This window comes from Ancylomarina sp. YFZ004 (genome assembly GCF_054254355.1).
Genome location: NZ_JBTCHQ010000010.1, coordinates 1 through 57,671, shown reverse-complemented (window position 1 = coordinate 57,671; position 57,671 = coordinate 1). Strand labels below are relative to the sequence as shown.

Genomic DNA, 57,671 nt, shown 5'->3' with positions numbered 1-57,671 from the left:
TCACCAACCTGGCAATAAGCCATTTGACGATAATAAAACACTCTAAGCAATTCAATATCATTACTTTTACAAGAAATATGATTATAAAATAGAATACTTGTAAAACGCAAAGCAATTGAGTAGGCTGTACAACTTGAGTTAGGTTCAGTCTCCAATAATAATTTATAATACTTATCTGCTAATTCTTTCTCTAGAGACATCAATGAAGTCATAAGCAATAAGCTTAATGACTTAATTTTTATAGTTCTATCGTCATTAGTTTCTGATATAATCTCAACAACCTTACTAAAATCACCAGTTAGACGGTTCAAATTTCCTGAAAGGGCAAACATGAATTCAACAGAACGAGCCCCTGAAGCATATGTCTTAATAAGATCTATCTTTTTGTCATCCATGTTTGTGATAACAGTGGTCAAGATATCTGTTACAGCACTACTCGTTAAAGTATCTTCCTCTAGCTCAAAAAATCGAGATAATGCTTCATAATTGTCAGAGTTGACTGCAATACTAAATAACTGGGCAATTAACCTATCCTTAAGTTCAAATTCCTTATAATCGGTTTCTATTTGCTTAAACAACTCAAAATCAATCCCTTCATTAAACTCAATTAATTCCTTAACCAATAGGACTTCAAAAAGTTGCTCATTATAAATCTTTACAAACTTACAATAGCCATTATATTCATTAATCGAAACATATTCAGATATTAAGCCATAACTCAACATCTCTTCATATGCATAGTAATAATTACCTGCTGTTTTAAGATGTATAGGAAACATCGATTTCAGATTCATCTTTTTAACTGAATGAGAATCTCGACCATACTTCTGAATCTTCAAGATCCCTTTTAATATCTCAATTTTCTCTTCAGAGTAACGAGAATAATAAATCTTGTTCTTCAGGAATTCATTAATCAGCTTAAAACCGTCAGTTATATCGCTTGTTATATTTGGAACATACGTCTTAACAAACAATTCAAGGAAGAATGGATTTGAAATTGTATTTCGCTGATAATAATCTAGATTTTCAACTTTTAATTCATAGAAGAATTGTTGATTAATAGTCTCATCAAAAACATGTTGAATCTCAAAACCATTTAGGGGTGGAAAGTTTCTTTTGTCTATTTGATCCAAATCTAAGTCGATTTCATACCAAGCTTCTAAAAGGCTATTCTCTTTTTGAATAAATGGTATAGCAAATTTTTCCCAGGTTGAAGTTCTCGAGGTTAGAATCATCTTCATATTCTTCGAGTCCTTATGATTTGCTATGAATTGGTTTAATTGCAAAAACAAACGCTCCAATTTTGTATTATCATAGCTAACCTCATCTAAGGCATCTAATACCAAAATAATTTTCCCCTGACAAGCTTTTGGTCTATCAAGAAAATATTTTAAATCAGTTTTTGATCTTGAATTCAATTGCTCCTCAAGCCAACGCTCAAGCATAAAATCACTAGTTAAGCAGTTGATCATGAAAGTGGCATCGAAAAATAAGATAACATCTTTGCTCGATGTATCTTGACTTACTCGTTCATACCACTTAGCTAACATTGTTGATTTTCCGGCTCCACCTGGTGCAACAAAACTAAGAGCCATTTTATCCGATTGCAGAAAATTACTAATTCTATCTTCTCCTATTTTTCTAGTTGCAACAGATTTGAAAGGAATACCTGATTGGCTTTTTATTAAGTTATAGGCATCATTACTTAACTCAAATGCTCTTTCACGAAATGCTTGCCAATTGGAAGGTTTAATATCCCCGTTCTTTTCTTCAGAGACATAATTAGATTGGAAATCGCTCCATGATTTATAACCTACATAGTGAGCTAATAAATCAAGGGTAAATTTAGATGGAGCTGAAGGAGATTTTAAAAAACCATAAAGTCGGCGTATTGTTGTAGCACTAATTCTCCCACCTGTAGCATCACATACAATTTCAGCTAAAGCTTCACAATCCTTATTATAAGACAGTTCCTGACCAAACTTATTTAGGGTTTCTTTCTTTAGATGTTCTAACATAGCCAACTTTTATTGATTTTAGAGATCTAAAAGTATATTTCATCTATGTATAAAACAATCTAGAATTAATGGTTCGGGGGTTTCGTTTTATAACTACGTCATATGAGTTTCCGATTGCGTATTGGATATTAACGAGGATATCTTTTACTCAGACTGGGCTTATGTAAAACACTACAAACCACACCTTTAAATCCAAACATAATTCATTTAACTCAATAGTTTTATTATTGCTAAATAAGGGGTAAACAGTATTATAAAATTCACACTTAATAAGGTGGTCCGTTAAAAAAAACAAATATTTTACTTCTTATCAGGTAAAGAATGAGCTAATTGTTTTAATCTTTCTAAAAACTCCTTTTTCTTTCCTTCAGAAACTTCAATTTCTTTACCATCATTTAAAATAATACGACCACCTCTACCCTTAATATATTGATCGACGAAATTCAAATTAACCAAATGCTTACTGTGTACTCTGCAAAACAAATGTTCTGGAAGAATGTCCATGAAATTGGAAAGTGGCTTTGAAACCATTAAATCTTCTTTCTCCTTAAGAAAAAAGTCGGTATAAGATCCATTAGCTTCACATCGAACAATATTATTAAGTTCAACCATGCGAAGCCCATTGGCAGTTGGTAAAATAATCTTCTTGTGTTCATTTTTCAAGCTGTCATACAGAACCTGAAATTTCTCATCAAGATTAATATCCTTTTTAGAGTTCTGAAATCGTTCAATAGCTTCTTTAAGTTCATTATAATTAATAGGCTTAAGCAAATAATGCAAGGCTGAAAATTGGATTGCTTTCAGAGCATATTCATTATAAGCTGTCGTAAAAATGACCTCAAAATTACGAGAATTAACTCGCTCTAAAACTTCAAAGCCATCACCATCAGGCATTGATATATCTAGAAAAACGAGTTCAGGGTTCTCTTGATTAATGAGTTCTACAGCCGTTTGGACATTACAAGCAAAGCCAATAACTTCGACATCGGGGCAAAACCTTTCCAGTAATTTAAATAACGAAGATTGACTCTTCATCTCATCGTCAACGATAATGGCTTTTATCATAGTCCTGTTTTTTTGTATCGAAATATAAAAAAAAGACTTCTGAACAAAGATCTTTTTCTCAAATATTTTATGATTTTAAAAAGACCTTACTTAAAGATACATGATACGATTTATGCCTCAACAAGCATCTTTAAATATGAAGTCGCTAATCTAATCTTATAATAGGGTATCTCTTCGTTCATATGAACATACAATTCCTTTGTGTTCAGATGTCCTAATTCACGAACTGCGTTTTCAGTACGCTCCAACTCATTGGCATGTAAAAAAGATAAAATATCAACATCAGCTCCTTTTTCATATAATGATGCCAAATGAGAATAGATGGTTACAGGGTTAATGCGGCGAATTTGAGCAATTTCATCTACAGAATAGCCATTTTTATAAAACTCATAAGTTTCATAAAAAGATTGACTACTATTCTTAGCTACCTGATTCTTTTTTTGTTCAAATTCTAGTATCTCATTTATAAAGAATTCTCCATACAACTGATACTTACGCTCACCTACACCTGAAATCATTTTCATTTCAAATTCACTTGTAGGTTTTTCATCAACCATTTCATGTAAAGTGGCATCTGAGAAAACCAGATAAGGTGCAATTCTAGAAGAACGAGAAATTTTCAAGCGTAATTTACGTAGAGCTTCAAACAAATCTTCTCTATTAACTTGTTTTTCGGGTTTGGCCTTTACAACTACTTTCTTAGGATCTGATTTCATAGATGCTAAATGCACCAAATTAACTTTACGACCACTAAATAAGACTTCCTTACTCTGTTCTGTCAATTTAAGAGCATTTCCCTCATCATAGGCAACTGAAATATATCCCATGTTTAAGAGTTGAAGCATATATTGCTGCCAATCCTGATGTGACACGTCTCTACCTGCACCATAGGTTTTAACTTTATTATAACCTTTCGACATAATCTCTTGACGAGATGATCCACGTAGCACATCAATTACAGTACCTGCTGATACATTCTCTTTTAGTCGGACTATAGCAGACAATGCTTTTTGAGCAATTAAGCTTCCATCGAATTGCTTGGGTGGATCTTTACAAACATCACAATTACCACAATCTTCTTCTAAATGCTCACCAAAATAACTCAACAGAATTTTACGTCGACAAATTTGAGCATCACAAAACTGCTGAATACGCTCTAATTTTGCATTCGACACTTCTTTATGTGCAGATTCCTCAATAAACTTACGATGAATAATGACATCCGAAAAGCTATAAAATAATAAGGTATCAGCCTTTAAACCATCACGACCTGCACGACCAATTTCTTGATAATAGGACTCAATATTTCGTGGTAAATTATAGTGAATAACCCAACGTACGTTGGACTTGTCAATTCCCATTCCAAAGGCGATGGTGGCACAAATAATCGGTGTATCATCATTGATAAAAGCATCCTGACGCAGTGCCCTTTCCTCAGAAGATAAGCCTGCATGATAGTAATTTGCATTAACACCCGAATTCCTCAACTTCTCTGACAATCCCTCACAAGCCTTTCTACTCAGGCAATATATAATACCCGATTGATGTGGACGCTGACGTAAAAAGCCTAGTATACTTTTAAACTTATCTTTTCCGGGTACAACTTTCAAACTCAAATTAGGGCGGTCGAAAGAAGATAGAAAGAGTTTAGGTTCGCCTAATCCTAATTGTCTGACAATATCCTTTTGGGTTAGACTATCGGCAGTTGCTGTTAATGCAACAATAGGAACTAATGGGAATTGCTTTTTCAGATAGGCCATTTTCGAATACTCAGGGCGAAAATCGTGTCCCCAAACAGAAATACAGTGAGCCTCATCAACAGCAAACAGATTTACTTTAAGTTCTAATAGCAAATAATAAAACTCCTGACTAACCAATTTCTCAGGAGAAACATAGAGCAGCTTTATTTTGCCTTTGTGAACATCCTCAATAATCTCATTTTGAACCTGGGACGACTGAGAACTATTTAAGAAAGCTGCGTTAACACCATTTGCTTGCAAGCCTTCAACCTGATCTTTCATTAAAGCAATCAAAGGTGACACAACAATAGCGACACCTTCCATCATTAAAGCTGGAATTTGAAAACAAAGTGACTTCCCACCACCAGTAGGCATGATAACTAAGGCATCTTCACCATCGAGAATTGATTGAATAACTTCCTCCTGTAAGGGACGGAATTTATCGTATCCAAAATACTTTTTTAATATGCGGTTAGCCAATTTCATTTATCGACAAGAGTTTTTTAATGGATACACGGGAGTCATAGTAATAATCAAAAAAGATTCTAAAAACATCTTATAATTGAAGGTTTCAAAAGTCAAATTTGAGGTAACAAAAGTAATGTCATGCCTATAAGTATGCTAGTGTTTGTGTGTTTAGTTATCAACAAAGCTACCGACTTAGTCAAAATAAAATTTCAATCCTCATATTTAAGTGTTTATTTCACAATTCTACAGTACTGTATTGTAAGGGATTTTCATACAATGCAATCGTTTTCAATCCATATACTTTAAAACATATCATATTCACATAAACATGATAAATGTCATAATAAAAAGCGTAGTAAAACTAAACTAAAAAATTATTTTTGCCCCGAAATTCAACAACCTTAAAACAAACAATACAGAATGAACGCAATTAAGTCGATTAAAGAGACTAATTTCCTCAAACAAAGAAGGTATGAAGCCGTGATGTTTCTAATCACTTTCTTTGGTATTTTCGGTTATGTAGGCCACTCAATGGGAGTAGCAAACATGCTAAATACTATTATGAATACTGCTTGGGATCTTCTTATGAACACAGTATTCTACATTATGGGGATTACTGTTTTATCTGGAGCCTTAGGTAAATTACTTATCGAATTTGGTGTCGTACGTCTGTTAGAAAAAATTCTAGCTCCACTTATGAAACCTCTTTTCAACCTTCCCGGTGTTGGAGCATTAGCTGGAGTTTTAACTTTTCTATCTGACAACCCTGCTATTATCAGTTTAGCCAACGACAAAAACTTTAGTAAGTACTTCAAAAATTACCAATTGGTTTCATTAACCAACTTTGGTACTGCCTTTGGTATGGGACTTATCGTGATTACGTTTATGTCCACACTTAAGATTCCTGGTAATGATGAAAACTTATTTATTCCAGCTCTAATTGGTTTAGTAGGTGCTTTGATGGGTGCGATTGTATCAACGCGATTAATGCAACGCCTCATTAAGAATGTCATCAAGCCACGTGAAGATCAAGATTACGAAGGGGCAACTGAGAAAATTTCTTTCAAATCAGAAGGTGGTTTATTTATCCGTTTTCTGAATTCAATTCTTGATGGTGGTAAATCTGGCGTCGATTTAGGCTTAGCCATTATTCCGGGTGTATTAATCATCTCAACTATGGTAATGATGCTAACTTTCGGTCCTAAAGATCCTGCTATTGGATACCAGGGATTAGCTTACGAAGGGGTTACCTTACTTCCAGATCTTGCAAGTCATGTTTGGTGGTTATTCGAGGGCTTATTCGGATTCAAACATCCTGAGTTAATTGCATTCCCAGTAACCTCATTGGGTGCTGTAGGTGCTGCTTTATCTCTTGTAAAAGCTTTTATTGCAAAGGGAATTATCGATGGAAATGTAATTGCTGTATTTACTGCAATGGGTATGTGCTGGAGTGGTTATTTAAGTACTCACACAGCTATGCTTGATACTTTAAACTACCGTGAATTAACATCTAAGGCTCTTCTTTCTCATACAGTAGGCGGAATTGTAGCGGGTTGTTTTGCTCACTACCTTTATGTGCTTGTCACAATGTTTGTGTAGATAACGAAGAGGATTACCTCAATATCACATATTACAAAAGGCTTGTTGATTCAATATCAACAAGCCTTTTTTTCTATTCAAAATTCACATAATGACATAATTTTCAAAACAAACAGAATTTTCATTTTTCTCTTCCAAACACTCTTCAAGTATTATTTTTATTTATCTTCAATCTTATAAAATCACTTTATATGGATATTGATGAATTAATCAAAAAAGTAATTGGAGCAGCTTTTAAAGTTCATAACACCCTGGGAGCAGGCTTTCTTGAAAGTATTTATGAGAAAGCGATGATGATTGAGTTAACAAAAATAGGATTAGCAGCTCAAAGACAAAATAGAATGTCAGTAATCTACAATGGAGAAACTATTGGAGATTTCTTTGCTGATATTCTAGTAGAGTCAATATTAATTCTAGAATTAAAAACAGTTGATCAGTTTAGTAAATCTCATGATAGGCAATTGATTAATTATCTTGTTGCAACAGGAATAGATAACGGCCTACTTATTAATTTTGGTGAATCTGTTGAAGTTCGTAGAAAATATAGAAGATACACACCATCAAAATAAATAATTTCAAGTTGTTCAGAATTCAAAAAGATGAATATGTCAATTCTGGAAATTTTGCAATTCTGTGAATAATCAAAAACAAAGGCTTACTAAAATAAATTAGCAAGCCTTAAGTATAATTATATTCTAGTCTAATTATTCCATATGAACAACCGTGATGCCTGATCCTCCCATTTGAATTTTCTCATCGGTACAAGATCGGACGAGTTGTATTGTTTTTAGATAGTCACGAATTAGTGATCGTAAAATACCATGGCCTGTTCCATGTAGAATTCTAAATTCACTAATATCGAGCATGATAGCTTCATCAACATGATCCATTACAATTTGAAGCGCTTCTTCTGCACGCATACCTCTCACATCAATATCGCGACGGAAAGTTAGTTTACGTTTAGATATTTTCTCTTGCACCAATGCCGAAGTTTGATTGTATGTTGTACTCTCCTTTTTAGCTTGAGTCTTACTAACCTTGGTCAATCTATTCAACTTCACAGACGTTAACATGGCGCCAAATGCAACCACTGCTGTCTTAGCATTTACTTCGATTACTTCACCAATAGTTCTCTGAGAGTCGAGCTTCACACTATCGCCTTTTTCTATAACAGATGGGTCGAATTGCTTTTTCTTCTGATGGACTTCTTTCTCCGGACTTTTTGGCTGAGCAGTTTTCTCACCAGTTAATCGCTTAACCTTATTTTCTCTATCCTTTAGCTTCTGAATTTTTCTATTAATGCGCTCATCGTCCTGTAAATCAGGCTGTGTTAAAACCTCTTTCTGTTCTTCGAAAGCTTTCCTTACTTCGCGAGTCTTTTCTTTATCAGCCTTACTCTCCTTAATATCCCGAATGGTTTTCTCTATAGACTTATTTGCCTTATTTAAAATCTGTTTCGCCTCTTCTTGAGCCTTAGCTATTATCTCCTTTCTAAGACCAGAGGTTTCTTTCAGATCAACTTCATAGCGTTCAACCAACTGTGATAATTTCTTTTCGTTAACACGTATTTTATCACGCTTGCCTTCCCAATATCGCTTATCACGAACAATATCACGTAAGTGTTTATCGAAATTGATATGATCACCCCCTATTTTATCGGTAGCCGATTTAAGAATTTCCTCAGGTAAACCAATTTTACGAGCAATCTCGAAAGCGAATGACGAACCAGGCTTACCAACTTGTAATTGAAATAAGGGTTCCATTTTATGAGAATCGTAAAGCATAGCGCCATTCTCAATTCCATCAGCTTCAGAAGCGTAGTGTTTTAGTCCAGTATAGTGTGTTGTGATAACGCCTCTAACTTGTTTCCTATTCAATTTATCGAGAATCGATTCGGCAATTGCACCACCTAAAGCAGGTTCAGTACCTGTACCAAATTCATCTATCATCATTAATGTTTCAGCATTCGAATACTTTAAGAAATGCTTCATATTCATTAGGTGAGAGCTATAGGTACTCAAGTCATTCTCCATAGACTGCTCATCACCAATATCGATGAAAATGTTATCGAAAATACCCATCTTCGATTTCTCTCCCATAGGTACTAACAAGCCACACTGAAACATATATTGCAATAAACCCATAGTCTGCAAGCAAACCGATTTTCCACCTGCATTTGGTCCTGAAATCAATACGATACGTTGCTTATCGTTAATCTCAATATTTAAAGGAATCGCATTCCTACCCTCGCCTTGCAAAGTAAGATATAACAAGGGGTGCACTGCATTTTCCCAGAGTACAGTTGCTGTCTTTTCCATAAGTGGCAAAATACCTTTCACCTCAATAGAAAATTTTGCCTTGGCACGAATAAAATCTATTTGAGCTAAAAACTCATAAGCCAAGAATAGATCATCGACATAAGGGCGAACTTGCTCGGTAAATTCACGAAGCACTTTTATTATTTCTCGACGCTCGGCATATTCCAATTCACGAATCTCGTTATTGGTTTCTACAATCTCGGCAGGCTCTATATAGGATGTTTTACCAGTTGCAGACTCATCATGCACAATACCTTTTACCTTACGCTTGTAGGCTGAAGTAACGGGAATTACTGTTCGTCCATCGCGAACAGATAAAGATACATCCTGATCAACCCAACCATCCTTCTGAGCGGCACGCAAAAGAGATTGCATTCGTCTTGAAATTGAAGCTTGCTTTTGAGTCAGACTACTACGTATTTGCATCAACTCTGGAGAAGCATTGTCTTTCATTCGACCATGCTTGGTCAGTATTGCATTTAGCCTATCGAAAATATAAGGGTACATTTTCACATTCCCTGTCAATCTCATTAAATAAGGATAACTTCCCTCCTCTTTATTCTTGAAAAAGCGTAGAATAGCAGATATCGATTCCAAAGAGCGCTTTAAATTAAACAACTCCTCAAGTTCTAGATAAGCTCCATCAATTCGAATTTTCTCTAAACTTTGGCGTACATCAATAAAATGCCCTAGAGGAAAATTCTCTTCCACAAGACAAATAGTCTTAAATTCATTGGTTTCGTTAACTCGGCGAGTAACACGATTAAAGGACTCTGAAAATTTAAGTCCATCAACCAAATCGCGCCCAAGAGCACTTAAACATTGTTTCTTTAGCAGTTCTCGAACTTTATCGAACCTTATTTTCGTTTCAAAATTTTCTGGATATATCACGCGCTTCTATACAATCTTAGTTATTTCTTCTGCAAAATTAACAAAAGAGCTCGAAGAGGCAATAAGAAAGGAACAACACACGTGTGCTATTCCTTAATATTATTTAGATACTTCGGTATTACAGTTTCTCTTCACATATTCTTCCGCCTGGCTTATCCCTAGCTTAACTGCTTTTTTCCAATCTTTGCATGCAGCTTCAATCTCTCCCATCTTGTATAAACAAATACCTCTGTTTGCATAAGCGGCACCATAATCTGGCTTTAAATTAAGTGCATAGGTATAATCTAAAACAGCTGTACTAATCATGTTTTTTCCCAAGCAAATATTGGCTCGATTAAAATAGTACCGAGGTACCAAATGAAAATCTTCTCCATTCAGTTTACTGTAAGCGATGGCCATACTATATTCCGACATTGCTCTCTTCACTTCTCCTTTAGAATTATATATTTCTCCCAAATAATAACAAATTTCATCATCCTGCTGAAATATCTTTTTTGATTTTTGCAAAATGGAAATAGCTATATCAGTTCGTTTAGGATCGTTCATAGCAACCCTATATAATTGCAAGTATGAATTACGATTTGTAGAATCTATGGCGATTGCTTCAACCAAAAGCTTAAATGCATCATCCACTTGGTCGGCTTTCACTTTTTCAATAGCTTGATTGGTTAATACAATCGCTTTATTCTTATCGACAATCGATACTTTATACTCTTGCGCAAAAGCCCCAAAATTCCCAATTAGGAATAGCAAAACAGCAATTAATTTTATTTTCATTCTATCCTTTTCAATTATAAACTACCTACTCTTAAGATTTTCGGCAAACTCTTTCTATTTATTGTAAATAAATGACAACACTAACTGTAATGCCCTTTACCACAACACTTCTTAAACTTTATACCACTACCACATGGACATTTACTATTTCGACTCAAGCTCTGCTTCGATCTTTTAAAATTACGAGATCGCATATTTTGATTGAACACTTCAGTCATTAAGGCGTATAATTCAGGATGTGTTTTAGCAAACAGTTTGGGTTTTTCGAAAAAATACTCACTGGCAACAGCAAAAAACTCGGCCTTATTTGTTCCTCCGTAAGGGTTTATATCAGATCTATCTTCATATATCTCTTCAATTTTCTTACTGATCAAATCAATCCAAGGAATAGCATATTGCTTTTCTAAAAGTATAGAAGGCAAACCATCAATACTTCCATCCATCTTATCGATCAAGTGAACGAATTCATGAATAGCTGTGTTCTTCTTATCCGACTCATTGGAAAAACCATGAAGTAATGCAGGTTTTGACAAGATCATCTTCCCCTCCATATAACCACTCCCAACCATTCCTAAAATATTTGAGTCGGCATTGGACATTTGAAACTGTTCATTAAAATTTCCTGGATATAATAACACCTCATCAAGATTTGTGAACTTCCACTCTGGAAATGCAAATACAGGAATTATGGCACTTGAAGCCACTAATATTTGATCCGTTAAATCAACATCGGTATTCACACCAGTAATTCTACAATTCAAAAGGAACTCCTGAATTTTATACTCGAACTGTAATTTTTCATCAGCTGAAAGTGAATTATAAAATACGACCTTAGTAGTCAAAATCGTTTTACTTTCTTTAGAAATAGTTAATTTAGGCTTTCTCCATTTCTTTTTAGTAAAACCTCTTAACAATAGCCAAACAAGAGCAATTCCGATCGCTACAACGATTATAAAATTCATAATCATAGAATAATATATTTAAATTCTGTTCATTGTCCTAAAGATCCAAATGTAACACTTTCCATTTTTATGTTTGCTATCCCACTGTCTAATTATGATTATATATAAATATTCTAAGCATTAAAAGACATGAATAAATAATACCCCTTAGTTTACCTTTCGTGATCAACTTTTAAAAATTATCCTTTATATTAGACTGATTTTCTAAAAAACAGGAAATTAAACTAACCCATAACCCTATTATTTTTATGCACAGTATTAACGACTTTTTAGCCGGAATAGAACAATATCTTGGAGGAAGCCAATGGTTCACCCTTTTACTACTAGGAACCGGACTCTTCTTCACCATTTACCTTAAATTTCCACAAATTCGATTCTTCGGACATGCCCTAAAAGTGGTTCGAGGCAAATACGATAAAGCCGACGAGAAAGGCGACACTTCTCATTTTCAAGCCCTAACCACGGCCCTTTCGGGAACAGTAGGAACAGGGAATATTGCAGGGGTAGCTTTCGCTATTTATCTGGGTGGACCTGCTGCTCTATTTTGGATGCTAATGACAGCCGTATTAGGAATGACGACTAAATTCGTTGAGGTTAGTCTTTCGCATAAGTATCGTGAAACTGATGAAGAAGGTTTCATTTCTGGTGGACCGATGTACTACATGAAAAACAAGCTTAAAATGCCATGGTTAGCTGCCTTTTTTGCTGCCATGACCATTGTTTCTTCATTTGGAACGGGAAGTTTACCTCAGATAAATTCTATTTCCAGCTCATTATATTCAACATTCGGTATAGAAAAGATGTTGAGTGGTGGTGTACTTGCCATACTCTTGGCAATCGTTATTTTAGGTGGTATTAAACGTATTGCGAAGGTGACTGAAAAATTGGTCCCTACCATGGCAATTATCTACTTTGTAGGTGCCCTTGCTGTTATCTTTTACAACTATCAGAACATAACACCGGCATTCGTTTCAATATTTTCTAGTGTATTTACGGGCACTGCAGCCACTGGAGGTTTCTTAGGTGCTGGATTTGCCTATGCCTTTAACCGTGGCGTCAACCGAGGTCTCTTTAGTAACGAAGCTGGTCAAGGATCGGCTCCAATTGCACATGCTGCTGCCCGTACCGAAGAACCCGTTTCTGAGGGTATGGTTGCCATTCTAGAACCATTCATTGATACCATCATTATCTGTACACTTACAGGTTTGGTTATTCTTTCATCAGGTGTTTGGAAAGAGAAACTTCCCAATCAGTTTCAATCAACTGATATGAGTATAATGGCTGACGTATATGACGACTCGAACAAAGAAGATCAAACGAAACTTTTCAAATATTTAAGCAATAATAAAGATCTTCCTCTTTTCACAGGTGATTTGCTTGTTGAGAATGGAAAAATCCAAAATAAGCTTTCTATCATACATGCGCGTTCTATTGCTGAAAACATCTTAGTATACAATGCTCAAGATTCTCTATTAACAGGTAAAGTAAGTGTGTTAGATGGTGTTTACAATTCTGCTGATGGAGCTTATTTTAAAGGTCAATCCTTGATTCACTCAGCACCATTAACAGCTGAAGCCTTTACACGAAGCTACTTTGGAGAATGGGGACGCTGGATTGTATCAATTGGCTTATTGCTTTTCGCTTTTTCTACTGCAATTGCTTGGGCCTACTACGGCGGACGATCAGTCACCTATTTATTTGGTGCCAAAGGCGTATTGCCTTATCGAATCATCTACTGTATAGGTTTCTTTGTTGCATCATTTGCCGATACGACAATTATTTGGACTCTATCAGGCATTACTATTGCTCTAATGGCTCTGCCCAACCTTATAGGAATTCTTTTACTTCGAAAAGACATGAAAGAAATTATGAATACGTATTGGACAAAGTTCAAGTCGGAACATCCTAACGAATAAATTAAACACTTTAAATAGGTCGATCTAACAAGCCTATAAATTGTTCATTAGACTTCATTTTCCATATTGATATATTAATACCTTTATGTATCTTAATGCTCAAATAAAAAAATCTACCCTATGAAAATAATATTTGCACTGCTAGTTAGTAGCATTCTATTGAGTTCTTGTCAAGAAAATGCCAAGAAAGTTCAATCATTCAGTACCGGTGAGGAAACAAGTCAAAGTATGACTGAGGTACCAGCCCAAGCTGATCCCAGTACTCACCACGTTAAGGTTAAGGAGATCCTACAAACCAGTTCATATACTTATTTGTTCGTAACTGAAAACAGTGAGGAATTCTGGATTGCAGTTCGCAAACTAGATGCAAAAGTTGGTGACGATGTGTATTACGAGAAATCCTTAGTGATGAAAGATTTTAAGAGTAAGGAACTGGATCGAGTATTCGAAACAGTTTTATTCGTGCAAGATAATACAAGCACACCTACAACTAATGCTAAGGTAAAGATGGGTGCCAAGAAGATGCCACCCAAAGTGGATAAAAAAGTTGAAGGTATTAATGTTAATGCTCCTAAAGGTGGAATTAGCATCGCTGAACTTTTCAAAAATAGAGATCAGTATGCAGGTAAGAAAGTAAAACTTAGTGGGCAGGTTGTTAAAGTAAACAATGGCATTATGGGTAAGAATTGGATTCATATTCAGGACGGAACTGCTGATGCTGACAATTATGATTTAACTTTTACGACCCAGAATAAAGCCAAAATGGGGCAAGTGATCACTATTGAAGGTACTGTTTATCTAAAAAAAGAATTCGGTGCTGGCTATTCATACGATTTAATTATTGAAGAAACCCTAATAAAATAAGGAAAACATGCCATACAGGAATCCCAACTATTCATTTAGTTGGGATTTTTTTTTATCATATCAACATAAAATATTAAATTAGAGATACATGAAACTAAAAATATGAGATTTTACAGATTCATATTTCTACTACTACTATTTCCTACAAGCTCCTCATGGGCTCAATCTGGTGTGATTAAAGGACGTGTATATAATCGAATCAACAATGAAGATATTCCTTTTGCCAATATTGTAATTGCAAACACCACTCGAGGTACTAGCACGGACATCAATGGTAACTATAAATTGGAGAATCTTAATCCTGGCTATTACAACTTAATTTTTAGCAGTTTGGGTTTCGAAAAAAAAATAATCTACGAGCTCCGAATTAATAATACAAAACCCTATGTCTTAAACATCCCACTTCAAGAAAACATTAAAGAACTTGAAGAAGTAAAAGTTACGGCAGCTCCTTTTGATAAAACTCAAGAAAGTCCGCTGAGCATGCATACCATAAATGCAACTGAAATCTTTCGTAACCCAGGGGGTAATCGTGATATATCAAAGGTTATTCAAGTTTTTCCTGGCGTGGCTTCAACCCTTTCTTTTCGTAACGATATTATTGTTCGCGGAGGTAGTCCAAACGAAAACCGTTTCTATTTAGATGGCATAGAAGTGGCTAATATCAATCACTTTGCAACTCAAGGAGCATCTGGTGGCCCAGTAGGAATGCTCAATGTCAATTTCATAAGAGAGCTCGATTTTTATGCTGGTGCTTTTCCTGCAAGTAAAGGCAATGCCCTTAGTTCCATTCTCGATTTTAAGCAACGAAATGGGAATGATGAAAAATTATCAGGTACAGTAACTGTTGGTTCAAGCGATTTTGGTTTAAGTCTCGAAGGCCCCATGGGACCTAAGTCAACTTTTATCTTTTCAGTAAGGCGATCTTATCTTCAATTACTTTTCAAAGCACTTAAACTTCCATTTTTGCCCACCTATAACGACGCACAGTACAAGCAGAATATCAAAATAGATAGTAAAAATAAATTAACACTAATTGGATTAGGAGCCATAGATAATATTGAATTAAATACCTCCTCTGTAAAAAAAGAATCACAATCAAACAAAGATGTGATGAACCGATATATCCTAGCTAATTTACCCATAAACACACAATGGAACTATAGTTTAGGTGCCAAATGGATTCATTACTCTAATAATAGCTATCAAAGCTTTATCCTAAGTCGAAATCACTTGTATAATGAGGCAATCAAATACAAAGATAATATTGAAAATGCCGATTTTTTGATCTTAGACTACACATCTCATGAAATTGAAAACAAATTTAAATTTGAAAGTACCAAGAGAATAAATGGATGGAAATGGAATATTGGATCATCAATCGACCTTGTAAAATACGCCAATAACACTTTCAACAAAGAAGAACAAAATGGAGAAGTTTCTATAGTCCGATTTAATTCAAAATTAAATTTTGGAAAATATGCTATTTTTTCTCAACTGAGTCGAAAGATTTTAAATGAGAAGTTGAGTTTATCTTTTGGTATTAGACACGAATTTTCAGATTATTCCACATCAATGCATAATCCTCTTAAACAAATTTCACCCCGGATGTCAGCCTCTTATGCTCTTAATTCCAAATTCAACCTCAATTTTAATCTTGGACGATACTTTCAGTTACCAGCTTATACAGTTATGGGGTATCGAAACAATCAAAATGAATTGATAAACAAAACGAATAAAATCACTTACATCCAAGTAGATCATATTGTTGGAGGCTGGGATTACAACCCAACGCCCTATTCTAAAATTAGTATTGAGGGGTTCTATAAAAAATACGACAACTACCCTTTCTTGTTAACCGATAGCATCTCTATGGCCAACTTAGGTGGAGATTTTGGAGTAATAGGAAACGAAGCAGCTAAATCGATCTCAGAAGGTAGGTCGTATGGCTTAGAATTCCTTTTCCAACAGAAACTAAGCACCTCTATTTACGGAATCGTATCCTATACCTGGGTTCGAAGTGAATTTAAAGACAAGCATGGCCAATACCGTCCTTCAGCTTGGGATAACAAACACATTCTGAACATCACAGCTGGTAAAAAGCTAATGAACAATTGGGAAGCAGGACTTAAATTTCGTCTATTAGGCCCAGCTCCATATACGCCTTTCGATGAAAAGCTTTCAGCTTTAAAAGAAATTTGGGATGTAACTCATCAAGGTATACCCGATTGGGATCGATTAAATGAAAAACGAAATGGAATATTTCATTCCCTGGATATTAGGATAGATAAAAAATGGTTTATCAAAAAATGGTCTGTGGATGCTTATATCGATATTCAAAACATTTATAATTTTAAGGCAAACACACGCAGTTATGTAAATGTTCTTAGCGACGATGAAGGACAACCACTAGAAGATCCAAACAACCCTCTTGCCTATAGTATTCGTAATTACAATTATGAATCTGGAACTATTCTTCCTTCTATTGGTTTGATGGTCGAATTTTAAATGAATATTTTCATCGTAGCAAAAACAAATACATCAAACAAAATCCAAATATTAATCTTAATAAATCAAACTATGAAGAAATTAATTGCAGAATTTATAGGAACACTTTGGCTTGTATTAGGTGGATGTGGTAGTGCTGTACTGGCAGCTGCTTATCCTGAATTAGGAATTGGATTTGTAGGCGTCGCTATTGCATTTGGATTAACCGTTGTGACAATGGCTTATGCAATCGGACATATTTCAGGTTGTCATCTTAACCCTGCAGTATCCATTGGCTTATGGGTTGGCGGACGTTTCGACAAAAAAGAATTACTCCCTTATATTGCAGCTCAGGTATTGGGTGGCATAGCTGGTGCAGGTATTCTTTATCTTATTGCTTCGGGCAAATCAGGCTTCGAGATGGGTGGGTTTGCAGCCAATGGCTACGCAGAGCATTCACCAGGAGGTTACAGCATGCTTGCTGCTTTAGTTTGTGAAGTGGTGATGACTTTCATGTTTCTAATGATCATACTTGGAGCAACGCATTCGAAAGCTCCCAAAGGTTTCGCAGGTTTAGCTATAGGTTTAGGCTTAACTCTTATTCATCTTATAAGTATTCCAGTAACTAATACATCGGTAAATCCTGCACGTAGTACAAGTCAGGCTTTTTTTGTTGGTGATTGGGCAATGGGACAATTGTGGTTGTTCTGGTTGGCACCAATAGCTGGAGCCATTATTGCTGGTATTGTTTATAAATATATGTCGCCAGAAACAGAAGAAGAATAAAAATAGGAAATGATAGAAAACGAAAAAGGCAGGTCCCCACCTGCCTTTTTCTTCTAACCCAAAATTAATTTTCAATACGAATTTAACCCTAAATCCTTATATAACCATATTGAAACAATCGATTCGATCATTGCGATTAACTAACCACTAATTACGCTCCTGAATCGGTGCGCAAAGGTAGAAACAATTTACAAATCACCAAACACTTCCTGTTATTTTTCAAATATTTATATCAACTCCCTAAAACAGGGTACTGCAAAGCATAAAATAGACTTAAAGCAATATTATTAAAACAAAAAAATGGCCACCTAAGGTGGCCATTTCATTCTATCCTGTTCAGTTATTAGTTGAACAATTCATCCTTAATATCTTTATTAAGCTCTAAACTAGTAATAGTTAAAGGCATTTCCTGAGGTCCCATTTTCGTTAAAGTAGAAAATGGAAACTTCAAACCATCAACATCTTTATAATCATTATAAAGCATTGTAACAGCCATACCATTCTGTTGAGCTACAGTCTTAAGTTTCAAACCTGTAGTTGCACAGTAGAAATCAAATTTTGTAATTCCATCAGTACCTACAACTTCAAGTTTATAAGCTTTCTTACCATCAATCATTTCGGTGCCCGCAATTTTCGATGTGAAACCTAGTTCAGCAAACTTAAGTTCAGCAAACATTTGAGCTTGCATCTTGAAACCTTTCAATTGCTCTGCATTAGCTTGGTTTTCCTGACCTTGAGCCATAACCTTAGCTGAAGTACCGTTATATTTAATCGCTTGCAAAACTTGTCCGTTCATTACCATCGACATGGCAAATTTCTCGTTGTTCTTGTAAGCTTGCTCAACATTAATGCTCATAGGTCCCATTTTCATTTGACCTTTCACACTCATGTCTTTAATACTTTCAAGCATCTCTCGTCCACCAATAGCATTGATATACGTATCGATAACCATATTAGCCGTTAAACCTTCTGGAATTGCATTTGGATCTTCTTTTACGATATCGCCTTTGAAATCGTATTCCTCAACAACACCTTCAGAACTTAGCTTAGCTAATCTCTCTTTGTGTTTTTTATCACCAACAACTAAATAAACAGCATTGTTCGGATCGATATATTTCTTAGCCATAGCCTGAATATCTTCCAAGCTCACCTTATCTAATTTCTCTAAATAGGTTGCATAATAGTCAGCTGGTAAGTTATTACGCTCGATAGACATAGCAAAACTTGCAATAGTTGAAGGTCTTTCAAGAGCTCTAGCAAAATCACCTGCCATAGCTGCTTTTGTCATATTCAAATGATCTTGAGTCAATTTAGTATCGCGAATACGATCTATTTCTACCACCATCTGAACAAAAGCACTATCAGTAACAGCAGCTTTTACATTCGATGTTGTTCTAAAAAAACCAACCAATTTATCATCAGAAATACTAGAATAAGCACCATAAGTGTAAGCTTTATCTTCACGAAGATTCTTGAATAATAAGCCAGAAAAACCTGAACCCAACATCGCATTCATCACTTTTGCAGGAATCACATCAGGATTCGCTTTCTTCAATTCGAATGTGTTGATAATTTGGATTAACGATTGAGATGCAGCATCTTTATTTGCCAACACAACACGTTTTCCTTCCATCTTAGCAGGCATATCGTATTTCATAGTAGGAACGTCTCCTTTTTCCCATTTCCCGAAATATTTCTTCACCATTTTTTTAGCTTCACGAGTTGTGATATCACCAACAATAGCAAGAACAGCTACGTTAGGCTTAAAGTAAGTGTTGTAGTAATTCTTACAATCCTCAACTTTAATATTCTCAACAGTCGCTTTAGTCATCACATCACCATAAGGGTGATTGGCTCCGTAAACAATACGACTTCTCATATTCGATGAAATAGAGTTCGGATCGTTTTTCGATGATTCTAATCCTGATAAAGATTGCTTTACAATTTTATCAAATTCATCTTGTGGGAAAGATGGATTTAATATAACATCTGCCATCATTGCCATGATTTGTTCTTTGTAACGAGACAAACCACTAGCACTTGCACCTGAAGCCGAAGTTCTTAAACGAGCACCAATAAAATCAATCTCTTCTGAAATCTGAGCATAATTTTTAGTTGTTGTTCCAGTTCCTATCAACTCGCCAGCAAAAGAGGTAAAACCCGTTTTATCACCTTCAACAATTGGGTCGTTATTTAAATTCAACGAAAAATTAACTTTTGGAAGTTTATGGTTTTCAACAACCAATACTTTCAAACCATTTTTCAAAGTAAATGTGTCGTAATCGCCCAACTGAACTTTAGGTGCAGGACCTGCAGCAGGAGCTTTTGTTCTATCCACTTGTGCGTGAACAGATGTTACCATACAAATAGCAACAAGTATGAATAAAAATTTATTTAATTTTTTCATTTTTTACAATTTATGTGTTTAGACCAAAGTCTATCCCTATAAAATTGAGTCTTTCAAAATCGACTCATATTAATTTCTGTAACGTCTTACTTTATTTTTGGCATGTAGTAAAGAACAACACGGTTTTCAGGAGTGAAATATTTCTTTGCTACTTCGCGAATATCTTCACGTGTTACAGTGAAAAATTTATCCAACTCTTGGTTTACTCTTTGCGTATCCTTGTAATACGTATAAGCTGTTGATAAATTCTCAGCACGACGTGCAATTGTCGAGTTTGAACTAACCAATTCGTTTTCGATTTTGTTACGTAGTTTCTGATACTCTTTATCAGAAATTAATTCTTCTTGAACTCGAACAAATTCCTTATTCATTTCGTCTTCTAGCACCTTTAAATCAACTCCCATGTTTGGAATACCAAAAGCTAAAGTCAGACCTGGATCTTCGTTTGGCATAGGCATAGCAATCATTTGTAAAGCCAATTGCTTCTCTTGAACCAATGATTTGTTCATTCTTGAACTCTTACCATCACTCATTAGCGTAGCCAACATGCTAGCAGCATAATAATCTTTAGTTCCCATAGCAGGAATATGGTAAGCTTGAATAACAGCAGGTAACTGAATGTTATCGTAAACCGTATCTCTTACTTCAGCCGTTTTCTTAGGCTCAACAATATTCGGACGGTAAATTTCTTTTGTTCCCTTAGGAATCGCAGTAAAATAATCGCTAATTAATTTCTTAGCCTCTTCCGTTTTAAAATCACCACAAATAGTTAAAACAGCATTGTTTGGTACATAAAACTCTTTATAAAAGTTTACAAAATCTTCTGTTTTTGCATTGCGGATATGCTCTTCATCTCCGATAGGTATCCATTTATAAGGGTGATCGGTATAAGCGTGAGACATTGTCTCTGGTAAAATCTGACCATAAGGCTTATTGTCATAACTTTGTTTTTTCTCCTGAATAACAACGCCTTTTTGAGTTTTAATTCCGATCTCCTCTACTTTTGCATGCATCATTCTTTCAGACTCTAACCAAAGACCTAAAGCCAATTGATTAGAAGGCAATAACTCATAATAATATGTTCTATCGCTTGATGTGTTTGCATTTAAAGAGCCACCCGCTCTCGACACATATTTATCGTACTGGAAACGTGGAATATTTTCAGTTCCTTCAAACATCAAATGCTCAAAGAAGTGAGCAAAACCTGTTAATTCAGGATTCTCGTTCTTCGATCCAACATGATACATCACCGAAACAACAATATTAGGTGTTGTATGATCTTGCTGTAAAATGACGTGTAAGCCATTATCAAGATCGTATTCTTCAAACTCGATTTTTCCGGTTTGAGCAAAGCTTCCAATTGCAAAAACACTTACAAAAAGAAGCGATAGAAACAGTTTTCTAATCATCTTTAAAAATTTAAACGGGTTATTGAATCTTATTCGAATATTTCAACTTAATAATCTGCTAATGCAGATAAATAAAGCCTCTTCATCTCATAAATTCATAATTTTCATTTCAACATCAAAATCGAATTTATCGATTCATAGGCAAGTTTAGTTTAAATTATAATTAAGATCAAACTTATTGGATGAAACAATATGTTGCACGATAAAGACAATAGACTACACGGTTAAACTCATTGTTTAAACACGCACAAAATTACGCTTGAAAATATATTATATTAAAAGCACGCTTATAAAGTGTGCTTTTTCTGATTCAATTATGTAAGGATTCGGCGTATTGTGAGGATATTGTTTATTTTTACAATCATTTTTAATCTCTAAAACAAGAAGCTGTCTTGTGATGGCATTCTATTATACAGACTCAATTATGCTTGAAACACTCAATCAACTCGATCAGGAGTTACTTTTATTTTTAAACAGCATCCATTCTCCTTTCTTCGATTCATTCATGTTTCTTATTTCAGGAAAACTAGTTTGGGCTGTTTTTTATCTAGCAATCATCGTTCAGATATATCGCACATATGGCTGGAAGAATTGTTTATACCTTTTAGTCGTAATTGCACTTGTAATCACATGCTGCGATCAGATGGCATCTGGCTTTCTTAAGCCTACATTTCAACGTTTTCGTCCGAGTCGTTCTCCAGAACTGGCCGATTTAGTTCATACGGTGAATGGCTACCGAGGGGGGAAATATGGTTTTGCCTCATCTCATGCAGCCAATGTATTTGGTTTGGCTACATTCATCAGTTTACTTTTCAGAAATAGAAAACTAAGCCTATTCCTATTTTCCTGGGCTGCTTTGGTTTCTTACTCTAGAATTTACCTAGGCGTGCATTACCCTGGGGATATTATTGTAGGTACTGCTATTGGTCTATTTTTTGGCTATGTTATCTACAAACTATTACCACGTTTCAAGTTTATAAAACTAGATAATCCAATTGCAGAAAAAGATTGGAAATGGAACATTATAACCTGGGGCAGCCTTTCTATACTTGTTATGGCTATCATTTCAATTTTCAAATAATATTACTTTTTCGATTATAATTATGAAACAACGATTAAGATTTTTCCTTGCAGCAGCAATATCATGGATAGCCTTTATGGTATTTATCCGCTTTGCGTTTTCAATATATCAGTATTCTCAAACCAGTTTATTAAGCATTGGTGAGGTTCTCCTCTCCTTCACATATGGCCTATATCACGACATTTCCTTAACAGGCTATATTCTAATGCTGACGGGTTTAATTCTAAGTTTTAGTATTACAATACCAGGTAAGAAATTGAAGCTTTTATTTCAAATTCTTTATGGCATGCTTATGCTTGTGAGCTTAACGATTGCCGTTCCTAACTTCGAGCTGTTCCGCAACTGGGGATTCCATATTGATGGAACTGTTCTGAGCTATTTAAAAACGCCTAAAGAAGCTGCAGCTTCAACTGCAACGTCAACTTATATTCTATTATTTGGTATATTCATCGCTATTCTTACACTTACTTATAAGTTATTTAATAAATTCCTTATCAAGAAGCTTGACGATATCGTACCGACCAAATTGAAATTCCTTCCCCTATTACTACTGCTAACAGCAAGTATGATTATCCCTGTGAGAGGCGGTTTGGGTATTGCACCTATGAATGTCGGTTTCGTTTACCATTCATCGAACACCTACGCCAATCTTTTGGCGGTTAATCCAATTTGGAACTTCTCTTATTCATTAAAGAAGCTAAATAAAAACAAAAGACTTAAACTTATCCCTGATGAAGAAGCTAAAATCAGGTTTCAAGATATGATAGCTTCTCAAACAATAGATCAGGATACAATTTTAACGCGCCAGACGCCTAATATTGTTTTAATCGTATTGGAAAGTTTCACCTCAGCCATCATTGAAGAACTAGGTGGAAAAAAAGGGGTAACACCAAACTTCCGTGCCCTTTCAGAAGAAGGCATCTTGTTTACAAATTTCTACGGAATTGGAGACAGAACAAAGATTGGAACGGTAGGTATTTTCTCTGGTTTTCCGTCACTACCACAAAAGCCCGTCATAGAGTTTCATAAGAAAGTGCAGAACTTACCAAGCCTTTGTAAATCATTGAAGAAAGAGGGCTATAACAGTAAATTCTATTATGGTGGCGATCTTCATTTTGCAAGTATGAATTCCTATTTCTCAAACGCAGGTTTCAACAATACCATCTCAATGGATGATTTCCCAAGTGAATTGAACACATCGAAATGGGGCGTGCATGACGAATTCTTATTCGATAGATTGTACCATGACATTAAACTAGAAAAACAACCCTTCTTTAAAGCTTGCCTAACTCTTAGCAGCCATGAGCCTTTTGCTGTGCCTATGGAAACAGTCATACAAGGCAAGGGTGAAAATAGCTTATTTATGAACTCAGCTTACTATACAGACAAGTGTTTGGGTGAGTTTATAGACAGATTAAAGAAACTTCCAAGCTGGGATAATACCTTGGTAATTCTATTGGCTGACCATGGGGCGCGTTACGTTGGTAACTTTGTACCTAGCGATCCTGTAAAGTATAGAATACCGATGCTTTGGTTGGGTGGTTGCCTGAAGCAAAAAGGACTTAGAGTTGACAAATACGGTTGCCAGCCCGATTTAGCTGCTACCCTTTTACCACAAATGGGAATAGATGCTGGCGATTTTACAATTGGTAAAAACCTTCTAAATAAATCGCAGAAAGGCTTTGCTTATTTCACCTACAACAATGGTTTTGGCTTTGTAGACTCTACTCAGAGTTTGATATTTGACCTCAACTCTAACAAGTGGAAGGCTGAAATAGCCAAGCATAAGGAGGCACAAGCAATGCTGCAATATATAGACTACAGCTTCTTTAAGCTTTAGGCAGCAGAAAGTATAAGACAAACGAATGGCTAGCTCTTAAATTAAAAGGGCTAGCCATTTTTGTATATCGATAAGGGTAAATTGTATGAGTAGTAACAGTCCCGAAAGCTTTCGAGAGCGTGATAGCATTCTGTCAAAGCCTGATGTAGTTTCAGTAGGTTGCAGAATCTGTGTTTAGCAATTGTTCTGCCATTACTTACACAAAAGAGTCTGGAATTTTTATTTTAGACTTTGTCCTAGTTTCATGCCAAGCTCATATGCTTTATCTATTATCTCTTGTTGTTTTTTTACGGCTCCTTTTTCAAAGGCCTTAAAAACGGGTAGTGTTCCTACAATTTCGAAGCCTAAAGCTTCCATAGGTCTACTCATTGCCTCAATAGCGAATCCCATATCTGCCAAATCCTTTTGTTCGCAAACAGCCGAAATAACGACTTTCCTTTTTTGATTTGCAAGTCTTGAACTCCACTCACGTGGTCTTGTATTGTTGTCAAATTCATAAAAGCAGTACAATCTATCTATAAAAGCTTTCATCCATGATGTTATATTATAATTATGAACTGGAGATACCAAAATCAATCCTTGTGATTCCATAATACTAGGGTACAATAATGACATACCATCATTTATCATTATGCAAACCTTATCCTTTCTGCACTTTTCACAGCCAATACAACCCTTAAAATCTATAGTACCTAGATTAATATTTTCACTATCAATCTGTTCTGCAGTAAGACCAGCCGTAATTTGTTTTATTATGCTATCCGTATTGCCCCCTTTCCTTGGACTTCCTCCAATGGCTAATACTTTTGGTAATGGATTTTCTATATTTACAGCCTTTTTTATAAGTTCTTCAAAATAAATCATATTCACTCCTTAATTTACCAAGTTAAAATAAAAATATATGACTAAACTTCCCTACTTCATTTCTAATGTACCACAAGGGTCTTGCTGGGCTTCGTAAGTTATCAGGATTAAAATATCTTCCCCGCTACCGCACGATTATATCGTGAGGTTTATAATACAAAGGTACGCGATACTACTGAAACGAAGTGGAGATCAGCGAAGCTAATCGCACACCAGCACAGTACTTAATTAGATCTGCGACAATCAGCGGGAAGCCAAATTACACTTTCTAGTAATAGCATAACACTTACAGCTTACTTATAGTCAGATCATGACCCGCTACTGCAGATAAACTATCTGCAGGTTTCGAGTTGAGGGATCTGTGATCCTTTTTATAATAGAATATTGGCGATTTAAAATCGCATACTCGATAAACCTAGATTGCAAATCTGGATTAGACTGGCTTCAAGTCATAGCCGGAATATGACTTATTAAAATCTGCGCTAATTAGCGAAATCTGGGGGAAACAAATTACTATGGTCAGAGCATAGAAAAAGGGCAATCCTTACGGACTGCCCTTTACCTTCAATTGGATTGTATTTGTTGTTGTTTTTGTTGTTGTTTCTCTATAGAGATATTACAGTTTCAACATTTTCCATTCCTTTTTGAATTGCTTCAATATTTAAAGGAATCAATTTATGATGACGCTCTGGTAATGATTTCTCAAGACCTCTCTTTACATTATCAAGTAATACGATAGGCTTCACTTTTAGGAAACCTCCCATAATAATCATGTTGAAAGTCTTAGGGTTACCCATTTCAGTTGCTAAGGCTGCACCTGGAATTCTAAAGATGTTGATATCTGTTCTTTCTGGGTGATTTGTAATACCGTTTGGATCATATAATAATGTTCCACCTGGTTTAACATCATCCACAAACTTATCCATTGATTGCTGGTTAAGAATGATAGCTGTATCAAATTTCTTCAATACAGGAGAACTAATACGGTCATCGCTTAAGATTACAGTAACGTTAGCTGTACCTCCACGCATTTCAGGTCCGTATGATGGCATCCATGATACTTCCTGATCCTGCATAATTCCTGAGTAAGCAAGAATTTTACCCATTGAAAGTACACCTTGACCACCAAATCCTGCAATTATAATTTCTTCAGTCATTTTTTTACAGTTTTAATCGATTATAGGATAGATCTATGATTGTTCTAAATAATCTACCATAAAGTTAATCTAGCTCTATCCCTAATGAAATTTACTCGTCTTTTAATGTACCAAGTGGGTAAAAAGGAAACATATTTTCTTTCATCCACACGTTAGACGCTACAGGAGTTAATTTCCATCCTGAACTACAGGTTCCAACAATCTCGATGAATGAAATACCCTTATGCTCTCTGGTATTTTCAAAACCTTTACGAACCGCTTTTTTCAATTTACGAACCGCTCCTGGAGTTTCTGCTGATTGACGAGTCACAAAACGTGTACCAGGCAACATAGCAAGCATCTCAGTAATTCTCATTGGCTGACCAGTCACTGAGCAATCACGTCCATAAGGAGTCGTTGCAGTAACTTGTCCTTCAAGAGTTGTTGGTGCCATTTGTCCTCCTGTCATACCATAAATGGCATTATTTACGAAGAACACAACGATGTTTTCACCACGGTTACAAGCGTGCATAATTTCAGCACAACCGATAGAAGCCAAGTCACCATCACCTTGATAAGTGAAGACATATTTCTCAGGCATTAAACGAGCTGTTGCAGTAGCCAATGCAGGAGCACGACCGTGAGCAGCTTGTTGCCAATCGATATCTAAATAGTTATAGGCTAAAACAGAACATCCTACTGGTGAAACACCAATCGTATCTTCCTGAATTCCCATTTCGTCGATAACTTCAGCAATTACTTTATGAATTACACCATGAGTACAACCCGGGCAGTAATGCATTTCGTTATCTAAAAGAACTGAAGTCTTATCGTAGACCAAGTTCTCTGCGTTGATTATATTTTTAAGATCAGTTGTTGCTGTCATAACTTATTCTCCTATAAAATTTTGTTCCAATGCTTCAACTACTTCATCAGGAGTAGGAATGATTCCACCATAACGACCATAATGCTCTACTGGCACTTTACCGTTAACTGCCAAACGAACATCTTCGACCATTTGACCGGCACTCATTTCTACTGATAAAATTCCTTTAACCTGACCAAGCATTTCTTGAATAGCCTTAGTTGGGTAAGGGAATAGAGTTATAGGGCGTAACAAACCAACTTTGATACCTTTCTCACGAGCCAACTCAATTGCCTTTTGGCAAATACGAGCACTTGAACCGTAAGCTACAAATAGATAGTCAGCATCATCACATGCAATTTTTTCGAAACGAACATCGTTTTCTTCCATTGCGCGATATTTCGCTTGCAATTTGTGGTTGAAAATCTCTTGTTTAGCTGAATCTAGATCTAGAGATGTAGAAATTCTACGAGTAATCCCTTTTCTCTTTCCAGTAGTTGCCCATGATCCAGACATTTCCTCAATTTCTTCAGGAGTCCAACGTGGCTTATACTCTGACAATTCAACTTTCTCCATCATCTGACCAATAACACCATCAGTCAAAATCATAGCTGGATTCAAATATTTAAAGGCAAGATCGAAACCTAAACCAACAAAATCGTTCATTTCCTGAACAGAAGCAGGAGCCAACACAATTAGCTTGTAGTCACCATGCCCACCACCTTTTACAGCTTGAAAATAGTCAGACTGAGCAGGTTGGATAGTACCTAAACCTGGACCTCCTCGTACTACGTTTACGATCAAAGCAGGTAATTCTGCTCCAGCAAGGTAAGTGATACCTTCCGCTTTCAAACTAATCCCAGGACTAGATGAAGATGTAAATATTTTTTTACCGCAAGATGCACCACCGTAAACCATGTTGATTGCAGCGACTTCGCTTTCTGCCTGAAGAACAACCATTCCAGTTGTTTCCCAAGGTTTGCGAATCATAAGGGTTTCCATAACTTCGGACTGAGGCGTAATTGGGTAACCAAAATACCCATCACATCCACAACGTATAGCTGCTTCAGCAATTACTTCATTCCCTTTCATTAATCGAATATCTCCCATTACAAGAATATTTTTAAGATTTTCAGATTTTGATTAAAATAGAATCTAGCTTGCTTTTGTTCTGTAAACAGTAATTACTGTATCAGGACAAACTAATCCACAACTTGAACAACCAATACATGCTTCAGGATTGGCCATGTGAGCATAATGGTAACCTTTGCCATTAACGTCGCGTGCAAGTTCGATAACCTGTGTAGGGCAAGCTACAACACATAAGCCACAACCTTTACACTTTTCGGTATCAACAACAATAGCACCTATAAATTTTGCCATAGCGTTTATATATTTAAATAATTAAATTTTATTTTGCTCGATAAAGGTAACAATTCAAAAGCTGTTATCCTTATTCCCCTTACGATTTATCACAAATACGGTAAATTTACAATCAGTCTAAATAAATTTACCGCAATTATTAACAAAATCGTTACTTATTAGTCCTAAATCATCAACTAAGCTAATACTTGATGATGCTTATGGAACTCTTTCAAGCGATATTCCAAATCATCAAATTGAGAACGTGCAATTTGAGACACACAAGCTCTAAGTCCTTCTTTCAAACTACCTGTCTCATTCAAACAAATAGCTGAGATACCATAGTACAACAGTTTTTTATTCAAATCTGGCCCAGTCAAACCAGGATAAGAAATTGTGAAGTAAAATCCATCTGCTAGTGGCAGATCAACATCAGTACTATAAACCAACTCAAAACCATTGTCCATAAATAGCTTCTTCATGATCTTAGCTCTCTCACCATATTCTCTTACATCTTCAACAAAATTGAATTTACCTTCATTAGCAGCTTTTAGCATACCATGTAAACCGTATTGTGCTGAATGAGATACTCCTGAAGATAAGGTGTAAATAATTCGATATACAACGGTATAACCAAAACCATCCGTTCCAAAACGCTTCTTTAAGCCATCGTATCTTCTTTTATAAAGATTATCTGAAATACAAAGCAAGCCAATTCTTTGTCCTGCATAAGAGAATGCCTTAGAACTTGAAATCATCAAAACATAGTTGTCAGTATATCTTGCTACAGAAGGTTGATATGGTCCAACACCTGGCTGACTAAGATCTACTCTAAAGTCCATTGCGAAATAGGCAAGATCTTCCAATACAATTGCATCGTATTTTGTAGCCATCTCACCAATAGTCTTCAACTCACATTCATTCATACAAATCCAAGCAGGGTTGTTAGGGTTTGAATAAACGATACCTGCGATATTGCCTTTTGACATAATTGACTCAAGCTTAGCAAGCAATTTATCTCCACGGTAATCGTAAATATCAAAGGTTTCGTATTTCATTCCCAAAACATCCATCTGAGTTTTCTGAACAGGGAAACCTGGATCGACAAATAGTATGGTATCCTTACCTTCAGTAGCTGAACAAACAGCCATAAAAGCAGCATAGCCACCTTGCATAGATCCAACTGTTGGGATAACGCCTTCAGGCTTCATATCAACATTCATGAAGTTCTTAATGAATTTAGAACCTTCATCTTTCAACACCTTTACACCTTCAAGCATTGGGTAGGCTGCAGCAACACCATTATCAAGAGCTGCTTTTTCAGCTTCAATACCATATTTAGAGGCAGCTAGACCCGGAACCCCCATTTCCATACGAATGAATTTATCACCGCTCTCTTCTTCGATCATATTCACCACACGCACCACATCACGTATAGTTGCATCTTCCATCTTTTCTATTTCACATAGAGCTAATTTATCATCTACTATTTGAGAACTTATGGGGGTTTTCATACTTATATATTTAAAAGTTATTATTTATAAATAAGATCATTTTGAATCAACTGCAATTTTACGAAATTCCCTTACAATTTAAAACTTATTGGGCTTATATAATTACAGTCTAAAGAAAGTAATCGTTGTAAATTTACCAAATTGATAGTTAAGGGCAAAAAAAAGCTCACTTTCGGAAAAGTGAGCTTTGATTAACAAGATTTGCTCTTGTTTATTTCATTTCTGGGAGAATAACTTTTAACCAATTATCCACTCTCTCTTCAGTTAAATCATCTTCAAAATCCTCATCTATAGGCAAACCAACAAATTTACCATCAACAAATGCACGAGATTCGTTATACTCATACCCTTCGTCGCTAACTTCCCCAATGCATGTCGCGCCTGTTTTCTTAACAACTTCGAACAACTCGCCCATAGCATCTACAAAAAAATCTGAATAGGCGATATGATCACCAAGACCAAAGATTGCGACTTTTTTGCCTTTTAAGTCAATTCCATTCATCTTCGGAAGAAATTGATCCCAATCATTTCCTTCATTATCTGAAGCCCAAGTATGTTTTCCAAGCGTAGAAATACCTAGAATGATATTATCATACGCATCGAATGCATTAGCATCAACTTCTTTGACTTTTACTAAATCAACATTATCAATTTTGCTAGCAACAAGCTTTGCTACTTTTTCCACATTACCTTCTTGTGGGCCGTAAAATAATCCAATTTTTGCCATATTTTCAGTATAAAGAGATGAGACTTGGGGCAAAGCATATAGATCAAAAAGAAATGATCGAGTATACTTTTTATAAAAAAATAGAGGATTAAGAATCTTTAATTCTCAATCCTCTACAAAGTTATAATTATTTAGCACTTTTCAAACTTGCGGTGGCAAGCAATACCCCTAAAACAATTCCTAATGCCGCAGCAAAAAGAACTTGATAATCGGGAGGTAATAAGAACGTGAAAGTATGAGCAGGAATCCAGAAAAAAGGAATCGTTTTTTTGAAAACAAAGTTCCATTGGATACCCCAATCTAATTTTTGAAAAATATTTGAAAACTGAATAGGTCTCAATAGACCACCTATAGTTCCGCCATTATCAATAATATGAATATCTGTGATTTTATGCAAAGTCATCATTACAGGAGCATAAATAAGATTCATACATGCTGATATAGCAAAAGCAACCAATAGTTTTTCTCCACTGAAAGCACCTTTCAGAATTTCAGTAGCACCTTCGAGTCCTAAATAGTTAAGGAATATTGGCGTTCCAGTATAAAAAATCACAAAAGCCAACTTGATCGTTAATCCTAAAAATCCCCAAACAATAGCTCTTGGTAAAATACCAAAACCTTTATAGTTATAGGCTCCTGATTTCATTCTCAAACCAATGACCTCACCTAAGGTGGCAAGTAAGGCGAATTTAATAAAACTGGTAATCATACCGTGAGCTTTATTGAAACCTACATAAAAGTTGAACACCTCTTCTGACAAGAAAAATGGCATAAAGCACGCCACAACACAAAGTATGAATATTAAATCTTGTTTTTTCATCTCTTAAATTATCATTCAAATGGTAAATAATATCTAGATCTTCCGATCGAGATTAAAAATAAATACCCGAGACAAAGCCTCGGGTATTATCCAGCTTATTTTACTGGTTTTGCTGGTTGTTCTGTATGAATAACGAAGCCCTTTTGTAATCCTTTATAGATATTGCTCCAATTCAGAACAACAGCTATTAAAAGAACGACAATAAAACTGATCATCAGTTTTTCATTCAGGCTTAAATCTTTTAACTTTCTCATAGTATAATGAGTGATTTAGTTGGTGAGTAAAGTATCAATTTGAAAGCCTCAAAGGTATCTTCAAATAAATGAACTTACAAACCTGTTAATTCACAATATTACATCTCTTTCTCAATTCTAATACGAGCATCAACAGCTACAACAGCATCTTTCGATCCTAGAAGTGGATTCAAGTCCATTTCGAAAATCTCTGGAGCAACAGTCATTAATGCAGCAACACGAGCAACAGCATCAGCAAACTTATCTTCGTTTACAGGCTCTTGTCCACGCATACCTTTAATGATACCATACGATTGTAATCCACGAATCATTTCGTGAGCTTCGTCAATTGAAATTGGAGCCAAAGCAGCTTTTACATCTTTAAACACTTCGATGAAGATTCCACCTAGTCCACAAAGAACCATGTGACCGAATTTCTCTTCACGCTTAGCACCAATAAATACTTCTGTTCCGCTAATCTGAGAGCACATCATGACTGCATAAGTCTCAGGAATCTTGATCAAACGCTCGAATTCAGCAACAACAGTTTCTTCATTCATCACATTTAATACAACACCACCTACATCTGATTTATGAACTGGTCCAACAACTTTCATTACCATTGGGTAACCAATTTCAGTAGCCATTACTTTTGCAGCTTCAACCGTATCAATCACACCTTCTTTCGAACGGTCAATTCCAGCAGCATCAAGTAAAGCGTGAATTTTCTCAGGAGCTAAGTAACCGTTTTCAGCCTCATCGATAATTGCGCGAATCGCTTTTTTATCAACTTCAGGAATAACAATATTCTCTGGCTCTGGCTTTGGTGTATTATAAACTTTAGCAAGCGCATCACCAAATACAACCTCATCAGGGAAATTGATTCTTCCTTTAGCTAGGAAATGCTCAATCTCATCTTTAACGTTGACTACTGATGGCAGAATTGGATAAATAGGCTTTTTGCACTGCTTCATCTTCTCGTCCAACAAATCGTAAACATCGTATACTGGACATAATCCTGGGCTACCAAAAATAACTGCCATCGCATCGATATTATCGAAATCATTCTCACAAGCATCAATAATATCACCCAAATGTTGAGCCGTACCTGTTGCCAAGAAATCGATTGGATTTGCTACTGAAGAACCACCGTAAAGTTTTTCTAAAAGAGCATCAGCCTTAGGGCCTTCGATATGTGGTACATCTAAACCATTATTTGAAAGTGAATCGGTCAACATTACTGCTGGTCCACCTGCATGAGTAATAACAGCGATGTTTTTACCTTTCAATTCTGGGTGCATAAAGATAGAAGCTACAGTAGCTAACTCATCTCTACCAGAACAACGAACAATACCTGCTTTTTTGAAAAGTGCGTTTACTGCAACATCAGGACTAGCAAGAGCACCAGTATGTGAAGATGCAGCACGAGAACCAGCCTCAGAACTACCCGACTTAATAGCTGCAATCTTACATCCTTTACGAATCAAAGAAGAAGCGTGCTTCAATAACATCTCTGGCTTATCGATGTTCTCGATATATAATAATTTAACTGAACTTGACGTTTTTGGATCGTAACTCTCATCCATATATTTAATAATCTCTTCAACACCCATTTGTGCAGAATTACCAACTGAATATACGCTTGAAAAAGATAGTCCTTTAGGTACAGCCGATTCCATAATAAAAACGGCAGTTGCACCAGAACCTGAAATAAAGTCACATCCTTTAGGATCTAAAGATGGAATTGGCGTTGTGAAAACACCATTGTAGTTTGGATTAAGTATACCAACACAGTTAGGTCCAATTAAAGAACCACCTACCGAGTTTATAGTCTCAACAATTTGTCTTTCTAACTCAGCTCCTTCTTCATTTTCCTCGCTGAATCCTGCTGAAAGAATAATGAAAGCACGTGTATTTTTCTCTTCAGCCAACAATTTGATTGTCGAAGGACAAAACTTAGCAGCAATCGCTAAAATAGCACAATCTACATCAGGTAAATCTTGTGGGTTCTTATATGACTTAACGCCTTGAACCTCGTCTAACTTTGGGTTAGCAACATATAGGTTTCCTTTAAAATCACCATCGATAAGGTTTTTCAAAACTTTACCACCTGGCTTTTGTACATCGTCAGAACCTCCAACAACAACAATACTTTTAGGATTTAATAACTGTTCGTTTATCATTGTATGTATTTTTATATTTTGTTTCAAGCTGATTCCTTATTAACCCTGAGTTAAAATAAAATCATTTGTAATTACAATAGACTATTTGAAGTCACTTTGGGGTGAATCTTCATTCAAAAATCTCAATCAATTCAAATAATGATTCTTCAGATTTTCGCACAAATATAGTAAGAATCAGTACTCTAAAAAGTCGAATTAGTAATAATCTATAAGCACAAGCGTGTTTATTGGAGTAAAATCAGCTATTTAGAACCGGTCTAAAACAATCGTTTGCGCTCCATATTAAAATTGATGAACATCTCACCATAAATTAGATGAACCTGATTAATTTCTTTCATCTTATAATTACCAAATAAAATAATTAAGCTAAATTAAATAAAGAGTTTCGAGTGCGAAATTCCAAATACTAAAAAACTTGATAGACTACTTGAAATTTTATCCCTATTTTTGCCACACAACAAACACATAAACATTGCATTTTATTAATGCCGTTTTGAAAGCCTAAGTCAACAAGCATGGATATAAGTTTCGATACATTATTGCAAAAAGAGAGCTTTACTAAAGACGAAATTATTCGACTTTTAAAAGCGAGTGGTGAGCAGGAAAAAGCATTATTTAAGCGATCACACGACGTCAAAATCAAACATATCGGGAATAAAGTTTATTTTCGTGGCCTAGTTGAATTCTCAAATATTTGCAAAAAAGATTGCTTATACTGTGGTATTCGTGCTTCCAATAAAATGGTTAATCGCTACGATATTGCCGATGACCAAATTCTGAAAGCTGCCAAGTTTGCTCACGAGCACAATTATGGATCCCTGGTTTTACAAGCGGGTGAACGTTCAGATCCTGCTTTTACAGAAAGAATCTGCCAACTTTTAAAGGCTATTAAAAAAATCAGCAATAACGAACTGGGTATCACCATCTCAATTGGCGAGCAAACTAAAGAGACTTATCAGAAATGGTTCGACGCTGGTGCTCATCGTTACCTTCTACGTGTAGAATCAAGCAATCCTGATCTTTACAATAAAATTCATCCCAATAATGACGAACATTCTCATGCTACTCGCCTAAAATGTCTGAAATATTTACAAGAAATTGGCTACCAAACTGGAACGGGTGTCATGATTGGTCTTCCTTTTCAAACCTACGAAGATCTAGCTAAGGATATCCTTTTCATGAAAGAATTTGATATTGATATGGTGGGAATGGGACCTTTCATTGAGCATGATCAAACACCTCTTTACGAGCACAAAGATGAATTGATGCCCCTAAATGATAGATTTAGATTAACACTTAGAATGATTGCAGTTCTTCGAATCATGATGAAGGATATTAATATAGCTTCGGCAACGGCTTTACAGGCTATTGATCCTCTCGGAAGAGAGAAAGCCTTAAAGATTGGAGCCAATATCATCATGCCAAATATTACGCCAACTCAAGAAAGAGCGAATTACTTATTATACCAAAACAAGCCTTGTATTGATGAAGGTGCTGATGACTGCACAAACTGTATGGAAGCTCGTATTAATATGGCCGATGGTGAAATTGGCTATGGACAATGGGGTGATTCTTTACACTACAAATCAAGACATTAATTGACGTACATATATAAAAGAAGCGATCTTAGATTTAAAATCTAAGATCGCTTTTTTATTCTTATATCTTACCTTATTAATTTGCCATTTGCTTTTCACGAACAGCTTTAAATTCAGATCCCGCTTTCCATTTTGGGAAAGTATCTTGGTTGGCTAGTTTCCATCCGATTCTAAACATCAATTGAGCATCCTCTTTTACTCCTGATAAATCCCACCAGTCTTGATACTCATCAAAAGGTTTGTGATAATTATTGGCTAACCAATCCTTTTCCTTTTTAGACATATAGTCTTTTCCCTTTTCAATATGATCGCTATTCCCTCTAGCAAATAAAGCTGGTACGCCAGCCTTAGCGAAGCTAAAATGATCGGCTCTATAATACATGCCTGTATGAGGATTTGGATCTGGAAGAATATAACGACCTTGCTCTTTGGCCGCCTCAGACGCATAATCATCAAGCTCAGATTGACCAAAACCTGTTACCATTAAATCTTTCATTCTACCATAAGGCAACATCAAATCATTGTTGATATTCGCCACTGTTTTATTCAGTGGAAACACAGGATGACTGACGTAGTATGCAGAACCATTCAAGCCTGACTCTTCAGCCGAAGGTGCAAGAAAGACGATTGAACGTCGAGGTGTAGGCATCGCTTTAAAGGCACGCGCAATTTCGAACATCCAAGCTAGTGAAGTCCCATTATCAACTGCACCATTATATATACTATCACCATTCATTTTACGACCAATTCCCAAATGATCCCAATGTGCAGAATACACAATGCATTCATCTGATAAGTCGCTTCCTTTTATCATGCCAATCACATTGTTGGTTTTATCTTCACGATAAGAATTACGAATAGTCATGCTCATCTTTGTATCCAAAGCAAAGCCTTTAAAACCTTTCTTCTTAGCATCTAAAATGGCCTCTTCCAAGTTCAATTTATTTCCAATAAAAATATCTGCCGCAATATCATGAGTCAACCATCCCTCCATTGCAGCTCTGTCAGCATATTTATTTTTTGATTGCTGATACAGTTTTGGAACCAATGCTGAATTCAAAACGACGGACCAAGGATAACCTGCTCCTTTTGTATCATGAATAATCAATAAAGCCGCTGCTCCTTGTCTTGCAGCCTCCTCAAATTTATAACTCCAACGACCGTAATAGGTCATCTCATTACCTTTAAATAACTTATCATCGCCAGAGTCAAGTCCAGGATCATTAACCAAGACTAGAACCGTTTTTCCTTTTACATCTAAATTCTCGTAATCATTCCATCCATATTCTGGGGCAACAATTCCATAACCTGCGAAAACAAGTTCGGAATCTTTCACTTCAATGCGATCTTCTAAACGATGTGAAAAAATAACAAACTCATCTTTATAAGAGATATTTTCCTCTTTCCCATTCGTATTCAAATTCATTGGCATATCAACCCCTACAGCCACTTCAACCAAAGGAACTTCTTGCAGATAACTATTCTCAACTGCAGGAGTCAATTCCAAATCAGAATAAACATTTGAGATATAGTCAATCGTTTTAACCTCTCCCTCTGAGAATGGTTTTCGACCTTGAAATTCATCTGATGCCAATACTTGAATATATTCTTTCATCTGATTTTCTGACATTTTCGCTTCAGCCTTTTCAAGTGAAAGTTTTGGCTGACAAGCAAAAAAGGACAGAGTCAAGCCGACAAAAACAGCTCTTGTAATCAATTTAGTAGTCATCATTTTTTAGCTTATAGTTTTTCAATCTAGGAAGTCAAGTATTTATTCAATTCTTAATGGTCTGTAACCATACAATTTTCAACAACTTAAGTTCAATACAAAACATCAACTTCTTTAATTATTTCAGTTTCTTGAGAACAAATGTATAATTTTTAAATGCTTAAAAAAATTTGTACCTTTTACTGCTTTAAAAAAAAGCTTATCTCAACTTAACTAGAGATAAAAGAATCAATAAATTTCCCTATTAACTTATGGAGATTCAAAAAGTTAATTTAACCATAAGCTATAATTGGCATTCTTTTTATGCCAAAGGAAAAGCATTTATAAGATGAACAAGCTATTCTCTAAAATATTACTAAGTCTAAGCCTATTCCTGCTCACTGTATCTAGCTATGCACAGCATTATAGTTTCACTAATTATTCTTTGGAAGAAGGCTTACCACAATCTGAGGTTTCGTCAATAATTCAAGACAAAAAAGGAAACTTATGGTTAGGAACAAGTGGAGGAGGCCTTGCCCGTTTCAATGGCCGAGAATTCTTCACTTACAATAATAAACATGGATTGGCTGACAATAATATTCAATCTCTGCATCAAGATAAAAAAGAAAATATTTGGATTGGAACGAGTGTTGGCATTAGTTTATTTGATGGAATTAGTTTCATTAACTACAATGAAAATGATAGCTTGCCTATTGCCAGATACACGAATATTCAAGAAGCTAATGATGGTAAAATATGGGCTTTGGGATTTAAGGATAATCAAAGTATTTTAGTTTATCTTGAAAATGGTCACTTTTATAATGCAAGCAAATTATATCCAGAACTTAGCAAAGACAACAAGGTTTTTTCAATCCTAAACGATCCAACAGGAAAAATTCTAATCACAACTCAAAATACTTTATATGAATATAAAGACGATGAGCTAGCTAGATCGAACTTAAACGATGAACCGCTTTTCAAAGATCAGATCATTTTCCCTTCTTTTTTTGATTCTAACAAAGCATGTTGGTATCGAATTTTAAAGCCTGGATTTGGTTTCAATATATATAAAACCGAAAACGATCAGTTCACAAAAATTGATCTCCCAACTTCTATAGATCCTCAAAAAATCACCAATATTAATCTTGATTCTCAGGAAAGACTTTGGCTCTGCATTAGAGACGTTGGTGTGGCTGTCCTTTCAGGCAAAAGTGCTGTAATCATGGATCAAAGCAAGGGACTAATATCATCTTATATAGACAAGGTACTTGAAGATAAAGAGGGTGACATTTGGCTTACAACAAGTGGAAGTGGTCTAATTAAATATGGTTCAAATAAGTTTCTATCTCTCGATTTCACTAATATTATTGGAGGCAATATTGTTATAGCGACTCTTCAAGACTCAGAAGGTTATCATTGGTTTAGTATTTCTGGAAAGGGAATTGTCCGTCATAAAAATGGAGAAGTTCAAATTTTAAATTCAGAAACCCATCCAGCCCTAAGCAGAGCTCACGATTTGCTTGAGCTTGAAGATGGAAAGATCCTTATTGCCACTCAAGAAGGTTTATTAGTATATCAGAATGGAAAAATTCAGAATGCTTCGGAAAAGTATGGCTTCCATCCCAGAGCTATCATCTCAGATATGTGTGCTACTAAAAATGGAATTTGGTTTGCAGTTGTAAATCTCGGCATTGTTTTTATTGATAATAACAACAACAGACGTTTTATTAACAATGAAAGCCACGAATTAACAACTGGTGTTATCTCAAATTTGTTTGTTGATTCAAAGAATCGCCTTTGGCTTTCTCATATTCAAGGTGTTTCAGTTCTTGATGGAGAAAATATAATAAATTACGATAAAACGAATGGGCTAAGCCATGATTGGGTTATTCAAACTTGCGAAGATCAACTGGGCCGGATTTGGGCTGCAACTTTCAATGGAGGCCTTTGTTATTGGGACGATCAGAGATGGACAAACATTGGTACAAAAGATGGTTTAAGCTCTGAAATCACCTATTCAATCCTTAGGGATCAGGAAGGTAATATTTGGGCAGGAACTCAAAATGGTGTTGATCGAATTTCTTTTGATTTATCGGGTGAGATTGATAAAATACGAAACTACGATAAGTATGATGGTTTTATTGGCATAGAAAATAATGGGGCAAGCAATTATATTGATGCGAATCAAAACTTATGGTTTGGAACCGTAAATGGAGCCATGGTGTTCAATCCTGAAAATGATAATATTAACATCACCCCTCCTATTATTCAGCTAACCGATATTTTGTTGTTTTTCAAGAGAATAGATTGGAGCAATAAAAAATACAAAAATAAATCTAGTTCAATTAGTCCATGGTTCCCTATCCCACAGGATTTGAATTTGACTCATGACATGCATCACCTTACCTTTAATTTTGAAGCCTTAAGTTATAAATCTCCTGAAAAGGTTAAATATAAGTGGATACTCGAAGGTTTAGATAAAGAATGGTCACCTGTCACGAACAAATCAGAAGCCACATATTCAAGAATTCCTCCAGGAACTTATACCTTTAAGATTAAAGCTTCCAATAGTGATGGAATATGGACACCTACTCCATATGAATACACATTCACTATTCTACCACCCTGGTGGTTAACCTGGTGGTTCTTATCATTGCTTGTGATTTTCCTAGCCATTGTCGTGTTCTTAACGATCAAAATCAGACTAATAAATATTCGCAACAAACAAAAAGTGCTTGAAATAATGGTCTTTGACAAGACTAAAGAGATTAGATCTCAAAAAACAGAAATTGAGAAAAAGAAAGAGGCGCTTGAGGAACAAAAAGAAGAAATTCTACAACAATCGCAATTTCTTCAGAAGTCATATATGAATCTGATTCACCTAAATGATATTGGTAAAATAATTACAGCGAACTTATCATTTGAAAGAATTATAGATTCTGCATATCAGTCGATAAAAGAATTGATGGATGCTTCTATTTTTGGAATAGGTATTTACGACAAAAATAAAAAAGATCTTTATTTCCCCAGATTTAAAGAAGATGGGAACGACATCAGTAACATCAGGTTTAAATTAGATGATCCCAATAGACTTGCAGTATATTGCTATAATAATGAAACTGAGATTTTCATTAATGATCTGGATAAAGAAGCTTCAAAATATATCAAAGAAGTCATCGCAATCAGTCATTCACACATCCCAAAATCAGTTATTTATTTGCCTTTAAAAGTAAGAGGTAAAATCATTGGTGTTATCACAGTTCAAAGCTTCATTAGAAATGCCTTCAAAGAGTATCATTTAAGCCTTCTACAGAATATTGCTGTGTATACTAGTATTGCGATAGAAAATGCACAAGTCTTTCAGAAAATAGAACTACAAGCTAAATGGTTACAGAATGCAAACAACAACATTAACCTACAGAAGGAAGAGATTCTTAACAAGAATTCCGAGCTAACAGATTTAAATAATGAAAAAAATCACTTGATTGGCATTATTGCTCACGATCTAAAGAACCCATTAACCTCAACACTTACAATTGCTGAATATCTTAAATCGCAGATAAAGATTAGTAATCATCCTGAAGATATAGAGAACATAGACTATATGCTCAATGCTCTAAATCGAATGAATATGATGATTACTCGAATTCTTGATGTAAAAATGATAGAATCAAAAAGCACTAATTTACGAATTGAAAAAATTAACCTTTCTAAATTACTTGATATCGTCAATCAGAACTTCAAAGAGAAGCTGGAACGAAAGAATATTAAACTAAATTTTGCCCCTGCAGAAACCTATGTAAATGCAGATCCCGAGTACATGACTCAAGTTTATGAAAACTTAATTTCAAACGCTATTAAATTTTCACCTTCCCATAAGGAAATATGGGTGAAAGTTTGGGAAGATGGCGATAAAGTTAAGACTATGGTAAAAGATGAAGGCCCCGGAATATCACCTGAAGATCAAAAAATAATGTTTGGTAAATTTCAGGTTCTGACAGCCAAACCGACTGCAGGAGAACGCTCAACAGGACTCGGACTCTCCATTGTAAAGAAATACGTTGAAGCTATGGAAGGTAAAGTTTGGTGTGAAAGCGAACTTGGTCAGGGTAGTAATTTCATTATAGAGATGGATAAAGCAATAAGTTAAAATATTATTTCTTAGACGTAAAAAAGCCCGATTTAAATCGGGCTTTTCTATGATATATTATGGATTAAAATCTAGAAATATAGATCTCGCTCACCTTTTTTCACTTTATCTAATCGCTCTAATAATGGAGCGACTTTCAGACTATCTTTCTTTTTAAGTTCTTCAATTTTAACATCAATCAACTTGTAACCTTTTACTTTTTGCTCAGATGTCGAATAATCCTCAAGGTATTCAGCCAAAGTTAGTATAGCATTCTGAGTACAGAACCGCTTTATAAAGCCAGGAACTGAAAATTCCATGAAGTGTTCACCTGTTCTTCCTTTACGATAACAGGCCGTACAAAATGAAGGTAAGTATTGCTTATCAAGTAACTCATCAATCACCTCACCAAGACTTCTTGTATCGCCAATTTCAAATTGCTCATGATCTAGTTGTTGATCCTCATGATTTTCTTCAGAATAGCCTCCTAGTTGAATATTAGTTCCTGCATCAATCTGGGACACACCCAACTTAATAACTTCTTCACGCAGCTCTTTAGTTTCACGAGCGGTAAGAATAAGACCTGTATAAGGTACCGCCAATCGAAGAATAGCAACTAAACGAATAAAATCTTCATCACTAACTTCATAATCAGGATCGATGGTTGAATCGGATGCCGCTTTTATTCTTGGGAATGAAATAGTATGTGGTCCTACGTTATAACAAGCTTCAAAGTGATTCACATGTCGAAGAAGCCCCAAAACTTCGTATTTCCAATCGTATAAGCCAAAAAGGGCACCAATACCTACATCATCAATCAAAGCTTCTTGAGCGCGATCTAAACCCGTCAAGCGCCAGTCAAAATTACTTTTCTGACCACTTAAGTGATATTTTGCGTAAGCTTCACGATGATAGGTTTCTTGAAAAATCTGATAGGTTCCAATTGCTGAAGCTTTAACCGTTTTAAAACCTTCAATATCTAAAGGAGCTGCATTAATATTTACGCGTCGAATTTCGCCTGGTCCAGATTTCACAGAATAAACAGTACGTACTGAGTCTGCTATAAAATCAGCATCATACATAGGGTGCTCTCCATAAACTAGAATCAAACGCTTCTGACCATTATCTTCAAGTGATTTCACTTCAGACCTAAGCTGAGTTTCATTAAGCGTTGTTCGTTTCTGTTTTTTATTTGAAGCACGGAATCCACAATAGGTGCAATTGTTCACACACTTATTGCCTACATATAGCGGAGCAAAAATAACTATTCTATCGCCATAAACATTCTCTTTCAGCGTTCGTGCACCAGCCTTAATTTCTTCAATTAATTCCGGATCTTCCGTTTTCAATAGCAAGGCAGTTTCCTCCATACTTAAACGGTTTTTAGCCAATGATTTTTTAATAACAGCTCTTACATTTTCTTTTGTAGCTTCTGCAGCATCTAAGATCTCCCAAATTTCAGATTCATCAATAAAAGGTTTCATTCTTTCATCTTTGATTCTGTATTCTTGAGGTTTATAAATCATCTTCATTTTATAATCTTTTAAGCCAGCTCAAGCTTATTCTTATCGAATATGAACACTATATACGATAAAGCATATATAGCTTAGCGGCATTATCAAATGTGTTGTTGTTGTTTGAGTATGTGATCTTAAACAATGGAATCGTTTAAGATCCTAACAAAACTAGTCAATATTATTCTTTATCAGCTCTAAATTGGAGTAAGAGGTCTATTATTTTTTTATTATTAAAAACGATTGATTTAACATCAAAAAAAAACACCCGAAAACAGAGGCTTTCGGGTGTAAATATTCTTAAGTATTATTATTTCCTATTGGTACTTTCGTTTTACAAACCAACGCTCAAACAGATTAATATCAACTGTGATCCTTGTAAAATCCTCACGAACCAAATTATTATTTGTTGTCCCTGAAACTCCAAATTCAAGTGCAACATTTATCATTCCTGAGTTTTTAGCCATAGGAATTCCAAAACCTAAGCTAACACCCATTGTACTTATTTTTTCATCCTTAACCGTAATATATCCGGTATCGTAAAACCCACCTAAACGGTAAGTCATTTTTTTCAAAAGTTTTCTTGCATACCCATCATTGGCTTTATACTCCATACCAAGACTAAATTTATTACGATCTCGCAAGGCATTGTTTTTATTAAACACTTCAGTATCACTCCATTTTTCATGCAGATAGTCACCACCAATCCACAATTGTTTACCTTTGCTTAAACCAAAACCTAAACCATAACTTTCAGGAACATCAAACGAACCTTTATCAGTATCTTCATGTCTAACCTCACCACTACCACCACTAAAGTTCGTAACTTCAATAATTTGTTTTGCACGAACACCTATTTTGGGTTGATATTTAGCACCGATATTAAGGTCATACTTACCTAGATCCATTTGATACTGTGCTCCAAGGTTAAAGAAAGCTCCTTTAGAAATTAGTTTCAAATTATTTTTATAGACATATGAAGAACCAGCCTCCATAGTAATAATCTCATCTCTGGTATTATTTCCAAATAAATAAGTTGCGTTAATTCCTAATGAAAGATTCTTAGTCACTTTCACCCCATTAGACCAAGTTAATTGATTTAATCCTCCAGATCCTTTCAGTGAACGATTAAAATATGATTCAGAACCAACTACCTTCTCTCTATTGGTAACTTCATAACCTAAACTCGTGTACGGAGAAACAGAAAAAGCAGTTGCGTATTTAGGTGAAACCTTAAATCCAAAAGCGATTCGGGTTAAGTTATAATCATTAAAAAAATCACTTTTACTGCCTTGATTTAAGTTGGTATACTTGGCAGCCATACCAACATTAAAAATAAACTTAAGACTATCAACATGAGCCAAAGCCGCTGGGTTCTGAATATTCAAAACACCACCATCTCGATATGCGAGGCTTGTGCCCCCCATAGAAATACTGTTCCCACTACCAATCTGATTTAATTCACCTAATCCATAGTATGAATAGGGAGAACTCGTATTATTTTGAGCGTATGCAGTCGTCGTAAAAAACAACAAGCTAAAGCCTATGATAGTCAAGAGTTTTTTAATCGAATAAAAAGGCTTAGCAATCATTCTCATATTCCACATATATATTGTAATTAAAATATTCGACATTAATTCTGAACAACGTAAGTTATCTTTAATTTAATCCTTGTCTTTGATTTTACATCATTATCAATAATCAAACGCTCCATAGAGTTACCTATTATACTTGGAGGTAGAGATATTAGTAAAGCATCATCATATTCTTGACCATTCAATAGAATTTGATTCACATAATCTGTTAAATCAAAGGTATAATAAGATTCATCTTGATATTTAAGATCAGCAACGTAAGTTGAAGTCACTATGTTATTGGTTCTAGAATCAATAATACCACCATTAAATTTATTTTTCTTATCAGTCCTATAAAGTTGGAATCTAGAAAAAGGTAGGGGATAAAAATCTTCATCGTAACTATTTTCCTGAGGACTAAAAACCAATTCAGCTTTAAGAATTCCCCCGGCAAGTCCCATTTCATTTAATTTCTCAATATGTGGAATTTGTATTTTTGTAATTAAACCTGTGCCACCCTGTATAAAAGACAAGTTATCTGTTTCAGTTGAAGCCACATCTTCTTCTACTTCTTGAATCAATCCTACTTTTTGGATAAATTCATTTGAATTAAAATCCGATGAATAATTCGTAAAATTAACATCCTTTTTATTAATAGGAAAATCATGAAATTTTGCCATACCTACTTCAGAATACTCCGAATCGCTATAATATAATCGCATCTTCATTCCAACACCTGTTTGATAAGAAAACATTGCTGTATTATTATCACCTGCTTTTAGGACAATGCCTTTAAAAAATTCTAACCAGTCCGTTTTTACCATAACGACGTCACTAGAAACATTAACACTATCAATTATCTCAATACCTAAAGCATCATCCATTTTAATTCTAAGCCCTCCTTTTTCTGCTGAAGGATCATTATCTCTATCCACATCAATAATACTATTTTTATGTCTTTTAGGAATAAAAACAGAACTACCAATCGCATCTACATCAAACTCTAATACATCATCTGCGTTGTAGGCATATATATTATCGGGAAATTCAAAATCTTCGGTTACCCTATGGATAGATATACTTTGTTCTTTTAGAGTGTCGCCATGAAAATGATCATTAACTCGACCATTAACCATTGTGCTACCTTCATGATACATTATAAAGACTAAGGAATCAAACTCAACATGAACCTGAACGCCGTTATTTATAGTTCTAAGAGTAAATGGTGTTCCCAAGTCAACTTCCCCGAAAAAATCCGATTTGATATTCCCAAAGTAAGGATCTTCATATCTCCCCACGAGAACATTGCTTTGGTTTGATGTAATAACAGAATCCATTTTCACTGTGGAACTATTAACAGTGAATGTATCTATTAAAAAGACCTCTGTAGACTTATCAATAATATTACTCCCTATTTCGTGTTCTTCAAAAACATCAGAATTACAACTTGAAAGGAATACTAGTATAGAAACAAATACTATAGATTTTATTTTTCTCATTCTAAATAAAAGCTTATTACTGATCATATAAATAAAGGATAATCATGAAACAATATCATGTGATGATTTATAAGAAATTATCGGATAACGCACAAATGTAAATAAAATATCGAGATTTTCTAATTGAGATTTTTAATTGTTAATTTTTCAAAAGGACACTGTATTTTTATGTAGAGAAAAAGCAATCCTACTGATTTTTATTTATATTTGTCGTCATAAGAAAAAACACAGTTTATTTCTTTCAAAATTTTCAAACGTATAATCGTATTAATTATTGATAAAATCATAACACATGAAACAAAGATTATTATTGGCATTTTTTGCATTATCTCTTTTTATCACAAGCTGTGGTAGCGATAATGGCTTGGATGGAAACTGGAGTAAAAGCGCAGAATATAGTGGATCTGGACGTGGTGGAGCAGTAAGTTTTACTATTGGTGATGATGTATATGTTGGTTTAGGCTATTCAAATGGAGATTATTTCTCAAGTTTCTACAAATACAATACAACGATTGACAACTGGACAAGTATCACAGAAAAAGTTGATGGAAATGAAATCGGCATTTTCCCTGGAACTCCAAGAAGAGAAGCCGTAGCTTTTTCTGTTGATGGTAAAGGGTATATTGGTACAGGTGTTGATGAAGATGGTGATAGATTAAATGATTTTTGGGAGTATGATCCTGCTAAAGCAGTTGCTGATAGATGGTCTGAGGTAAGTTCTCAATTTCCAGGAGGTATTCGCCAGGGAGCTGTAGCATTTGCTATTAACAATGTAGCTTACGTTGGAACAGGTTATGGTGTTCTTGATGGTGAAGATCAGAATAACCTTAAGGATTTTTATAAATTCCAAAATGGTGTTTGGTCAGAGAGCTTAGGCTATGGAGGTAGCAAAACAACAGATGCTACTACATTTATAATTGGTGATAAAGTCTATTTAATATCAGGAGTAAACAATCTTGATAACGTATGGGAATTTAATTCTACAGATGAGACTTGGACACAAAAGAGAGATATAGATAAGGACAATAGTGCTGAAAACGTTCAGAGAACTAGTGCCATATCTTTCGTAATTGATGGTAAAGGATATGTTACTACTGGACTAGGTGGTAATTCTAGAGAAGTTTGGGAATACAATGCAGCAAAAGACGATTGGGTAGAAAGAACTTCATTAGAAAACGAAGTGATTTCACGTGTAGACGCTATTGGTTTCAGTATCGATAATAGAGGTTTTATGGTTACTGGCTTGACTGGACAAAATGGCTTAAGTGACATGTGGGAATTTCAGCCAAAAGTTGGTGAAAATGATGATGACAATGATTAAATAATCATTAAAATATACTCAAAAGCGCTGCAAGAAATTGCAGCGCTTTTTTTATATCCTTAAGGGAGGATATTTTGAATTTCTCTCTTAAAACTTGAATAAAAAATCTCCCCTTTTGTATATATTTAACATTCATATGTAAAAATGTGTTAATAGAATCTTAAACAGATGTGGCACAAACTAATCCACTGGTTGGAATCAAACAGCTTATCTTGTCAATTTTATCAGAATTATCAGATAGAATGCCCCGGTTGTGGTTTACAATCGGCCTTCATTCTACTTTTGAAAGGTAATTTATCGGAGAGTATACAAACATACCCTGCCCTACTCCCTCTAATCTTTCTAATCATTAGTATAGTCACACATATTAAATTCAGGTCGAAATGGACGATCAAATCCAATCGCCTTCTAGCAAGTATCTCAGTATTGTTAATACTCTTCAACTATATTCCCAAATTAATCTAGACATGATAACGAATCGATAAAACTCACTTTCGGGAATACCAAAATCTTTAATATCTTTGCACAAAGAATAAAACCTACCATTACTAGTATCACTCAAATATAAAAATGAACATATCAGAACGCATAGAAGCATTTGTAAGTCTTGGACAATTTCTTGAACAATTTAAAACTGTTGAAGTAAGCCAAAGCAGTCATCCTTTAAATGAGCAGTTCTATCATGAATTCAACAATTTAATTGAGAATGCACATATAGAGAATGCCTGGTTCACACCTGCCCATGTGAGAACTTCTATTCAGGGAATCTGTTCATTTTTAGATCAAATGAAACTTGAGAAATGGTTCAATCAATACCAGGTTGCTGATAAAAACACAAGCAAACGTGTCGCCGTTATTATGGCTGGCAACATTCCCATGGTTGGCTTTCACGATATGCTTTCTGTTCTTAGTTCAGGGCATCAATTTATTGGAAAACTATCATCGAAAGATAACCGTTTACTCGATTTTATCACCCGCCTATTAATTGAAATAAATTCAGATTTTAAGGCTCTTATTTCATTCAAAAAAGAAAGGCTTAATGGTAAACAGGACTTTGATGCTATTATTGCAACGGGGAGTAACAACTCGTCCCGTTATTTTGAAGCCTATTTTAGCAAATACCCACACATCATCCGTAAAAACAGAAATTCAGTAGCCCTAATTACAGGTAATGAAACCAAAGAGGAGCTTAAGACCTTAGGCTTAGATGTCTTTCTATATTTCGGATTGGGTTGCAGAAACGTATCTAAACTTTACGTTCCTGAAAACTACGATATCACCAAAATACTTGATGCTTGGCAAGATTATGCAGCATCAGTAGATCACAATAAATACGCAAACAATCACGATTATCAACGTTCCCTATTTTTAATGAATGCCATTAAGCATTACGACAATGGCTTTTTATTGATGAAAGAAGATATTGCCATTTCTTCTCCTATTGCCGTATTACATTACGAGCACTATAGAAGCTTAGAGCAAGTTAATAATCATCTCAAAGAGAACAGTGAGAACATTCAATGCATTGTTGGACAAGAAGGAGAAAGTTTCATTCCATTCGGCAAAGCACAAGAACCTGAGCTTAACGATTATGCTGATAATGTCGATACAATGACATTTTTAAGTCAGTTAAATTCGTAAAAACTATATCTTTTCTACCTTTATAAAAAAAAATAAAACCATGAATATATTCAAGTTAAAAATCACCTCTCCTGAGAAAGACGATTTCCTAATGGAAATTGAAATGGATAACGAAGAAACATATCTAGAATTACACAATACCATTCAACAAGCTTTAGCTTACGATAACACGCAAATGGCCTCATTTTTCCAAATTTCTGATATGGGAGAAAGAGGGAAGGAAATTGCACTTTTCGAAATGAGCAGCGAAGATGATGACAACATTAATATTGTTGCCATGGATGTTTCTATGATGAGAGAATTCATCAACAAAGAAAGCAATCAGCTAATCTATGTGTTCGACTTTTTCTCTGATCGCTATTTCAACATTGAACTAACAGCTGTAGAAAGAAGACGCGTAGCAGTTAAAGCTCCTAAAATTTGTGTAGCAGAAGGTGAAGCACCAGAACAAATCGTTATGAACCTTGACATGGGAGATCTAGATCTTGATGGTGTAGATTTAAAATCAGCAACAAAAAAAGATAAGGATTTCGATTTCATGGATGAATTTGATGACGATTCTGATGAGGGACCAAAATTCGAAAGTCTTGACGACTACGAGGATATTCTTTAATATTAATCGTATCTAAATATAAAAATTAAAGCTCCACTACGGAGCTTTAATTATAATACGCTTACAACACGATGGCTAAAACACTTATTGTTCTACTAGGTCCTACAGGTGTGGGAAAAACCGATCTTAGCATACGCATTGCCCGTCATTTCGATACTGAAATCACCTCATCGGATAGCAGACAGGTGTATCGTGAAATGCGGATAGGAACAGCTGTACCTGAACAGGAACAACTAGAAGCCGTAAAGCATCACTTTATACACTCACATTCCATTCACGACTATTTTAGCTCTTGGGAATGCGAACAGAAAACACTGGCTCTTCTAAACGATAAGTTCGAAGAGAAAGACCAAATGCTAATGGTTGGTGGCTCTATGATGTATATCGATGCTGTTTGCAATGGGATTGACCTCATCCCTACTATTTCTCCAGAATTGAGAAAAGAGGTGTGCGATCGCTATGAAAAGAATGGCCTCGAGGCTCTACAGGCAGAACTGAAAGAACTCGATCCTGTTTTCTACGATCAAGTCGATTTGCAAAATGCCAAGCGTGTGATTCATGCTGTAGAAGTTTGCCTCATGTCGGGAAAGCCTTATTCCTCACTTAGAACGAATAAAACCAGGAAACGCGATTTCGATATCATTAAAATAGGTTTGAACAGAGATAGAGCTGAACTTTACGATAGAATAAACCAGCGTGTGGATATCATGATAAAAGAAGGACAAATAGAAGAAGCCAAATCTCTTTTTGAATTCTCTGATTTAAACTCGATGAACACAGTTGGTTACAAAGAATTATTCGAATATTTCAAAGGCCATATTAGCCTAGACAAGGCCATAGAGCTTATTAAACGCAATTCACGTCACTACGCAAAGCGACAACTTTCTTGGTTCCGTAGAGATGAAAAAATACAATGGTTTCATCCTGATCAGGAAGATGAGATCATCGCCTATCTAGATAAACAATTAAAAGCTTAAAAGTAAAGGCTCGAATCACTATAGATTCGAGCCTTTACTTTATATGAGATTATATATCCTATTCTGTTTCATCATCTGACTTTGGAGCTTGAAATTCGAAGAGATCTCCAGGCTGGCAATTCAATTCCAGGCAAATAGCTTCAAGAGTTGTAAAACGGACTGCCTTGGCCTTCCCCGACTTTAATATGGAGAGATTGGCCATGGTAATACCAATACGTTCGGCCAGTTCTTTGGAGCTCATCTTACGCTTGGCAAGCATCACATCTAAATTTGTAATTATGGGCATAACTTATTCGTATTAAATAGTGAGTTCTGATTCTTCTTGCATCCCTACCCCCGCACGATACACTTCGGCAAATGCAAAGATAACAAGTACAACTATCAAGCTTGAGAACTCCAATAAATCTGGATGAAATTTAATTTCGGCTCCCTGTACAACCAAATCTTTCACTAAAAACCATGAAAATAAAATACCGTTCAGAATTTTATAAGTCCATAAAACTAGGAGACTAAAGCCTATCTGACGGATATTTTCATAACTTTTCTGAGAAAAACTATTCCCTAGTTTAAAGCTATTTGTAAGGTTATCAAACAATTCATGTCCATTCTTAAACAAGAAAAAAAGTATCGCCATAACGAGTGTTGTATCTACAAAGCTAAGCAGTCGATAACTAAATTTGTCTGACATAATCTCTGTAAAACGCATAAAAACTTCAGATTCTCCATTAAAAACTCCGCCTCCAAGCAATTTATACGATATATCTGCCGAAAATTTCGCTTCACTTATAAAATAGAAATGACTCAAATCGCCCATCGGGAAATCAGGAAATATTAAACCCATAATATTCATCAAAGTGCCCACAACAAGATTTGCAACCACAAGCCAATAAAAGACATAAAAGATCCTTCTTAAGGCATTGATAATTCTAAAATTATTCTTCATTTCAATATATACTTATGTGATTCTTTAAATAGTGTAATCCGACTCTTCTTTAATATGAACAGCTACTCGGTAGATTTCAGCGAATGCAAAGATAACGAGTACAAAGAAAACTAATGGATATTCAATATAGTCAGGATGCAATTTAAGTTTCTGTCCAAGTACAGTTACATCTTTCAACAAGAAATGTGAAAATAAAATTCCATTTACAAATCGATAAAGCACAAAACCAGCAAACCAATACCCGATTCTTTTAATCCTCAAATAATTTTCATTGTTAAAATTATCTCCTGATTTTAATGCTTCAACTAAATTATCAAATAAACCTTTGGCATTTTTAAACAGAAAAACTAAAGTGAGGCTGAAAATCGTATTATCAAAAAATGAAAGCAAACGATAATTAAATCCTGAAGATTCAATTCCGTTTAATAAAATTCGAATACGAGCATCTCCATTAAAAACCCCTGATCCTAACAATTCATAAGAGCTCGGAGAGAATAAATGAGTCCCACCATCAAATCTTATATTATAAAGTTCTGCTATAGTATAAGTTGGGAATATCATTCCAATTACATTAAGTATAGCACCAAAAATTAGATTGAAGATGAATAAGTAGTAAATAAAAATAAACTGCTTCCTTAAAAATTTGATAACTCTAAAATTATTTTTCATTTCGATATGATTAAGATTCTTGACTTATAGCTTAAATAGTGAACTCTGACTCTTCTTTCATCTCGATTCCAGCTCGGTATAATTCAGCAAAAACAAAGATGACTAAAATCACTATTAAGCCTGATAAGTCTGATGAATCAAGCTTAAATTGAAACGAATCCATCTTGCTAATATAATTTTTCAGATCTAAGACAAAATAGACAATCACTCTAAACCAAGAATAGAGAAGCATAGCAAGTAATAAAAAACCTACTTTTTTTATTCTTAGATAATTATCCTTGAAGAATAAGTGACCTGTTTTAAAACCCTTCTGTTGTTCTACAAAAAACTTATGTGAATAATGAAATATATAAAATACACAGATACTTAAAAGCAATACTTCTAATGAGTGAGAAATATGAAATGATGAAACTTGATTACTGGAATACTTATAGGTCCATCCAACTTTAGTATCAACTTCAATAGAGGATATCTCCTTCAATATATTCTCTGTCTTCTCAGAAATTTTAGAATGATCACCGATCTCTTCCGAAGTAGAAAAAAAGCCAACACCTACAAAGTAGACTACAACTACAATATTTACAATTGAGAGCCACAAAAAAACTTTAAATAGCCTTCTCAAAAGATTGATAATTTTATAATTATTTTTCATTTCGATATGATTAAAATTCTTGATTTAAAGATTAGATAATATACTCCGACTCTTCTTTCATCTCGATTCCAGCTCGATAAATCTCAGCAAAAACAAAAACGACAAGCACACTTATAATCTGAGTAAACAAGGTGTAATCTGGTTGAAAATGGACCTCCTGCCCCATAACTGCGACATTATCCATAAGAAACCAAGAAATGATAACACCATTAATAAAGAAGTAAATTGGGAAAGCTAACATTAGGAAACCAACCTTCCTTATCCAACGATACACCTCAAAAGAAAAATAAGTTCCATTCTTTTCACGCTTATGTAACTCGTTGAAAATATAATAAGTATATCTAAATATTAGAATTAAGATAGCTCCTGTGATTGCACTGTTCAATAAAGTTATAAAACGATAGAATAAATCATCGGAATGTATCCTCCCTAAATTCACTGCAAGTTCAATCTCTTCATTAAAATGGCTTCCTAATGCTAAATCATAAGCCACATCAGCTTTAAAATAAGTATTTCCTGCAAATGGGATATCAGGAACGTTGAAATCAACAAATAAGTGTACAAAATAAGCTAAACCCCAGCCTACAAATGCAAAAAATGTTGACCAATAGAATATCTTAAAAAAGATTCTTAACAAATTGATTATTTTAATATTGCTTTTCATTTTGGTATGGTTAAATTCTTTGATAGTAGCTTAGATAGTGTGCTCTGCTTCTTCTTTCATTTCGATAGCTGCTTTAAAGATTCTGGCAGCTCCAAACAAAACGAGTACTGTAACAAGAGATGAAAATCCTGATACAGACGGATTCACCTGAAACGGTTCTCCAAAAGCAGTGAGATCTTTTATCAACACCCATGAAAATAACGAATCTGTTAAAAAAGTGTATAATGTAACTCCTAGGGTTAGATAAGCGATTCTACGGATGAAAAAATAGTTTTCTCTAGTAAAATAGCCTCCCCATGAATCAACTTCGCTAAAATTATAAAACAAACTAGAGAGATATTTAAAATTAAAAATCGCTAACATGACTAAAATTGAAAAATTTACAAAGCCGAATATCTTCATATATATACTTTCAGAAGAAAGGTTTCTTATACCAACATCAACCGAGGCATTAGCGATCTCAACAGCATCACCTCCTATTGAATAAGTCAAATTTGTTGTAGCTTCTCCAACTCCAAAAAACCATGATGGGTGAAAATTTCCAATTCCAAAAAAGATATTCAACAAATAGGCTACTCCCATACCTACTGCAATTACAATAAGCATAAAATATGCAAAGGAGAAAAGGTAACGTAAGAAATAAATACTTTTCATTTTTAGATGAGTTTTAGTGATTAGGTTCAACAAACCTAAACAATAAAAGCACGCAAAACAATATTTATTTATCGTTTTTCGATAAATACTTTTCGATTAACAACTCAACCCATTATTAATTGGATAAAAAAAAAGCCACAAACAAGCAGTTAAACTGCATGTTTATGGCTCTTAAATATGTCTATTAGTAATTTACTTTTTATTGAAATAAAATATCTCTTTCATTGGTAATCCAAATCGTTTTGCTGTTTCAAGGGGAAAAGTATTTGAGTAAGTATCTGCTGTCACTTTAAAGCCAACCGAACTTAAACGCTCAGCATAATCGAGTCCATACAAACGAACATGATCTTTCTGTAAGAAATGCTTTTCCCTCTCTGATGGATCTGTAATTGTAGGATCTTCATAGGTTTTTTCAGCATCTGAATCTTGTGGAACCTGTAATATGGCAAAGCCTCCTGGCTTAAGAATTCGATAAATCTCAGACATAGCTTTGATATCATTATCAACATGCTCCAACACATGGTTACAAATCACCACATCGTATGTCTCATCTGAAAAAGGAATGTCTTGAACATCGAAATGCACATCGGCAATGGGAGATTCAAGGTCACCTGTTGTATAATCCAAGTTCTCCAAAGCTCTAAAACGCTTGAAAAAGCATTGCTCTGGTGCAATATGAAGCACTTTTAAATCCTTGGTGAAAAAATCAGTCTTCTCATTCAGATACAAATACATTAATCTGTGCCGCTCCAATGACAAACAACGTGGACAAAGCGCATTGTCTCTTCCTGTTTGTTTGGTATACCCATATGGTAAAAACTTGCGAAAGCTGTGTTCACAGACAGGGCATTCCACCTTATTCCCCATATAAAACAGAGCAATCACTCTATTTACAATCAAGCTTATTCTAATTAAAACGGGACGAGGGAATATTTTTAATAATAATCTTATTAAACTTTTAAGCATATAAATCAATAAACAGTTAGCAATCTCAAGCTGTCAATTAAAATTGAATTAATTATTTTTTTCGCAACTCACAATTCATAGCAATATCTTAGATCTCTTTATCTATTTGATACAAGTTACGATCTGATGAGCTACGACTAACTAATTCAGCAACAAAGCCTGTTAGAATCATTTGCGTTCCAATAACCATAGTCGTTAAAGCAATATAAAAATAGGGACTATCAGTAACTAAAGCAGCCTTAACACCTTGACTTAAACTGATCAGTTTCTGAACACCTATCCAGGCTGATGACATAAAGCCTATAATAAACATCAAGAATCCTAGTAAGCCAAAAAAGTGCATTGGTTTCTTACCAAAACGAGTCATAAATGAAATTGAAAGCAGATCGAGAAAACCATTCACAAATCGGCTTAAACCAAACTTTGTAACTCCATATTTTCGTTCCTGATGCTGTACAACTTTCTCTCCTATGCGTGTAAAGCCAGCCTCTTTTGCCAAAATTGGAATATAGCGATGCATTTCACCATAAACCTCAATACTCTTAACCACTTTGCAATTATAGGCTTTCAAACCACAGTTAAAATCGTGCAAACGAATACCAGATACAGCACGTGCTGTTCTATTGAAAAACTTACTTGGAATGGTTTTGGTTATTGGATCGTAACGCTTCTGTTTCCATCCCGAAACAATATCGTAATTATCCTCTTTCACCATTCTATACAATTCTGGAATTTCATCAGGAGAATCCTGAAGATCAGCATCCATAGTAATTACAACATCGCCCTTAGCGGCTTCGAAACCGCAAAACAAAGCAGCTGATTTCCCATAATTACGACGAAATTTAATACCACGAACCGAGGCATATATATTTTGAAGCTCATTAATAACTTTCCAAGATGTATCCTTACTCCCATCGTCAACCAATATGGCTTCGTATGAAAAGCTATGTTCTTGCATGATGCGATCAATCCAAGCTAGCAATTCTGGCAAAGATTCATCTTCGTTATATAGAGGTATTACTATTGAAATATCCATCGCTTAGTCTTGATTTTTATCGTTAGAGTTATTCTTCAATGTCCCATAGTTTCGACTAAAGAAAAAAGCCAAGATCAATGAAAAAAAGAATCCGGCACCTAATTTACTAAACCACTGCCCAAAGGCAAAGACTCCAGGTGTTATCTTTTCATAAAAACTCATTAAAAGTTCAACCTGATCATCGCTATACTTAGCTTCGATAAAGCTTTTCTCCATTATTCCCATAAATTCCTGCAATATTGCAGCATCAAAATACTTAACCAATATATACATATAAAGGGCATAAAATGCACCAGCAAAACCAATTATAAGAACACCAGCTCCTAAAGCTCTTCCGTAACTTATAATACCATTTAGAACATCGTTACGATAAATTCTTAATCCAAAATAAATCCCTGTCATTATTAAAAAATAATTGATCGATGTAATTTGTGGATTAACTGAAATAGGTACTCCTCGGAAATAAAACATCAGAGAAGTTAAAATTAAGATACCACCAACAAGAGCTCCAAATAAGAAGCTATGGCGTAGTAAAGGGTTTGATTGTGCTTGCATATTAATATAATAATCTTTCAAATTTTCCCGTAAGGCTCACTTTTTATGGCTCACCCTATTTTATACGGAAAACAAAGATATCCATTTTAACAGATATTGCTTGAAAGTTTGAGAGAAATAAACATTCTTTCACATTAGGGAGGGCAAATAAACAAAGGGTTCTAAAAAAAAATAATTTTTTTTTGAAAATTATAACACTGAAAATAAAACGCTTGAGAGCAAAGCATGAACAAATAGGAAAAGAAGTTAGTCAAAACGTTTGGAGCGTAACAAGTTTTTTCTACTTTTGTCATCGGATAAGCAACTATGCGATCAGCTCCTAGTGAACCCCCCCAGGGTCGGAAGGCAGCAAGGGTAAGTAGTTGTAGCGATGCGACGTAGCTTGCTTATCCACCTGCCAGTGTAGCTCAGTTGGTCAGAGCAGCTGATTTGTAATCAGCAGGTCGTCGGTTCGAATCCGGCCACCGGCTCCAATTATAGGAGATAAAAGAAAGCTGAAAAGCTTTCTTTTCTTCTTTTATATCAACGCCGTTGTAGCTCAGGGGTAGAGCGTTTCCTTGGTAAGGAAGAGGTCATGAGTTCAATTCTCATCAATGGCTCGACTAGAAAAAAAAGAATTTTGCCAGT

46 protein-coding genes, 2 tRNA genes and 1 other RNA gene (1 of these 49 running past the window's edge) are annotated in these 57,671 nt (G+C 35.1%); 18 read left to right on the top strand and 31 right to left on the bottom strand.

The annotated features are described in order from the left end of the window. From ACXR6G_RS15190 to recQ, 3 genes are all read right to left on the bottom strand, one after another. Positions 1–2,018 carry the 5' portion of a hypothetical protein gene (locus ACXR6G_RS15190; RefSeq protein ID WP_458362291.1) on the bottom strand. 532 nt of this gene lie to the left of the window's left edge, so only the first 2,018 of its 2,550 coding nucleotides appear in the window; its start codon is at positions 2,016–2,018; its stop codon lies beyond the left edge, outside the window. Between the two features lie 300 nt (positions 2,019–2,318). Beyond that, positions 2,319–3,083 carry a LytR/AlgR family response regulator transcription factor gene (locus ACXR6G_RS15185; RefSeq protein WP_458362290.1) on the bottom strand — a complete coding sequence of 255 codons (765 nt, stop codon included), beginning with the start codon at positions 3,081–3,083 and terminating at the stop codon, positions 2,319–2,321. 110 nt (positions 3,084–3,193) lie between these two features. After that, positions 3,194–5,308 (bottom strand): DNA helicase RecQ, encoded by a 2,115-nt coding sequence (recQ, locus tag ACXR6G_RS15180; RefSeq protein ID WP_458362289.1) that lies wholly within the window; start codon positions 5,306–5,308, stop codon positions 3,194–3,196. A gap of 402 nt (positions 5,309–5,710) precedes the next feature. Between recQ and ACXR6G_RS15175 the strand changes: the two genes are divergently transcribed. Further along, on the top strand, positions 5,711–6,889 hold the full coding sequence (locus ACXR6G_RS15175) for a CD0519/CD1768 family membrane protein (RefSeq protein WP_458362288.1): 1,179 nt from the start codon (positions 5,711–5,713) through the stop codon (positions 6,887–6,889). 191 nt (positions 6,890–7,080) lie between these two features. Beyond that, the gene (locus tag ACXR6G_RS15170) at positions 7,081–7,458 is read left to right on the top strand and encodes a GxxExxY protein (protein ID WP_458362287.1); all 378 of its coding nucleotides are present in this window, start codon (positions 7,081–7,083) and stop codon (positions 7,456–7,458) included. Positions 7,459–7,593: 135 nt separating this feature from the next. Here the strand turns inward: ACXR6G_RS15170 and ACXR6G_RS15165 are convergent, their stop codons facing one another. From ACXR6G_RS15165 to ACXR6G_RS15155, 3 genes are all read right to left on the bottom strand, one after another. Beyond that, on the bottom strand, positions 7,594–10,098 hold the full coding sequence (locus ACXR6G_RS15165) for an endonuclease MutS2 (RefSeq protein ID WP_458362286.1): 2,505 nt from the start codon (positions 10,096–10,098) through the stop codon (positions 7,594–7,596). A 99-nt stretch (positions 10,099–10,197) separates the two neighbouring features. Beyond that, a complete protein-coding gene (locus tag ACXR6G_RS15160; protein WP_458362285.1) occupies positions 10,198–10,875 on the bottom strand; it encodes a tetratricopeptide repeat protein in 678 nt (225 codons plus the stop codon). Positions 10,876–10,955: 80 nt separating this feature from the next. Further along, positions 10,956–11,837, bottom strand: a complete 882-nt coding sequence (locus ACXR6G_RS15155; RefSeq protein ID WP_458362284.1) for a zinc-dependent peptidase — start codon at positions 11,835–11,837, stop codon at positions 10,956–10,958. A 248-nt stretch (positions 11,838–12,085) separates the two neighbouring features. Here ACXR6G_RS15155 and ACXR6G_RS15150 point away from each other — a divergent pair, with 248 nt between their 5' ends. The 4 genes from ACXR6G_RS15150 to aqpZ all read left to right on the top strand — a co-directional run bounded on the left by ACXR6G_RS15150 (position 12,086) and on the right by aqpZ (position 17,890). Next, entirely contained in the window at positions 12,086–13,753 is a 1,668-nt protein-coding gene (locus ACXR6G_RS15150; RefSeq protein ID WP_458362283.1) for an alanine/glycine:cation symporter family protein, read from the top strand. Between the two features lie 120 nt (positions 13,754–13,873). Then, complete coding sequence (locus ACXR6G_RS15145; protein WP_458362282.1) at positions 13,874–14,617, top strand: GW dipeptide domain-containing protein; 744 nt, start codon at positions 13,874–13,876, stop codon at positions 14,615–14,617. Positions 14,618–14,719: 102 nt separating this feature from the next. Then, a complete protein-coding gene (locus ACXR6G_RS15140) occupies positions 14,720–17,125 on the top strand; it encodes a TonB-dependent receptor (RefSeq protein WP_458362281.1) in 2,406 nt (801 codons plus the stop codon). 72 nt (positions 17,126–17,197) lie between these two features. Continuing rightward, complete coding sequence (gene aqpZ / locus ACXR6G_RS15135) at positions 17,198–17,890, top strand: aquaporin Z (RefSeq protein WP_458362280.1); 693 nt, start codon at positions 17,198–17,200, stop codon at positions 17,888–17,890. 343 nt (positions 17,891–18,233) lie between these two features. On the opposite strand, the gene ACXR6G_RS15130 is transcribed toward aqpZ, so the two are convergent. Both ACXR6G_RS15130 and ACXR6G_RS15125 read right to left on the bottom strand, forming a co-directional pair. Next, positions 18,234–20,297, bottom strand: coding sequence for an insulinase family protein (locus ACXR6G_RS15130; RefSeq protein WP_458362279.1), 2,064 nt, complete (start codon positions 20,295–20,297; stop codon positions 18,234–18,236). Positions 20,298–20,383: 86 nt separating this feature from the next. After that, a complete protein-coding gene (locus ACXR6G_RS15125) occupies positions 20,384–21,706 on the bottom strand; it encodes a M16 family metallopeptidase (RefSeq protein ID WP_458362278.1) in 1,323 nt (440 codons plus the stop codon). Positions 21,707–22,103: 397 nt separating this feature from the next. Here ACXR6G_RS15125 and ACXR6G_RS15120 point away from each other — a divergent pair, with 397 nt between their 5' ends. Continuing rightward, positions 22,104–22,787, top strand: coding sequence for a phosphatase PAP2 family protein (locus ACXR6G_RS15120; protein WP_458362277.1), 684 nt, complete (start codon positions 22,104–22,106; stop codon positions 22,785–22,787). 22 nt (positions 22,788–22,809) lie between these two features. After that, positions 22,810–24,627, top strand: a complete 1,818-nt coding sequence (locus ACXR6G_RS15115; RefSeq protein WP_458362276.1) for an LTA synthase family protein — start codon at positions 22,810–22,812, stop codon at positions 24,625–24,627. A gap of 219 nt (positions 24,628–24,846) precedes the next feature. Here ACXR6G_RS15115 and ACXR6G_RS15110 read toward each other — a convergent pair whose 3' ends face one another. The 10 genes from ACXR6G_RS15110 to ACXR6G_RS15065 all read right to left on the bottom strand — a co-directional run bounded on the left by ACXR6G_RS15110 (position 24,847) and on the right by ACXR6G_RS15065 (position 34,331). Beyond that, positions 24,847–25,491: a flavodoxin family protein gene (locus tag ACXR6G_RS15110; RefSeq protein ID WP_458362275.1), complete on the bottom strand. Its 645-nt coding sequence runs from the start codon at positions 25,489–25,491 to the stop codon at positions 24,847–24,849. 605 nt (positions 25,492–26,096) lie between these two features. After that, positions 26,097–26,648: a 2-oxoacid:acceptor oxidoreductase family protein gene (locus tag ACXR6G_RS15105; protein WP_458362274.1), complete on the bottom strand. Its 552-nt coding sequence runs from the start codon at positions 26,646–26,648 to the stop codon at positions 26,097–26,099. Between the two features lie 91 nt (positions 26,649–26,739). Next, positions 26,740–27,513, bottom strand: a complete 774-nt coding sequence (locus tag ACXR6G_RS15100; RefSeq protein WP_458362273.1) for a thiamine pyrophosphate-dependent enzyme — start codon at positions 27,511–27,513, stop codon at positions 26,740–26,742. A 3-nt stretch (positions 27,514–27,516) separates the two neighbouring features. After that, on the bottom strand, positions 27,517–28,602 hold the full coding sequence (locus tag ACXR6G_RS15095; protein WP_458362272.1) for a 3-methyl-2-oxobutanoate dehydrogenase subunit VorB: 1,086 nt from the start codon (positions 28,600–28,602) through the stop codon (positions 27,517–27,519). Positions 28,603–28,647: 45 nt separating this feature from the next. After that, positions 28,648–28,875, bottom strand: a complete 228-nt coding sequence (locus ACXR6G_RS15090) for a 4Fe-4S dicluster domain-containing protein (RefSeq protein WP_458362271.1) — start codon at positions 28,873–28,875, stop codon at positions 28,648–28,650. A 176-nt stretch (positions 28,876–29,051) separates the two neighbouring features. Next, entirely contained in the window at positions 29,052–30,368 is a 1,317-nt protein-coding gene (locus ACXR6G_RS15085; protein ID WP_458362270.1) for an aminotransferase class I/II-fold pyridoxal phosphate-dependent enzyme, read from the bottom strand. A gap of 211 nt (positions 30,369–30,579) precedes the next feature. Continuing rightward, positions 30,580–31,095: a flavodoxin FldA gene (fldA, locus tag ACXR6G_RS15080; protein ID WP_458362269.1), complete on the bottom strand. Its 516-nt coding sequence runs from the start codon at positions 31,093–31,095 to the stop codon at positions 30,580–30,582. A gap of 127 nt (positions 31,096–31,222) precedes the next feature. Further along, complete coding sequence (locus ACXR6G_RS15075) at positions 31,223–31,915, bottom strand: Mpv17/PMP22 family protein (RefSeq protein WP_458362268.1); 693 nt, start codon at positions 31,913–31,915, stop codon at positions 31,223–31,225. 95 nt (positions 31,916–32,010) lie between these two features. After that, positions 32,011–32,169: a hypothetical protein gene (locus ACXR6G_RS15070; RefSeq protein ID WP_458362267.1), complete on the bottom strand. Its 159-nt coding sequence runs from the start codon at positions 32,167–32,169 to the stop codon at positions 32,011–32,013. Positions 32,170–32,267: 98 nt separating this feature from the next. Beyond that, positions 32,268–34,331: an acetate--CoA ligase family protein gene (locus ACXR6G_RS15065; protein ID WP_458362266.1), complete on the bottom strand. Its 2,064-nt coding sequence runs from the start codon at positions 34,329–34,331 to the stop codon at positions 32,268–32,270. Positions 34,332–34,846: 515 nt separating this feature from the next. Here ACXR6G_RS15065 and hydE point away from each other — a divergent pair. After that, positions 34,847–35,929, top strand: coding sequence for a [FeFe] hydrogenase H-cluster radical SAM maturase HydE (hydE, locus tag ACXR6G_RS15060; protein WP_458362265.1), 1,083 nt, complete (start codon positions 34,847–34,849; stop codon positions 35,927–35,929). Positions 35,930–36,005: 76 nt separating this feature from the next. On the opposite strand, the gene ACXR6G_RS15055 is transcribed toward hydE, so the two are convergent. Further along, positions 36,006–37,661: a M28 family metallopeptidase gene (locus tag ACXR6G_RS15055; RefSeq protein ID WP_458362264.1), complete on the bottom strand. Its 1,656-nt coding sequence runs from the start codon at positions 37,659–37,661 to the stop codon at positions 36,006–36,008. A gap of 325 nt (positions 37,662–37,986) precedes the next feature. Here ACXR6G_RS15055 and ACXR6G_RS15050 point away from each other — a divergent pair, with 325 nt between their 5' ends. Beyond that, positions 37,987–41,787, top strand: a complete 3,801-nt coding sequence (locus tag ACXR6G_RS15050; RefSeq protein WP_458362263.1) for a sensor histidine kinase — start codon at positions 37,987–37,989, stop codon at positions 41,785–41,787. Between the two features lie 71 nt (positions 41,788–41,858). Here ACXR6G_RS15050 and hydG read toward each other — a convergent pair whose 3' ends face one another. The 3 genes from hydG to ACXR6G_RS15035 form a co-directional block, all read right to left on the bottom strand. After that, positions 41,859–43,298: a [FeFe] hydrogenase H-cluster radical SAM maturase HydG gene (hydG, locus tag ACXR6G_RS15045; RefSeq protein WP_458362262.1), complete on the bottom strand. Its 1,440-nt coding sequence runs from the start codon at positions 43,296–43,298 to the stop codon at positions 41,859–41,861. Positions 43,299–43,597: 299 nt separating this feature from the next. Beyond that, on the bottom strand, positions 43,598–44,887 hold the full coding sequence (locus tag ACXR6G_RS15040; RefSeq protein WP_458362261.1) for an OmpP1/FadL family transporter: 1,290 nt from the start codon (positions 44,885–44,887) through the stop codon (positions 43,598–43,600). A gap of 26 nt (positions 44,888–44,913) precedes the next feature. Further along, positions 44,914–46,353, bottom strand: a complete 1,440-nt coding sequence (locus ACXR6G_RS15035) for a DUF4270 family protein (protein ID WP_458362260.1) — start codon at positions 46,351–46,353, stop codon at positions 44,914–44,916. A gap of 292 nt (positions 46,354–46,645) precedes the next feature. On the opposite strand from ACXR6G_RS15035, the gene ACXR6G_RS15030 reads away from it, so the two are divergent. The 5 genes from ACXR6G_RS15030 (at position 46,646) to miaA (ending at position 50,905) form a co-directional block, all read left to right on the top strand. Then, positions 46,646–47,674 (top strand): Kelch repeat-containing protein, encoded by a 1,029-nt coding sequence (locus ACXR6G_RS15030; RefSeq protein WP_458362259.1) that lies wholly within the window; start codon positions 46,646–46,648, stop codon positions 47,672–47,674. Positions 47,675–47,842: 168 nt separating this feature from the next. Beyond that, positions 47,843–48,139, top strand: a complete 297-nt coding sequence (locus ACXR6G_RS15025; protein WP_458362258.1) for a DUF2752 domain-containing protein — start codon at positions 47,843–47,845, stop codon at positions 48,137–48,139. A gap of 105 nt (positions 48,140–48,244) precedes the next feature. Further along, the gene (locus tag ACXR6G_RS15020; protein ID WP_458362257.1) at positions 48,245–49,315 is read left to right on the top strand and encodes an acyl-CoA reductase; all 1,071 of its coding nucleotides are present in this window, start codon (positions 48,245–48,247) and stop codon (positions 49,313–49,315) included. Positions 49,316–49,355: 40 nt separating this feature from the next. Beyond that, on the top strand, positions 49,356–49,928 hold the full coding sequence (locus ACXR6G_RS15015) for an IS1096 element passenger TnpR family protein (RefSeq protein WP_458362256.1): 573 nt from the start codon (positions 49,356–49,358) through the stop codon (positions 49,926–49,928). Positions 49,929–49,999: 71 nt separating this feature from the next. Then, complete coding sequence (gene miaA, locus ACXR6G_RS15010; protein WP_458362255.1) at positions 50,000–50,905, top strand: tRNA (adenosine(37)-N6)-dimethylallyltransferase MiaA; 906 nt, start codon at positions 50,000–50,002, stop codon at positions 50,903–50,905. 58 nt (positions 50,906–50,963) lie between these two features. Here the strand turns inward: miaA and ACXR6G_RS15005 are convergent, their stop codons facing one another. The 9 genes from ACXR6G_RS15005 to ACXR6G_RS14965 form a co-directional block, all read right to left on the bottom strand. Continuing rightward, on the bottom strand, positions 50,964–51,191 hold the full coding sequence (locus tag ACXR6G_RS15005; protein WP_458362254.1) for a helix-turn-helix domain-containing protein: 228 nt from the start codon (positions 51,189–51,191) through the stop codon (positions 50,964–50,966). 12 nt (positions 51,192–51,203) lie between these two features. Next, complete coding sequence (locus tag ACXR6G_RS15000) at positions 51,204–51,848, bottom strand: DUF2975 domain-containing protein (protein ID WP_458362253.1); 645 nt, start codon at positions 51,846–51,848, stop codon at positions 51,204–51,206. A gap of 24 nt (positions 51,849–51,872) precedes the next feature. Further along, complete coding sequence (locus ACXR6G_RS14995; RefSeq protein WP_458362252.1) at positions 51,873–52,517, bottom strand: hypothetical protein; 645 nt, start codon at positions 52,515–52,517, stop codon at positions 51,873–51,875. A gap of 31 nt (positions 52,518–52,548) precedes the next feature. Beyond that, positions 52,549–53,169 (bottom strand): DUF2975 domain-containing protein, encoded by a 621-nt coding sequence (locus ACXR6G_RS14990; RefSeq protein WP_458362251.1) that lies wholly within the window; start codon positions 53,167–53,169, stop codon positions 52,549–52,551. 31 nt (positions 53,170–53,200) lie between these two features. Then, a complete protein-coding gene (locus ACXR6G_RS14985; RefSeq protein WP_458362250.1) occupies positions 53,201–53,833 on the bottom strand; it encodes a DUF2975 domain-containing protein in 633 nt (210 codons plus the stop codon). A 30-nt stretch (positions 53,834–53,863) separates the two neighbouring features. Then, the gene (locus ACXR6G_RS14980; RefSeq protein ID WP_458362249.1) at positions 53,864–54,487 is read right to left on the bottom strand and encodes a hypothetical protein; all 624 of its coding nucleotides are present in this window, start codon (positions 54,485–54,487) and stop codon (positions 53,864–53,866) included. 192 nt (positions 54,488–54,679) lie between these two features. After that, positions 54,680–55,453, bottom strand: a complete 774-nt coding sequence (locus ACXR6G_RS14975; RefSeq protein WP_458362248.1) for a methyltransferase domain-containing protein — start codon at positions 55,451–55,453, stop codon at positions 54,680–54,682. Positions 55,454–55,541: 88 nt separating this feature from the next. Continuing rightward, on the bottom strand, positions 55,542–56,489 hold the full coding sequence (locus ACXR6G_RS14970; RefSeq protein WP_458362247.1) for a glycosyltransferase family 2 protein: 948 nt from the start codon (positions 56,487–56,489) through the stop codon (positions 55,542–55,544). Positions 56,490–56,492: 3 nt separating this feature from the next. Next, positions 56,493–57,044 (bottom strand): DUF4199 domain-containing protein, encoded by a 552-nt coding sequence (locus tag ACXR6G_RS14965; RefSeq protein WP_458362246.1) that lies wholly within the window; start codon positions 57,042–57,044, stop codon positions 56,493–56,495. Between the two features lie 295 nt (positions 57,045–57,339). On the opposite strand from ACXR6G_RS14965, the gene ffs reads away from it, so the two are divergent. From ffs to ACXR6G_RS14950, 3 genes are all read left to right on the top strand, one after another. After that, positions 57,340–57,438, top strand: an RNA gene (gene ffs, locus ACXR6G_RS14960) — signal recognition particle sRNA small type. Positions 57,439–57,440: 2 nt separating this feature from the next. Next, a tRNA-Thr gene (locus ACXR6G_RS14955) sits at positions 57,441–57,517 on the top strand. A gap of 54 nt (positions 57,518–57,571) precedes the next feature. Beyond that, positions 57,572–57,643 (top strand) — tRNA-Thr (locus tag ACXR6G_RS14950). Positions 57,644–57,671: the final 28 nt, after the last annotated feature.

Coding starts and splice junctions, on each gene's coding strand:
- ACXR6G_RS15035 (WP_458362260.1), bottom strand. CDS start 46,353: ATGAGAAAAATAAAATCTATAGTATTTGTTTCTATACTAGTATTCCTT.
- ACXR6G_RS15155 (WP_458362284.1), bottom strand. CDS start 11,837: ATGAATTTTATAATCGTTGTAGCGATCGGAATTGCTCTTGTTTGGCTA.
- ACXR6G_RS15185 (WP_458362290.1), bottom strand. CDS start 3,083: ATGATAAAAGCCATTATCGTTGACGATGAGATGAAGAGTCAATCTTCG.
- ACXR6G_RS15100 (WP_458362273.1), bottom strand. CDS start 27,513: ATGACAGCAACAACTGATCTTAAAAATATAATCAACGCAGAGAACTTG.
- ACXR6G_RS15000 (WP_458362253.1), bottom strand. CDS start 51,848: ATGAAGAATAATTTTAGAATTATCAATGCCTTAAGAAGGATCTTTTAT.
- miaA (WP_458362255.1), top strand. CDS start 50,000: ATGGCTAAAACACTTATTGTTCTACTAGGTCCTACAGGTGTGGGAAAA.
- hydE (WP_458362265.1), top strand. CDS start 34,847: ATGGATATAAGTTTCGATACATTATTGCAAAAAGAGAGCTTTACTAAA.
- ACXR6G_RS15050 (WP_458362263.1), top strand. CDS start 37,987: ATGAACAAGCTATTCTCTAAAATATTACTAAGTCTAAGCCTATTCCTG.
- ACXR6G_RS15125 (WP_458362278.1), bottom strand. CDS start 21,706: ATGATTAGAAAACTGTTTCTATCGCTTCTTTTTGTAAGTGTTTTTGCA.
- ACXR6G_RS15120 (WP_458362277.1), top strand. CDS start 22,104: ATGGCATTCTATTATACAGACTCAATTATGCTTGAAACACTCAATCAA.
- ACXR6G_RS15085 (WP_458362270.1), bottom strand. CDS start 30,368: ATGAAAACCCCCATAAGTTCTCAAATAGTAGATGATAAATTAGCTCTA.
- ACXR6G_RS15140 (WP_458362281.1), top strand. CDS start 14,720: ATGAGATTTTACAGATTCATATTTCTACTACTACTATTTCCTACAAGC.
- ACXR6G_RS14990 (WP_458362251.1), bottom strand. CDS start 53,169: ATGAAAAATAATTATAAAATTATCAATCTTTTGAGAAGGCTATTTAAA.
- ACXR6G_RS15170 (WP_458362287.1), top strand. CDS start 7,081: ATGGATATTGATGAATTAATCAAAAAAGTAATTGGAGCAGCTTTTAAA.
- hydG (WP_458362262.1), bottom strand. CDS start 43,298: ATGAAGATGATTTATAAACCTCAAGAATACAGAATCAAAGATGAAAGA.
- ACXR6G_RS15110 (WP_458362275.1), bottom strand. CDS start 25,491: ATGATTTATTTTGAAGAACTTATAAAAAAGGCTGTAAATATAGAAAAT.
- ACXR6G_RS15115 (WP_458362276.1), top strand. CDS start 22,810: ATGAAACAACGATTAAGATTTTTCCTTGCAGCAGCAATATCATGGATA.
- ACXR6G_RS15025 (WP_458362258.1), top strand. CDS start 47,843: ATGTGGCACAAACTAATCCACTGGTTGGAATCAAACAGCTTATCTTGT.
- ACXR6G_RS14975 (WP_458362248.1), bottom strand. CDS start 55,453: ATGCTTAAAAGTTTAATAAGATTATTATTAAAAATATTCCCTCGTCCC.
- ACXR6G_RS15145 (WP_458362282.1), top strand. CDS start 13,874: ATGAAAATAATATTTGCACTGCTAGTTAGTAGCATTCTATTGAGTTCT.
- aqpZ (WP_458362280.1), top strand. CDS start 17,198: ATGAAGAAATTAATTGCAGAATTTATAGGAACACTTTGGCTTGTATTA.
- ACXR6G_RS15015 (WP_458362256.1), top strand. CDS start 49,356: ATGAATATATTCAAGTTAAAAATCACCTCTCCTGAGAAAGACGATTTC.
- ACXR6G_RS15070 (WP_458362267.1), bottom strand. CDS start 32,169: ATGAGAAAGTTAAAAGATTTAAGCCTGAATGAAAAACTGATGATCAGT.
- ACXR6G_RS15175 (WP_458362288.1), top strand. CDS start 5,711: ATGAACGCAATTAAGTCGATTAAAGAGACTAATTTCCTCAAACAAAGA.
- ACXR6G_RS14970 (WP_458362247.1), bottom strand. CDS start 56,489: ATGGATATTTCAATAGTAATACCTCTATATAACGAAGATGAATCTTTG.
- ACXR6G_RS14965 (WP_458362246.1), bottom strand. CDS start 57,044: ATGCAAGCACAATCAAACCCTTTACTACGCCATAGCTTCTTATTTGGA.
- ACXR6G_RS15105 (WP_458362274.1), bottom strand. CDS start 26,648: ATGACTGAAGAAATTATAATTGCAGGATTTGGTGGTCAAGGTGTACTT.
- ACXR6G_RS15020 (WP_458362257.1), top strand. CDS start 48,245: ATGAACATATCAGAACGCATAGAAGCATTTGTAAGTCTTGGACAATTT.
- ACXR6G_RS15030 (WP_458362259.1), top strand. CDS start 46,646: ATGAAACAAAGATTATTATTGGCATTTTTTGCATTATCTCTTTTTATC.
- ACXR6G_RS14980 (WP_458362249.1), bottom strand. CDS start 54,487: ATGAAAAGTATTTATTTCTTACGTTACCTTTTCTCCTTTGCATATTTT.
- recQ (WP_458362289.1), bottom strand. CDS start 5,308: ATGAAATTGGCTAACCGCATATTAAAAAAGTATTTTGGATACGATAAA.
- ACXR6G_RS15095 (WP_458362272.1), bottom strand. CDS start 28,602: ATGGGAGATATTCGATTAATGAAAGGGAATGAAGTAATTGCTGAAGCA.
- ACXR6G_RS15065 (WP_458362266.1), bottom strand. CDS start 34,331: ATGATAAACGAACAGTTATTAAATCCTAAAAGTATTGTTGTTGTTGGA.
- ACXR6G_RS15055 (WP_458362264.1), bottom strand. CDS start 37,661: ATGATGACTACTAAATTGATTACAAGAGCTGTTTTTGTCGGCTTGACT.
- ACXR6G_RS15005 (WP_458362254.1), bottom strand. CDS start 51,191: ATGCCCATAATTACAAATTTAGATGTGATGCTTGCCAAGCGTAAGATG.
- ACXR6G_RS15160 (WP_458362285.1), bottom strand. CDS start 10,875: ATGAAAATAAAATTAATTGCTGTTTTGCTATTCCTAATTGGGAATTTT.
- ACXR6G_RS15075 (WP_458362268.1), bottom strand. CDS start 31,915: ATGAAAAAACAAGATTTAATATTCATACTTTGTGTTGTGGCGTGCTTT.
- ACXR6G_RS14985 (WP_458362250.1), bottom strand. CDS start 53,833: ATGAAAAGCAATATTAAAATAATCAATTTGTTAAGAATCTTTTTTAAG.
- ACXR6G_RS14995 (WP_458362252.1), bottom strand. CDS start 52,517: ATGAAAAATAATTTTAGAGTTATCAAATTTTTAAGGAAGCAGTTTATT.
- ACXR6G_RS15130 (WP_458362279.1), bottom strand. CDS start 20,297: ATGAAAAAATTAAATAAATTTTTATTCATACTTGTTGCTATTTGTATG.
- ACXR6G_RS15090 (WP_458362271.1), bottom strand. CDS start 28,875: ATGGCAAAATTTATAGGTGCTATTGTTGTTGATACCGAAAAGTGTAAA.
- fldA (WP_458362269.1), bottom strand. CDS start 31,095: ATGGCAAAAATTGGATTATTTTACGGCCCACAAGAAGGTAATGTGGAA.
- ACXR6G_RS15150 (WP_458362283.1), top strand. CDS start 12,086: ATGCACAGTATTAACGACTTTTTAGCCGGAATAGAACAATATCTTGGA.
- ACXR6G_RS15040 (WP_458362261.1), bottom strand. CDS start 44,887: ATGTGGAATATGAGAATGATTGCTAAGCCTTTTTATTCGATTAAAAAA.